Genomic DNA, 52,004 nt, shown 5'->3' with positions numbered 1-52,004 from the left:
ACTACGCGCTCTTCCCGCATATGACTGTTGCCCGTAACATCAGTTTTGGGTTGGACGTTCAGCCTCGGGCGATACGTCCTTCAAAAAATGATATCGCCGCACGGGTTCAGGAACTGCTGGCGTTGATGCAGTTGCCTGATATGGGCAAGGCTTACCCTGCCCGGCTTTCTGGCGGACAGCGGCAGCGTGTTGCCCTTGCCCGTGCTTTGGCGACAGGCCCCGGCGTACTGCTGCTGGACGAACCTTTTGGTGCGCTTGATCCTATTGTAAGGCGGGCTATTCGTTCCTGGCTGCGGTCCCTGCATGATCGGTTGGGATTAACCACTATTCTTGTGACGCATGATCAGGAAGAAGCTCTGGAGGTTGCTGACCGTATTGTGGTGATGCAACAGGGCTCCATCGTGCAGGACGCAACGCCTGAAGTGTTGGATCGCGAGCCTGCTACGGCTTTTGTAATGGAGTTTCTGGGGGAAGCAGCCATATTTCGGGGCGTGGTGCAGGAGGGTTGGTTTACTCCGGATGAAGAGGGTGTTTTGCCTTTTGCCGTGACGGGTGAGATTTCATCCGGCCCGGCTGATGCCATGATCCGCTCGTTTGAAATTGCAGTTGCATCTCCAGATCTTGCGCAGGGTCAGGTCATCCCCATCTCTTCTCAAGGTGTACGAAATGGCTATAGGCATTATCTGGCGCGTTTGAAGGATCGGACCATTGCCGTGCATATCCCTGATTATGCTGAAGAAAATGCGTTTCCAAACGGAGATGGCGTTCTAGATATCAGCAGATCCCGTCTGTTCAGGAATGGAAAGCGATATGTTTAGTCTCAAGGATATGGGAATTATCCGGTAAGGACATGAAGGTGACGGTGCTACGCAATAATCATCGTTTTCAAGCGTGTTATCTTGATAAACTCAGTTGCTCTGTGTAAAATTTATCCTCTTGGGTCGTTCCAGAAAGGGGCCTTTTATGGACCGCAGAAATAACCGCCGGGATGCAGAAGGTTCCAGCGTGATTACCGCCAATCGTTTGCTGGATGGGCGTATTGTCTGGCTGGCAGCGGATGGTCAGTGGTCGCCTCATATACGGAACGCCCGCGTCTATTCGAATGTGGAAATCGAGGATGCTCTCAAGGAGCAGACGGCGAGTGCACAGGATAATGAACTGGTTGGCGTTTATGGCGTGCAGGTCTCCCTGTCCCCCACTGGTCCGGTGCCTGTGACCAGCCGTGAGTGTATCCGGGCTGGTGGACCTAGCGTGCATCCAGACTTTACGCCCGAATGGCAGGAACGACCTGCCGTTTCTCCCGCCTGATTCGCGACGTTAACCAAGGTCTCTTTTTATCATGTCTCACGCCCCTCATTCTTCCCTGCCTGTTGGGCATTATGCTTACGATGAGGTTGACCGCACGTTTCTCAAACAGCGTGTGGCTCAGTTTCGGGATCAGGTGGAACGGCGCATTTCCGGTGCGTTGACAGAGGAAGAATTCAAGCCGCTCCGCCTCATGAACGGCCTGTATCTTCAGTTGCACGCTTATATGCTACGTGTGGCTATTCCGTATGGCGTGCTTAATTCCGGACAGATGCGCACTCTTGCGCAGATTGCTCAGCGGTATGACCGTGATTACGGGCATTTCACCACGCGGCAGAATATTCAGTTCAACTGGATCAAGCTGGAAGACACGCCCGATATTCTTGCGCTTCTGGCAGATGCGGATATGCATGCCCTTCAGACAAGTGGCAACTGTATCCGGAACGTGACCGCCGACCAGTTTGCTGGTGCCGCGGCGGATGAGGTGATTGACCCTCGTATCCATGCGGAAATTTTGCGGCAGTGGTCCACGTTGCATCCGGAATTCACATTTCTGCCGCGTAAATTCAAAATCGCGATTTCTGGTAGCCCGCAGGATCGTGTAGCAGCGCGCTTTCATGATATCGGGCTGATGGCCCGTAAGGATGAAAATGGCCGAGCTGTATTCGAAGTGTATGTCGGTGGCGGACTAGGTCGCACGCCTATCGTTGGCGTAAAATTACGTGATGATCTGCCAGAAGAAGACCTGATCGCTTATCTGGAAGCTATTCTGCGGGTTTATAATGAATTTGGCCGCCGGGATAATATCTATAAGGCACGGATCAAAATTCTGGTTCAGGCTTTGGGCGTGCAGGAATTCCGCAACCGTGTGAATGCCGAATTTGTGGCGATGGACCGGGCACGTTACAGGCTGGATGAAAAGATTGTAGCCGCTATTCAGGCGCGTTTTGGAGTTCCTGATTTTGATCCCGCGGGTCAAGCCGCAGAAAAACTGATTCAGCAGCGCAAGGCTGATCGGGCGTTTGATTTCTGGGTGCGTACCAATACACATGCTCACAAGCAGCCGGGCTATGTCTCGGTAACAATTTCCTGCAAGCCAGCGGGAGGAATACCCGGGGATGTCACATCCGCGCAGATGAATCTTCTGGCGGATCTGGCCGATCAACTCAGTTTTGGTGAATTGCGCATCACGCATTTGCAGAACGTTGTTTTGGGGCATGTCAGGCAGGACAAGCTCTATGCCTTGTGGCAGACGCTTGATCAGAATGGGTTGGGCACTGCCAATGTCGGGTTTATTTCTGACATCGTTGCCTGCCCTGGGTTGGATTACTGCGCGCTGGCCAACGCCCGGTCCATTCCCATTGCGCAGAAGTTGAGTGAGCGTTTTGCAAGCCCTGAATTACAGCGGGAAATTGGTCCTCTGCGGTTGAATATTTCTGGCTGCATCAATGCCTGCGGGCATCATCACGCAGGGCATATCGGCATTCTCGGGGTAGATAAACGAGGAGAGGAAGCGTTTCAGATCACTCTGGGTGGTGCTGCGGATCAGGATACGGTATCCATCGGTCAGATTATCGGGGCAGCAATGTCCGAAGATGAAACAGTTGATGCAATCGCCCGGATTATTGATACGTATCTTGCGAGAAGGACGGCGGGTGAGCAGTTTATCGACACGTGCCGCCGTTTAGGCACAGCACCATTCAAGGACGCCGCGTATGCCCCTGCTTGAGAACGGCCAGATTAAAGAAGATAACTGGCAGGTTGCCATTGAAGGCGAGGCTCTGCCTTCAGGTGATGTGCTGGTACCGCTGGCCCGGTTGTCTGAAGGGTTGGGTCGCAATAACGATGGCCGTCTTGGTGTCGTGTTGAATGCCGGAGATTCGGTGGAAGAACTGCGCAGCGCCCTGCCCCGTCTGAGCAGCATACAGGTTACCTTCCCCATTTTTCGGGATGGTCGGCCTTTCACGCAGGCAAGAGCTTTGCGTGAGCATCTGCACTTTGAAGGGGAAATTCGTGCAGGTGGGCACATTCTGCCCGATCAGTATGAATTTCTGCTGCGTTGTGGGGTCAATAGCGTGGTTGTGCCAGAAGGCGTGGATGCTGCTGTCTGGCAAAAAGCGCATGAGACTTTTAGTGTGGCATATCAACCTTCTGTGCTGAACGAACAGCCAGAAGGATTTGCTTTCAGGAGAAAGCTGCTTTAGCGCCGGAGGCCGGTTGGCGTGAGGCCGTTTCGTCTTTCCTCCGGTTCTCTTTTGCGCAAGGTTCTGATTTCCTCTGTCAGAGGCTATCTGGGGCTGACCCTGCGTACCATGCGCTGGACGTTCACCGTGGATCCCGCAGCCCGTAAACTGCTGACAGCGCAGGATGGGCATACGGCCATTGTGGCGTTCTGGCATGAAGCACTGCCCTTGACGCCTGCATTATGGTGGTGGGCAGAGCCTCAGAACCCGACATTGCGGTTACATGTGCTGATAAGCCGTAATCGGGATGGACGGTTGATTGCCGATATTGTGGCACCATGGCGCATCTGGTCCATTGCGGGCTCTTCGGATACGCGAGGCAAGAATAAGGGCGGTGCCGCAGCCATACGGCGTATGCGGGCAAGATTGCGGCATGGGGGTATTGTCGCCATTACGCCTGATGGTCCGCGCGGGCCACGACGGCAGGCGCAACAAGGAGCCGCAGCCCTTGCTGCCATGGTAAAAATGCCTATCGTGCCTGTAGGGGCAACGTGCTCCGGCTTTCGTTTAAAATCTTGGGATAGAATGATTGTTCCCGTGCCATTTGGGAAAGGTCGTTTTGTGTGTGGCGCTCCGCTTTTTCATCTGCATGCGGATGGACGAAGCGCTGCGGAGGCTGGCCAGTTGTTATCAGCCGCCATTACGGATGCGATGGGACAAGCCGAAGCAGCCATGCGCAGTAAGGTTAGGATAGCACATTTACCTACGGAAGAATTTCGCCCTCAACCTCTTGATCTCATGCCCTCGCGTCTGTGGGCTACGGCGGCAACTGTTGCCGCTCCTGCATTACCGTTTTTCTTGAGATGGCGGCAGACACGCGGCAAGGAGATAGCTTCTCGCGTAAGGGAAAAAATGGGGTTTGCTTCTCAGCCTCGTCCCTTAGGTGCAGTGATCTGGTTTCACGCGGCGAGTGTGGGAGAAGTTGTTTCTATTCTGCCACTCGTTGAAAATTGTCTCCGGCAGAATGCACGAGTAACGGCATTGATGACAACGGGTACAGTTACTGCCGCCCGTATGGTCGCCCAGAGAACAGTACAGGAAGCCCGGATTGTTCATCAGTTTGCTCCTCTGGATGTACCGCGTTGGGGGAAACGCTTTTTAAGTCACTGGCGGCCACAGGCTGCCGTTTTCACGGAAAGCGAGTTGTGGCCCAATCTGATCGGGTTGTGTCACGAGCGTAATCTTCCCGTTGCCTTGGTCAATGGCCGGATGTCACCCGTATCTTTCAAAAAATGGTGTAACGCACCGCGTATTGCTCGCCGTATGTTGGATCGTTTTGCGTGGATTGCGCCGCGTTCGTCGGAGGATGCCCGCCATTTCGAGGCGCTGGGGGGCCGTAATCTGCTCGCTTGTGGGGACCTGAAAACGGTGGCGCACGCTCTTCCTGTGCAGGAAGACGCATTGCAAAAACTTCAGACATATATCGGGAAGCGCCCTTTGTTTTTGGCGGCTTCCACCCATGATGGGGAAGAGGAGGACATCCGTAAAGCTCTGGAGCAGTTACGGAATGATGTTCCTGATCTTCTGACGCTTGTCGTGCCGAGGCACCCCGAACGGGGCGCGGTCGTCAGTTCCCTGTTTTCTGGTGCGCCTCGTCGTTCTTTGGGCCAATTACCGGAAAAGACGGATTCAGTTTGGGTGTGCGATACATTGGGGGAGTTGGGGCTTTTTTATCGTCTCGCACCCATGGTTTTTATTGGCAATAGCTTGCCTGACGTAAAAGGCGGTGGTGGGCATAATCCGCTTGAGCCAGCACGTCTGGACTGCGCGCTGGCTACAGGGCCGTTGGTTCATAATTTTATAGAGGCATTTCGTAGTCTTGGAGAAAGCGTGACAGTAGTGGAGACGGCGACTGATCTTGCCGCATGGGTACGACAAATGGTTAGCGACCCGGAACTGCGCGCGCGCAAAGCGACATTAAGCCAGGAGCGGGTCTCTGCTGTGAATGGAGATCTGATTGACCGTTTGACTACTCGTGTTCTGGATCTGCTGAAATCATGATTCATCCGCCGCGCTTCTGGCAGGACCCTGATGCAAAATGGTTACCTCTCCTCCTCTCCCCTCTAGCAGGAGTGGTTTCTGCTTATGCAGAGATTCGGCAGAAACAGCCCGGTTGGAAAGCTCCTATCCCGGTTTTGTGCTGTGGGAATATGACAACGGGCGGCACAGGCAAGACGACAGTGGTGCTGGATATGGCGCAGAGATTGCAGAACCGGCAGATCAGCGTGCATGTGTTGATTCGGGGATACGGGGGGAAGATTAAGGCAACAACACGAGTAGAGCCAGCCGTTCACACAGCTCGCGATGTGGGAGATGAAGCATTGCTTCTTGCAGCCCGATGTCCAACGTGGATCGGGGGTGATCGTGTTGCCTCAGCCCGCGCGGCAATCAGTGCCGGAGCGCAGTGTTTACTCATGGATGACGGGTTTCAAAACCCCTGGTTGCACAAAGACATCTCTCTGCTGAGTGTTGATGGTGTTGTCGGAGTGGGCAATGGACGTGTGCTTCCGGCAGGTCCGCTCCGCGAACGAACTCAGGACGCATTGGGCCGCGCCTCAGCCGTTCTGCTGATTGGCCCCGACAAAACGGGCTTTCTGGCCAAGTATGCCCCAATCCTTCCTGCGGGCTGTACTGTTCTCCACGCTTTTCTCCAGCCAGATGTGGCCGGTATTGCTGCCCTGAAGGAAAAGCCATGCCTTGCTTTTGCGGGCTTGGGGCGCCCCTCCAAATTTTTTGAGGGGTTGAAGGAGGCTGGTGTGTTTATGAGGCGGGTCATCGCTTTTCCTGATCATTATTTCTATAAGGCGCAGGATATTGAGCGTCTTCTAACGCTTGCCAAACAAGACGGTGCGCAATTGGTCACAACCCCCAAGGATTTTGTACGTCTTCCTTCTTCTTTCCGCCCACATGTCCAGACTGTGGGGGTTGGATTGACATGGGCGGATGAGACGGCACCAGAAAGTCTTCTCGATCGACTCCTTCCTTGCGGAACACTGAGATGAGCAAGGGGGAGATAACTGCGCTCATGCGCATTGAAGCGGCATTTGCGCACGGTTTGCTGGCGGCGTTTCTGAAAATGGGCCCCGTCAAAGCGTCCAACTTTGCTGGACGTGTAAGCCGCTTTATCGGCCCGCTTCTTCCTGTTTCCAAAGTTGCAGATCGCAATCTACAGCTTGCCATGCCGGAATTGAACCGTTCTCAACGCAAGCGGATTGTCCGTGGTGTATGGGAGAATTTGGGGCGTACCGTGGGGGAACTTCCTCACCTTTCTCGTTTGCAGGAAAACACATCTTATGGACCGGGGTATGAGGTTCAGGGGGCGGACTATCTACACGAGCAGGCACGCAAGGGCGGTTCTGTTCTGTTTGTTTCAGGGCATATCGGAAATTGGGAAATGTTGCCGCCGGGCGTGGCGCGGCATGGTACCCCGTTTGCCTCTTTTTATAGGGCCGCAGGTAATCCCTTGATTGACAGCATGATACGCCGCCTGCGTGATACGGCTATGGCCCCTACCCCCATGCCTCTTTTCGCCAAAGGTGCGCGGGGTGCGCGGGAGGCTTTGATGTATGTCGCCAAAGGTGGCCGTCTGGGTATGTTGGTTGACCAGAAAATGAATGATGGCGTTGAGGCGCGTTTTTTTGGCCAGCCCGCCATGACCGCCCCCGCGTTGGCGGCTATGGCGCTGCGGTATCGGTGTGCAGTGATCCCAGGTTACGTGGAACGGCTGGGGCCAGCGCGTCTCCGAATTGTTGTGGAACCGCCTATGACATTGCCTGACACGGGGGACAAGCAGCAGGATTTGGAAGCTCTTGTTCAAATGGTGAATGATCGGCTGGAAAGCTGGATCAGACGCAAGCCGGAAAGCTGGCTCTGGCTCCACAGGCGTTGGCCTAAAGCTCTCTATCTCTAAACATGCTGCTTTGTGGGCGTGTTTTATGCACGTAATGCGTCTGATCGCCGGGCGGATTTTCGTGGCTTATCTCGGCACGAACGTTTTCTGGAGCCACCGTTTCACATCATAAGCATGACGGGCCGGTGAATGACTGATGCGTTTTGCATCAATCAGCGTGACGTTTCCAGCAGCCGAAAGTGTATGCAGGCCGTCCGTCCAAGGCTGAAAGGCCTTGGGGGCCGCAAGCGTGTGAATGACCGACGTTGTACAATGTGTGGGGCTTAAGCCTGAAAGACGAACAAGAGAGATGCCCCCCCCATAGGTTTGTGTACAATCCTGGGTCGGAAGAATGAGGTCGTTGCCGTCCACGATGGGCGTTCCTCCAGGGCGGCCGCTGGACAGATTTTCACGTATAGGGTTGGCCGGGTGCAAGTGCCATGGGCCGGTTAGGCGGTCTGCAAAAGCTGCGCACAGCATGGATTTTTTTTCACGCCCCGTTCCCGGAGGGCTGAAGAACATCCACCAAAGCCCTTTAAAGAATATGGGCGATGCATCAATGGCTGCGACAGGAAACGTGAACTGATTATTTTTTTCCCATACGTCAGGGAAAGTGGAGGCGCGATAGAGGGTCAGGTGGCCGGACCGATGAGCTTCCGGTAGCATCCAGAATGACCCTTCATGATGGAAGACGACGGGATAGGAAAGATGCCACGGTTCCGACAGCACGCGGGCACGCCGTACAAACTGAAGAGAGGAGTCATATTGAAGCATATCGATTTTGCCGCATTTTGTCCGGTAATCGTAAGCTTCAGCAAAAATGTATAGATTGTGTTCGTGCCAGACGCCAAATGGGTCCGCCAGAAAACGCATGCCGTGATCGTTTCCAATCCACTGAGGAGTAAACCCTTCAAGCGTTTCCGCCCTAAGAATGGTCGCCATGGGGGCGCGGATAATGCCTGTCTGCCACTGGTCTGTTCTCATAAAGGGCAAAATCCAGCCTCCTCGCCGTAAGTTAAGGGCTTGTTTGTAGAGCGATCCTGCTTTTGTACGCACAGATGTCGCTTCGCAAGAGACTTGACGTTATGGTGCAGCCCATATGTCTGCTTTTTGGGAGTTGTGTTCTATGTCCTCACCCGATCCGGCTATTGCCTGTCGTCTGGAAGCTGCAAGGGCTGTGGTGCATGATGCGGCTTGCCTTGCCATGTCCATGCGTCCGCCACCGGGTGGCCCGGCCGGAAAGCAGAAAGCCGCCCAGGATTGGCTGACAGAGACAGACGGCGCAGTAGAAACATTTATTGCCGAACGTATGAAGGCACTTTTTCCGGATGATGGTTTTCAGGGAGAAGAAGGCGGTGTAGCGCGCGCAGGCCAGTTGCGTTGGGTGGTAGACCCGATTGATGGAACCTCTAATTATGCGCGGGGCAGAAGCCGGTGGTGTGTGTCTTTGGGGCTTCTGGACGGCGATGAACCTGTGGCGGGGGTTATTGAAGCGCCCGCGTTGGGAGAAGTCTATACGGCTCTGCGCGGCCACGGCGCTTTTCTGAACGGCAAACGGATACAGGCCTCTCCGGTTGCTGACCCCGCAAGTGCCATGATTGAAATGGGCTGGAGTAACCGTGTTCCTAAACCCGTTTTCATGGAAAAGATTGACGCCATTATGGATCTGGGGGCCATGCCCCGTTCGGGTGGTTCAGGCGCGCTGGCCTTGGCGGATGTGGCCTGCGGGCGGCTGGATGGCTATATCGAAATTGTCATCAACCTGTGGGATGTGGCTGCTGCCCTCCCCTTGCTGGCGGAGGCAGGAGCCTGTGTTTCTCCCTTCCTGCGGGATGGAGGTTTGACGGGGCCAGCAACCATTCTTGCCGCCAATCCTCATATTGCAGACGTTCTTTCAAAAGCAGTATCTATCCCACTTGAGTGAAAGCCCAGAGAGAACGTTCATTTTTCAGGCCATTCTGCCGCCATAAAATCCTGCTTTTGTTATGACCCATGGTTGCGGCCCATAATGGAGACCACCCGTATGCAGTCCGTTTATCGTTTTACGTCTTTCTCTCTGGCTCTGGGGAGCATGATTGCTCTTACCAGTGTGCCAGTCCAGGCTCGCGCAGCTGAAACAGTTCAGACATTGGTGGATAAGGCTGCTCTCACAGTTCAGGATATTTTTGTGGGTGCTACAGGCCAAAGCGTCGTAGCGGTCAATTTGGCTAAAGCGCGTGCGGTTATGGTGTGTCCGTCCATTTTCCGGATGTCCATAGCCTTTGGTGGTGCCGGAGGAGGCTGCCTTCTTTTGGCAAGGGATGCGCGTGGCTCATGGTCTGACCCTGCGTTTTATACGCTTAGCACCGCCTCTTTCGGGCTTCAGTTAGGGGTGCAGAATTCTCAGGCCATGTTCTTTGTTATGACGGATCGTGGGTTGCAGGCTCTGCTGGATAGTCAGTTTCAGTTTGGTGCGAATGCGGGTGTTTCGTTCGCAACTCTGAGCAGTAACGTGGAGCGTGGAAATGCTGGAGCCAGGAACACCGACATTCTGGTGGCGCAGAAATCACAGGGGTTGTTTGCTGGGGCAGCACTGGGAGGCACTAAATTGACGGTCAATAGTGATGCCAACCGTAAATATTACGGTCAAAGTGTCGGGCCGGAGGATATTGTGGTTTCCATGCGCGTCAATAATTCTGGCGCAGACCCACTCCGCAGTGTTTTGACCCGGTATGGCAAGTTGTCTTCTGCCACGCCGACCTCCTCCAATGGCAAAACAACGCAAGCTACTTCCGCTTTTCAACCTACAAATGAGGTTGATACGGTGCCCAACTACCAGGGCGGTGCGACTTCAGGTGCAGCCTCCGTGCAGCATGAATCGCTTGCTCCACTTAAGGCGGGAAAATGAGAAGCCTGATGGGCTTGTAATGGGATGGTTGGAAGAAACGGAACGGCATAGGTTTCGTTTCTTCGTATTGTTCAAGTTGAGTAAATATAAAAACAGCTCATTTAATCTGAGCCTAGAAGCCCTTTTTTCTTTGAATACAAAGGCTTCTTTTCCCCGTTGCATTCATTTTAGTTTGGTTTGTTTGGCATCTTAGGATGCTTTATTCCCTTTTTTCGCGACTGTTTGCATGAGGATTTTCTTGTGCGTTTCGTCGTCGAAAGCAGTCAGCCATTTCTTTAAGAGGCGGCCAACCCTCTTTTAAGGTTGAACCGCTGCATTTGACTGTTCTTTTTTCTGCCGAAAGAGGGATACGTTCTTATTATGTTCGGCAAGGGTTGTCGCAAAATTATGCCCCCCTACCCCATTCGCGACGAAATAGAGCATGTCGCCTGTGGCTGGATGAGCAACGGCCTGCAAGGATGAAAGTCCGGGGGAACAGATGGGGCCCGGCGGAAGGCCCATAATGGTATACGTATTATAGGGGCTGGGCGTTTGCAGATCCGTGTGGGTCAGAGGCCGTCCCAATGGCGGATTGCCATTGGTAAGGGCATAAATCACAGTAGGATCTGTTTGTAATTTCATGCCGTTTTCAAGGCGATTGATAAAGACTCTTGCAACCAACGGGCGTTCAGACGGGATCGCTGTTTCTTTCTCGACAAGAGATGCCAGCGTGATAAAAGCCTGCTGGGTTGTAATCTCTCCAATCTTCTGCCGATCAGTCCATAGTTTTGAAACAACAGATGTCATGGCAACGCGCGCACGGTCTATAATGGCGCTACGGGAACTATTGCGAAGATAACTGTACGTTTCTGGCAGGACACTCCCTTCCTGCGGAAGAGGTGCTTCTCCGATCAGAAAAGGAGCTGCTTGAACCAGCGTTTGAATTTGAAGGGCAGTCAAGCCTTCTGGGATGGTCAGTTTATGCAGAACGGGCTTGCTATGACGTAAAATCCAGAGTGCCTGCTTCATTGATGTAAACGCAGGGAAGTGCAGCTCGGCAGCATGGAGTTGCCCCTCGTGTCTGGTGAGAAAGATCGCGCTTCGGGCCACGCGTTCTGTCCACCATCCCTGTTTAAGGACGCCTGCATGCTGAAGAGTATGAATGGTGCTCTGATAGTCGCCGTGTGGGACAACCACATCGGTATCGTGAGCAAGCTGGCCAGACCCGTGGTAGTCCTGCCACGCTTTCATGCCTGTTCCTCCTACTCCAACAAGAAGCAAAAGAAACAGGAGAAAGAAAAGTTTACGCATGGCGTCTTATTATTCCTTCTTGCGAAGAAATAATAGAGCGAACTCAGACGCCGCGTACAACCAGACTGGCGTTAGTACCGCCAAAGCCAAAGCTGTTTGAAAGAGCGATATTAACCGGACGTTGCTGCGCTGTATGCGCCACGCGATCAATCACACTTTCGCGGGACGGGTTATCTAGGTTCAATGTAGGAGGAACCACATTATCCCGGATCGCAAGCATACAGAACATGGCTTCCACAGCGCCTGCCGCACCGAGCAGATGCCCTGTGGCGGATTTGGTGGAAGACATGGCCAGTTTGCGCGCATCATCGCCGAACAGGCGTTCAACGGCTTCCAGTTCAAGGTCATCCGCCATTGTGGACGTACCATGGGCATTTACATAGCCAATATCCGCAGGGGTAACGCCAGCACTTTTCAGTGCAGAACGCATCGCGCGGTAGGCTCCGTAATGGCCTTCAGCCGGAGCCGTAATGTGATACGCATCGCCAGACATGCCATAACCGACAATTTCGGCATAAATCTTGGCACCACGGGCTTTTGCGTGCTCGTATTCCTCAAGCACCACAACACCAGCCCCTTCCCCCATAACAAAGCCATCACGGTCTTTGTCCCAAGGGCGGGAGGCTTTGCCCGGTGTTTCATTAAAGCCGGTAGAGAGGGCTCTGGCTGAACAGAAACCAGCAATGCCAAGTGGGCAGACAGTTGCTTCCGCTCCCCCTGCAACCATCACATCGGCATCGCCAAACATGATGATACGGGCTGCATCCCCAATGGCATGCACACCGGTTGCACAGGCTGTCACCACAGAGTGGTTGGGCCCCTGAAATCCGTATTTGATGGAGACATGCCCGGAGACCAGATTGATCAGGGCAGACGGAATGAAAAAGGGAGAAAGACGCTTGGCGCGACCTTCATGCACCGTGATCGAGGCATCATAGATGGTCTGAAGACCACCGATTCCCGATCCGATCATGACGCCTGTGGCGCATTTCTCTTCTTCAGTCTGTGGTTTCCATCCGGAATCTTCCACAGCTTCCGTAGCAGCAACCAGCCCCATATGAATGAAGCGGTCCATCTTGCGCTGATCTTTGACAGGTATCCATTCAGAAAGCGTGAGCTTCCCTTCGGCGGCCGGTCCTTCCGGAACCTGACCTGCTACCTGTGCAGGAAGATCGCTAGGGTCAAAATGCGTGATCCTGCCAATCCCGCTTTCGCCTGCAATCAGACGTGACCATACGTTTTCGACACCGAGGCCAAGCGGCCCCACCATGCCCATACCGGTGACGACAACGCGTCTCCGGCCCGAATTTGCTCCGGCCGACTGCAACAAACCAGCCCGCTCCCCGCTTGAATCTGTTTGGTCCCTCACGGAAAGAGGGACCTTATATTGCTTGGCAAAAAGGCCTGATCAGGCCGCTTTCTGCTTTTCGATGTAGTCAATCGCGTCTTTGACAGTGGCGATCTTTTCAGCAGCGTCTTCCGGAATCTCAACGTTGAAAGCTTCTTCAAAAGCCATCACGAGTTCAACGGTATCAAGGCTGTCTGCTCCCAGATCGTCGATGAACGACGCTTCCGGCGTGACCTTGCTTTCCTCGACGCCGAGATGCTCGACCACAATTTTCTTAACCTTATCAGCGATTTCGCTCATCTGTCTCTGCTTCCTATATGCCCATGAGAAAAAGGGGCAAGTTGTCTAGGCGCTTAATTTGCCAGCTTCCCTGTTGTGCATCTGGATGAAGCGAAGAACTTCAATCCAGAAAACAAGGCTGCGGGCGCATAGCACGTTTCTTTGGTTCAAGCCAAGATGAACCGTACGAAGGCTCTTCCAGATGGACTGGCCAGCACCAATTACGGAAACTGTCTGCCACATCTGAAAACGTTTTGCACCACCTGTTATGCGTTATCCGTGCAGCTAGCCTTCAGATCATAGCCATGCCACCATTAACATGCAGGGTCGCTCCTGTAACCCATCCAGCTTCATCCGAGCACAAATAAAGTACAGCTGCGGCAATGTCTTCCGGTTTACCAAGCCGACCAAGCGGAATCTGGCTCTGCAGCTTTTCCTTCTGGGCATCCGGCAAGACGTCTGTCATGGGGGTGACAATGAAGCCCGGAGCGACCACGTTTACCGTAACGCCGCGGGAGCCAACTTCCTGCGCAAGGGATTTGCTCATCCCCACCATGCCAGCTTTGGCCGCAGAATAGTTTGCTTGCCCCGCATTGCCGGTTGCTCCCACTACGGAGGCAATGTTCACAATTCGGCCTGAACGTCGGCGCAACATGCCTTTCAGGGCAGCACGGCACAGTCGAAACGGTGAGGAAAGGTCCACATTCAGGACCTGATCCCAATCTTCGTCTTTCATGCGTAATGCGAGCATATCCCGCGTAAGGCCCGCATTATTGACAAGAATATCAACAGGTTTGCCCGCTTTTTCTTCAGCTTTGCCAATTAACGCATCGGCTTCTGCTGGATCAGACAGGTTTGCAGTCACATAGTGCACGCGTTCACCACCCAGCTTTTCAGCCTGTGCTTTCAAGGCGTCTTCACGTGTGCCGGAGAGCACCACAGTGGCGCCTTGGGCGTGCAAAGTGGCCGCAATCGCGCCCCCGATCCCGCCAGAAGCTCCTGTTACCAGAGCCACCTTGCCATCAAGTTTGAACATGAAATTATACCTGGTTGTTTTAAAAGGATTTAAGGAGGGATTCGATATCGGCTGGCGTGCCGACAGAAAGGGTGCTCACTTCCGGATCAATGCGACGGATCAAGCCGGATAAAACTTTTCCTGCGCCAATTTCCACAAACGTATCAATTCCTGCGCTACTCATAGCTTCAACGCTTTCACGCCAACGGACGCGGCCAGTTACCTGTTTTGTCAGATTGCTCCGAATCGCATCTGCGTCGGTTTCTCTTTCAGCTGTTACGTTCGCAATCACCGGCACAATAGGAGCTGCGATATCAGCCTTTGCCAGTGCTTCAGCCATCACATCCTCTGCTGGCTGCATCAGGGAGCAATGGAACGGGGCCGATACGGGAAGCTTCAGTGCGCGTTTGATCTTCATGTCCTTTGCAAGGGCCACTGCTTTATCAATTGCGTCCATGGAGCCGGAAATAACGATCTGGCCTCCGCCGTTATCATTGGCAATTTCCAGAATGCTTCCTTCTCCGGCTCTAGCGCAGATTTCCTGTATTTGTGCCAAAGTGCCGCCAATAATGGCAGCCATGCCCCCCTGCCCAGCGGGAACGGCCTTTTGCATGGCTTGCCCGCGAAGCCGTAGAAGACGTGCAGCATCCGAAATGCTGAAAGCACGCCCAGCGGCCAAGGCAGCGTATTCTCCTAGAGAATGACCAGCTAGAAGCGTAACTTTGCTTGCAAGGTCTAGGCCACCTTCGGTTTCCAGAACGCGCATTACAGCCATGGAAACAGCCATAAGGGCGGGTTGAGTATTCTCCGTGCTGGTTAGGGCCTCAGTGGGGCCCTCGAAAATCGTCTTGGAAAGACGCTCCCCGAGCGCTTCATCTACTTCTTCGAATACGGCACGGGCTGCAGGGAAGGCCTGGGCCAGTTCAGACCCCATGCCCACGGACTGACTGCCCTGCCCTGGAAAAACAAAAGCGTAAACGGCCATTTTACCTACTGTTTCTAAAGGTTACTTGGCCCCATATGGGCAAAATAACCGTGGTAGACGGTTAAATGAGGATGAACCGAAAATGCAAAAGCGGTCTGGTTGATCGCTTCTTTGGAAATGCCGGGCTGGCTGCAGTGAGCCTCCTGCCGTGCTCTTCGGATAAAATCCTCGCGGATGTGGCGCGGAGGATACGACGCCGCTTTCTAGCGCACAATACGCCAAGCCAGAACGAGCAACGCATCCCATCCACTCGCAAGGATTTCGTGACCGATGATCAGGATTTTGTGGAACAGGTTCGTCCGCGCTAGATTTTTGTAAGGAAACGGAACCTGATGCACCTTCCAGCCTGCTAGTCGCATTAACAACATGCAGCGCGGCATGTGATACGGACTAGTGGCTAAGGCAATTCTGGTGTTACTAAGGCTTTGTTTTTTTAATATCTTTGTACAGGCTACTATAGAGTCAAAAGTGTCTGTCGCCGTTTTTTCAACCACGATCTCGGTGGCTGATACGCCTTCTTTGAGAAGGAGGCAGGCCATGACTTCCGCCTCTGTCACCCCTTTCTGGGGAACATTTCCTGTAGGAATATAAAGAACATTTTTATGATGTCTGCCAAATGCCAGAGCTGCTTTGACCCGATCCCGTAACGCGGGTGTCGGAGAGCCATCTTTTTTCAGCGCCGCTCCAAAAATGATAATAGGAACAGGCGCTGTTTTTGTGGAAGTAGAAGCAGCATCACGACATATGCCGTCTGAAATGGTCTTCTGTTTCACGCGGGAGATTGTAGTAGCACTCGGTTGAGGCTTTCAAGTGTTGGAAAGATTTCATTCCAGATTTTTCTGAATTTATCTTCCGTTACGCCGCGGGTGCTTAGAATTTCCGCCAGATCTCCCACTGTTCGCTGCCCATCAATAAGGGGCAAAAGACCTCGTGTTTGCGGAGGAAGGGGTATGGGGACAGCCAATGTGCCAAAGGTAAAGGGTAGCGTGTGATCCGCCAGCATCTGTTTTGCAAGTTCAATGCCCGGGATCTCCCGCATGAGTGGAATGGCATCGAAATCATTATAGTCTGGGGGGGTAATACGCTCTCCCTGTCGAACAACGTATGCAACATGCGTTGCCATATTGCCAGTCAAAGCCTCCGCAACAATGGCTTTTTCGCGCCCGCTTAATGTGCCGAGGCGCTTTCTGAGGCGAGGGTCGGGTAGAAACAGCGTTGGATCATACCGTGCGGGCTCCATAAGGCAGGATGCGTCAAGTCCCGCTTCGCTCAATAGGTCCAGGAATGCGTCAATGGTGTATGAACGATCTCTCGGATTAAGCAAAAGATCATACAGCCCTGCATCTCCCCCGCTCAGATGGTCTCCAAAATTACCATTATGGCGAAGCCATGCTGTAGCAGGAAGAGAGCGCATCACTCGTTTGGCTGTATCCAGCCGTGCTGCTGGTGGCTCTGTATGTGGCGCTAACTGCTCAAGAGCATCCTGTAGCATGTAAACTCCAGTGCGACCGTAAGGAGCATAGACCATGAGGCCCATTCCTCCCTGCGGTGCGAGCAAATGCACAAGGCTTTTCAGGGTTGCTGCCGGGTCAGGCAGATGATGGAGCACACCGCAACAATCGATATAATCGAACAAGCCGAGCTCTAGACTTTTCAAGTCAGTCAGAGAGGCTTGAATAAAGCGGATATTATCCAGTTCGCGGGTAGTTGCGCGAGCTTGAGCAATAGAAAGAGCATGATGGGAGCGGTCGATACAGACCACTTCTCCGGGCCGGTTGGAGCGTGCCATCTGAGTGGCAAGCATGATGGCGCCATCGCCTGTTCCGCACCCGGCCACAAGCGCCCGTAGCGGCTTGCTGCGGGATCTACGGGCCCCAAATACCCAGTAATCTATTTCGCGAAGATGGCTTGGGCTGCCAATAAGCAGGCGTTTTGTCTCGTCTTGCGCGTTCCGTTCAGGATAAGGATAAGCTTCATACTGAGCCGCAAGTTCCGTATCCCGCGTATCGGTGTCCGATGGCATGGTCATAACAGCTCCCTTCAGCGTGGAAGCAGTTTGCCTCGTTGCCAGGATTCCGCTGCTTCGTCGGCTGTTAACCCTTCAGTACGCATGGCGTAATCCATCGCGCTAATCACTTTTGTGCTCAGCATCAGTTCATCCAGCTCGTCCATCAGATCTCGGTCAAGTTCCTCTGCTAGGCCAGGACGAAGCAACATGCGCGCATCCATTTCTTTTCCCATTCCGCCTTTGGGGTCCGTCAGGATACGGAAGCCGCCTTGATGGAATAAAAAGCAAGGCTGGGTCAGAGGCATAAGGATGCGTTCTTGCGTTCCAAGCTTATGGGAAAGAGAGGCCAACGCCTGTTCATCTTCCATAACTTCCAGAATAAAGCCTGCATCAGCCAAAGCGTAGGTGGCGAGCATGTGCTCAACCTGCTGTTGCAGGGATGCTGGTGTAATAATGGTCCGTGACAACTCATTCTGAGTGGTCTGGGCAACATCCGTCAGCGATGTGACAGACGCATCTTCCTGAGAGATGCAACAATATGCACCTGGGTTGAACAGGTGCCCAAGCGGCGTTACGCCTGATGTGAGAAGATCTGAATCCAGTTCGGGCAGCCAAGCGGAAATATAGAGATCGACCTCTCCGTTACTCAGCATTTGCCCAAGGGCTGCTTTAGGGCCGACAACAATTTCTGGTTCAACGTCGTTCGCTTCAAGAACCCGGATGATTGCCGCCGCTGTCGCCTCATGGATGGTGCTATCAGGATGGGCGAGAGTAATGGTGGTCATATCATCTTCCTTCAGGTCGGGCTCGCATGTCTTTCTCCTGCTCCTTGCAGCAGGAGAGACGCTAAGACGCAATCCCTGAAATGAAGTATCTGCCCCTTTAAAGTGAGATGAGAGTGCTAAACAACACACTATGCAGGGGCTCGAATAGGCCAACACACAACTGTAAAATACTATAACGCGTGGATGACGTTCAGTGTGTTACGAGCATAAGAGTAATTTTAGCCATTAACTCTCCCCCATTGGCATGGGGTAAGTACGTTTCATGGCTTAGGTGAGAAAATTAGGCGGAAGGATCAGGCCGCAACAATTTTCTCAGGACGCGGAAGAACAGGGCGCACCATATTAAGAGCATCCGCAAAGGAGCTGAACTGTCCGAGTTGATGCTCACGGACAGCATCCACAACAATCCATTTATTTCCGCGAGAGAACACTTTGTAAGCTGGGTCTGGTGTTTCGCGCACCCAGATGACGACATATTCAGAGGAAAGGCCAGGCTCACGTTGAGAGGCGGAGAAAACATCCGCATCACAAACGCCCATTGGTAGTCCAGCCTCAATCCAACGGGAGAGGTACTCCCGGTGTCGTGACAAAATTTCCATCTGAAACGGAATGATTTTACAGACGGACGGTGTTTCGTTCATGTGCAGCATCAGACTTTTCCATTCCCATCAAACACCAGAGGGCTTCTGGTGTTGACTGTAAAATGGTCTTTTCTATCAGGCCAACATAAAACGCATGGGATCGCCTCAGAATCAGGCAGAAAGTTCCTAAAGTTGCGCAAAAACCACAAAATCTAATCAAATGGAAAAGTTTCGACGCTATTTTTTAACCACATGCCTATTTTTTATGCTTAATTTTTAGAATTTGGCAGATACCATCAGAGAACCGTAATTGAAGAGGCCGGATTTCGCTCCGTCAAACTGCTGCGTCTGCCAGACCTGACTATAGGAGACACGAAGACCATAAAACATGACGGCAAGCCCGGCATGAATCTCTCCCACATCCCATTTCTTGTTCACGTGCAGAGAATTGCTGCGCATTGTATTGCCCTGCAGGGTGGCGTCATAGCCGACAGCCTCGCCAGTTACCCCGCCAAAGAAATACCATGCAAAGGGGCGCGTGGCTTTGTAGGCATCTGTTCCATCTGTACCAGAGCCACCGATGGTTGGGATGCCGAAGTCACTATTTAGCCCCTGCCCGATCCGGATCATGTCACCAATACGTCCGTAGATTTGGTAATCACCAATTGCAGCGGCGGCAGAAGGCAGCATGTCCATTTCAATGCCTGCAACCTTGACGAGGGGTAAGCGCCACGTCCGTCCGCCTTGCACCTGAAATATAGGCTGGTTCTGAAGCTGATGCCCCCAGCCTTGATTTTTAGTGTCCCCAATAGCGCCGTGGAAACCATTCTGGAGTTGTCTGCCCATGGCGGCCGGGCCCATGACCCCCACTTGAATGCCGAATACACTGCGAGACGTGTCCGTATCGCTGATAAGATTGATCGTGCCCAGAAGAACGCTGGCGTAAGGACGATCGCGCAGCAGGCTGGTTTGAGCTTGGCCAGGTGCCCATGGGCTGGGAGATTGCGTGTCTCGTGGGGTGAAAATTAATTGTTGCAGTCCCATGCTGATGCGCTGCACCCCTTCTCCCCAGATGGCCTTGCTGATGGAGGCTATGGGGGTGGGGAGTGTATCTGTGCCGGATGTCCAGTTTAGCCGCAGGCCACTTGTATAATATTGGTCAGATGTGGATTTGAGGGTGGAAACGGCATCGTTCTCTCCCTGTAGGGTCCATGTGCCCTGCTTGTCCTGCAGAGGAGTCGCATCTGCTGTAGAGATGGAAGCAAGAGCGCTGCCAGCTAAAAGAAGGGTTGTGGCAGCCATATGCCGGACGCGGGGCAATTTTACGACAGCAGACATATTTTTCCTCTCACTCTGCAGGCGCAGATGTAATCTTTATTTTCTTTAATTGATAGCGCCTCAACAGAAAACCCTGATTTACCTACGCATGGCACGCATGAACCGGGCATGATGAACTGCAGCATTCATGCGAGTATCACAAAATTGTTATAGGCACGAAAAGGGATGAAACGCGTGCTCGTTTCATGCTTTCCTATAGCTACGCTACAGACGGTATGCTAGAAAAAATACCGGGTGTGGTTGCAGTGCTACGGAATGGAACAGGGTTGTGCTCAGTTATGAGTATTGCGTCAACCAGTCTTAGGCAATCTGCCCGTTTTTCAATATCTGGAGAAAGTTCGGCTTTCTCCATGTTCCAGGATCAAGACCGTTGAGAAGTAACAGGACCGACCGCAGCTCTCGCTCTCCGCGCCGCGGCGGATTTGACGACGATTTTATGTCAACGCCCTCTTATGGCGAACGCCCCTCTTTTGGTGCAGACCGTAGTGGTTTCGCTCCGCGTAGACCCGCTGGTGGCGGTGCAGGTGGCCCGCAGGTTATCGCTTCCGGTCCGGAAATCGGAGCGACTGTCAAGTGGTTCAATGGCGAAAAAGGCTACGGCTTTGTTGAACTAGCTGATGGTTCTGGCGATGTATTCCTGCATGCCAATGCTCTGTCCCAGATTGGTCACGAAGGCGTAAGTCCCGGTGCAACGCTGGTTGTACGTATCGGTCAGGGCCCGAAAGGTCGTCAGGTCGCGGAAGTGATCTCTGTTGACGAAAGCACGGCACAGCCGGAACGTCCTCGTTCTGCTCCCGGTGGCTTTGGTGGTGGCGCTCCTCGTGGTGGCTTTGCGCGCGCTCCGCGTCCTGCTCCTGATCTGTCCTTCGCAGAAGAAATTCGCGGGACGGTCAAGTGGTACAATGCGACTAAGGGCTTTGGCTTTATCACGCCGGATGGTGGCGGCAAGGACATTTTTGTCCACGCGTCTGCTCTTGAACGCTCCGGTCTTTCCAGCCTGAATGAAGGCCAGACTGCAAATGTGAAAGTGGTTCAGGGCCAGAAAGGTCCGGAAGCTGCACAGATTGACCCGGCCTAATATTTTCTGTTTTGCAGGAAATCAGAAAACCCCGCTTCGGCGGGGTTTTTTGTATGTAGGCGTTGGAAATTCAAAGAGATTTATTAAGGTGTAGGGCCGGTCTTTAGGTTGTAGGATTAGTAGTCCTCCCGCCCCTTGTTGCGTAGTAAGCGCGCTTTGTCACGTTGCCAGTCCCGCTCAGCAATGGCATGACGTTTATCGACGTTCTTCTTCCCTTCCCCCAAGCCAAGTGTCACTTTAGCGACGCCACGATTGTTGAAGTGAATGTCGAGCGGAACCAGGGTTGCGCCTTCCCGTGCGATTGCCCCCAGATATTTTTCAATCTGTTTCCGATGCATAAGAAGCTTGCGCGGGGCGCGAGTATCAAAGCGTGAGAGCACCCCACCCTGATATTCAGGAATGTAGCTATTGAAAAGCCAAAGTTCTCCATCGCGTTCGCCTGCATAGGCTTCTGTAATCATGGCGCGGCCAAGACGCAGGCTTTTGACTTCTGCACCTTTTAGGACAAGTCCTGCTTCAACGGTTTCCTTGATGGCGTAATTAAAACGCCCTTTTCGATTTTGAGCGGCAATACCATGAGAGATCATAGTATTTTTACGAGGTTTTTGGGCCATCAGTTTAGCAGCCCGACATTAACAAGCGCCGCACGAACCATCAGGCGAGATGCTTCTGACAAAGGGGCGAGTGGGAGGCGTGTTGTTTCCCCTGCCAGACCCAGCAGGCTTGCAGCATATTTTACCGGGCCTGGGTTGCTTTCGCAGAAAAGTGCATCGTGCAGCGGTAACAGCTTATCCTGAGCAGCAATGGCGTCACCTGCGCGTCCTTCTTGCCACGCTTTCTGTATAGAGGCACACAAAGAGGGGGCGATATTGGATGTCACGCTGATGCAGCCATCTCCACCGGCCCCCAGAAAAGCAACAGCTGTTCCGTCTTCTCCAGAAAGCTGATTGAAGCGTTTGGTAACGGCGCGGCGCACTTGCAGGGGGCGAAGAAGGTTAGCTGTTGCGTCTTTCACGCCAATAATATTGGCGTGCTTTGCCAGGCGCGCCATCGTTTCAACGCTGATGTCAACCACAGAGCGTCCTGGGATGTTATACAGCACAACAGGAATGGAAATGGCATCGGCAATTGCCATGAAATGACGATAAAGCCCCTCTTGTGTGGGCTTATTGTAATAAGGCGTCACCACAAGCGCGGCTGAGGCTCCAGCCTGCTCCGCATGTTTTGCCAGATCAACGGCTTCTGACGTGCTGTTGGAGCCTGCGCCCGCAATAACAGGCACACGACCGCCAGAAACCTTGATTGTCCGCTCTACCACGGCATGGTGTTCTGCGTGAGAAAGCGTGGGGCTTTCTCCGGTGGTGCCCATGGCGCAGAGAGCAGAGGTGCCTTCCTCTATCTGCCAGTTCACCAGATTTTCGAAAGAGGTGAAATCCAGACTGCCATCCCGGTTCATGGGGGTAATAAGAGCGGTAATGGAGCCGGTAAATATTATGTCTGACATGGGCTGTCGTCTATCCTGCAATGGCGTCTGCGCATCCTGAAGATGGTTCTTCAGGGGGACGGCCTGACATTTGCCGCCGGAAGGGCGACTGCTTGTAAACACCAAGGATTTTGGCGTTTTCGGAGAAGAAATCAAGTTCAGCTAACGCTTTGCCAAGGGGGGCATCTTCAGGGTGCCCCTCAACATCCAGCAGAAAGCGGGTCGCGGCAAAGCTGCCGCCCGTCATGTAGCTTTCCAGTCGGGTCATGTTGATCCCACTGGTCGCAAATCCTCCCAGAACCTTGTAAAGCGCGCCCGGGATATTTTTGACGCTGAAAATAACCGTTGTCATATTGTCAGGCGTGCCAGGTGACGGGCGCTGTTCGGTGCGGGATGCAATATAGAAGCGCGTTGTGTTGTGCTTTGCATCCTCAACGTTTCTCTGCAGAATTTGTAGCCCGTTCAATTGCCCCGCCAGTTCTGATGCAACGGCTGCTTCCTCGGGTTTTTTCCAGAACGCGACCAACTCTGCCGCCCCGGCTGTGTCAAACTCAATGACGGGCGTGAAATTATGGGTTTTCAGCAAGGTGCTGATTTGCCCCATGGCAACAGGATGGGTGTGAACGCGTTTCACATCTTCAATGCGGGCTCCCGGGACACCAAGAAGGCAATGCTCCACGCGCTGGAAATGCTCTCCCACAATATAGAGGCCTGAATTGGGCAGGAGTGAATGAATGTCCGGCACGCGGCCAGCCAGACTATTTTCACACGCCAGCATGGCCAGTTCAGCGTCACCTTTGTGGACAGCCTCAATCGTTTCAGCAAATGTCTTGCACGGTAGCGTTTGCCAGCCGGGTTTGGCGGTGCGGCATGCCAGATCGGAATAGGCGCCAGGTGTGCCCTGAAAGGCGATAACCTTTTTGGTCATGTCTTTAGATTATGCTCCGAAGGCCTGTCGGGCGCGTTCAAGATCTGCTGGGGTATCTACACCAAAAGGCGCAATGTCAATTTTGGCACAGCCAATACGCATGCCTGCTTCAAGGGCACGAAGCTGTTCTAGTTTCTCTCGCTTTTCCAGCCCGGATTCTGGCAAGCTTACAAAGCGCTGGAGAGCGTCACGACGCCAGCCATAGACCCCAACATGATGCCAGAGCGGGCCTTCTCCCCAAGGCAGTGGCATGCGTGAAAAATATAATGCGGGTGCCGTAGTGGCATTGCCGGGAAAATCACATGCGACCTTTACAACGGAAGAAGTCAGCTTTTCTTCTTCCGAAAGGATAGGGGTCACAAGGGTTGCAAGGTCAACCCATGGCTCTGCTAGTGGCTTCAGGATGGCGTGAAGGGCGGTTGGTGGAAAAGTGGGTAAGTCGCCCTGCAGGTTGATAATCAGATCATGCTTGCCTTGTGGGTCGATTTGTTGGGTTGCGTGCCAGACCCTATCGGAGCCAGACGGGAGCGCCGGGTCGGTCAGAACAGAGTTGCCGCCTGCTGCCTGCACCGTATCACAGATGCTCTGCTCCGCAGCAGCGACGACCACTGGCCCGATATCAGCGGCCAGTGCGGCTTCCAGAACCCGGATAATCATGGGCTTGCCTGCAATATCTGCAAGCGGTTTGCCTGGCAGGCGGGTGGAAGCAAGCCTTGCGGGAATAATGACAAGCGGAGTGGCCATCAGCTTGCTCTGCAATTCAGCACGGAATATAGCCTTGGAAACACTGTGAAAACGGTGCTGCGTAACCAGCGCGGTGACTTGCTTCACACGAAGCGGCACGTAGTTTAGGAAAGCTGCACGCCAAACGCAACAGGAGGAAGCAGCTCCGACAATGGATAGCGTGTTTCTCAACAAGGCTGCGGCCGCTGTGTTGCTGAGCATTGCTACAGCCTGGATCTGTAGCGCAGTGGGTTCAACTGTTGTCCCCATCACAGCTCCTGCCAAGCCTGCCTTTTCTGTGCCCGGCACAGAGAACGTGCCAATCGCGCCCTACATGGCTCACGCTGACGCGGATCATGGAGAAGAGTTGGCGCACCAGATATGTTCCAGTTGTCATGCACTTGTCAGTGCAGCGAGCGATGGTGTGGGACCTAATCTGGCCGGTGTAGCGGGCCGACCAAGAGCAAGTATTACGGGATATGCGTATTCGTCGGCTCTTGCAGGGCAGAAAGCGAATGTCTGGTCAGATCAGGCTTTGTCAGACTGGTTGACCTCTCCTGCTCGCTTTGCACCCGGCACCCGGATGTCGCTTGTCGGGATATCCTCCCCTGCACAACGAGCGGATATCATAGCCTATCTGCACACATTGGCCGAATAGATCATTCTTTTTTAAAGGCTTCTCATGACCTCAGATGACCTGACTCCTTTCCTGAATGTAGCCAACATGATGGCTGACGCCGCCCGATGCGTCGTGCGGCCCTGGTTTCGGTCTTCTGTGGCAGTGATCGACAAGGCAGATCAAAGCCCCGTGACTTTGGCGGATCGGACGGCGGAGCGTGTGATGCGGGCTATTCTGAGCGAACGGCTGCCAGGACATGGCGTATTTGGAGAAGAGTTTGGGCTGGAAAATGAAAACGCCTCCTATCGCTGGCTGCTTGATCCTGTGGATGGAACGCGTTCGTTTGTGACAGGCCGTCCATTGTTTGGAACTCTGATTGCCCTTCTGAAGAATGGGGTTCCAGTTTTGGGGATTATTGATCAGCCTGTTACCGAGGAGCGCTGGGTTGGCGTTTCAGGTCAGCCTACCCGCTTTTCTTCCCGTTTTGGCGGCCTGGCAGGAACACGTGCCTGCCCGGAACTTGGTCAAGCAGAACTCTCCTGTACCTCTCCTGAAATGCTGGAAAGCGCTCCGCATGAGGGATGGAAAACCCTCAAAAAGCGGGCAAAACGCATGACATGGGGCGGTGACTGCTATGCATATGGCCTGCTAGCGCTCGGCCAGATTGATATTATTGCCGAGTGTGACATGAACCCATGGGACTGGGCTGCGCTGGTGCCCGTGATTGAAGGCGCAGGCGGCAGAATAACAGCCTGGGATGGCTCCCCCCTACATGCTGAAGGAGACAGAACAGTGCTCGCCGTGGGAGATGCCTCCCTCCATTCCGCGGCGGTTCAAGCCCTTGCAACGCGACCGTAAGCGCGAGACTTACGAAAGTTATCATGACGCAGGATCTATGAATTTGTCGCAATTTGCGATAGGCCTGCGCATCGGCACAACAGGTATGGTTATTCCGCATGAGCACGCAACTGTCCCTTCCGAAGGACAAGATCCGCATTCTGCTGCTTGAGGGCATTCACGACAGTGCCGTCGCTTTGCTCAAAGCCAGTGGATATGAGAACGTCGTCCGCCATAAAGGCGCGCTTGAGGGCGATGCCCTGAAAAAAGCGCTGGAAGGTGTGCATATTGTTGGTATTCGCTCGCGCACGCAGTTGACTAAAGAAGTCATCGAAGGCGCTGATCGGCTTGTGGCCATCGGATGTTTCTGCATCGGGACCAATCAGGTTGATCTGGATGCAGCACGTCTGAACGGTATCCCTGTTTTCAACGCGCCATACAGCAACACCCGCTCTGTAGCCGAACTGGTTATGGGCGAAATTGTGATGCTCATGCGCCAAATTTTCCCGCGTTCTACCGAGTGTCATGTTGGCACATGGAAGAAGTCTGCCAGCAATAGTTGGGAAGTACGGGGCAAGACGCTGGGTATTGTGGGGTATGGCTCCATTGGCTCCCAGCTTTCCGTGCTGGCGGAAGCCTTTGGCATGCGTGTGATGTATTTTGACGTGGTGGATAAACTGGGCCACGGCAATGCAGGGTCTGTGGACACATTGGAAGAATTGCTGGCCGAAAGTGATGTGGTCAGTCTGCACGTGCCACAGTTGCCTTCCACCAGAAATCTGATGGGGCCAGATCAGATCCGAGCCATGAAAAAAGGCTCCTTCCTGATCAACAACGCACGTGGAAACGTTGTTGATCTTGATGCTCTGGCCGAAGCGCTTAAAGATGGTCACTTGCTGGGGGCAGCAATTGATGTGTACCCCAAAGAGCCAAAAGGGCCGAATGATCGCCTTGAAACGCCTCTTCAGGGCATAGATAACGTGATCCTGACCCCACATATCGGGGGCTCTACGGCAGAAGCTCAGGAACGGATTGGCGTAGAAGTGGCGCGCAAACTGGTTGAGTATTCTGATGTAGGCTCAACATTTGGGTCTGTGAATTTCCCAGGTGTGCAGTTGCCGCAAAGCCCGCGTGGAACACGATTCATGCACGTGCACCATAATGTGCCCGGTATGATGATGCGTCTGAACGAAATTTTTCTGCGTGAAACCTGCAATGTTACGGCCCAGTTCCTCCAGACAGATGGGGAAATCGGGTATGTGGTGGTAGAGGCGGATACAGGAAAGAATACGGATCTTGATGATCGGATTCTGCACGCTCTGCGCGAGCTTGACGGAACAATTCGTGCCCGCCTGATCTATAAAGGACAGTGAGGTCTGCGTTCGGAGTGCGGGAATGATCAATTCCCGCATTCGGAGTTTTGCTTTTTCAGGCATAGAGGCCAGACCTGTCTGGGTTGAAGTCCAGATTTCGTCTGGCCTCCCTGCATTTCTGATTGTCGGCTTGCCAGATAAGGCCGTGGGAGAAGCGCGGGAGCGTGTTCGTGCCTCCTTTACGTCCATGGGCCTTGCCCTGCCCGCCAAGCGGATTGTGATCAATCTGGTTCCTGCGGATATTCCCAAAGAAGGCTCACATTTTGATCTTCCGATAGCACTCGCATTGTTAAGTGCTATGGAGGTTATTCCTTTCGAAGAAGTGTCCGGCTTTGCGGCATTGGGAGAATTGTCTCTGGATGGTTCTCTTAATCCTGTGGCAGGAGTGCTGTCTGCCTCTATTGAAGCGTCTTCCATGGAATTGGGGTTGGTATGCCCGGCCTCTCAAGCTCAGGAAGCGCTTTGTGGTGGAGATATTGCCGTAATTGGCGCGCCCACTTTGCTAAGCTTGATTAATCATTTTAATGGTTTGCAAATAATTTCCCCTCCTCTCTTGGCTATTGCACTGCCAGATTTGCAAGAGGCAGTACCTGATCTTGCTGATATCAGAGGAATGGAAACGGGTCGTCGTGCTTTAGAAATTGCTGCAGCTGGAGGGCACTCCCTTCTTTTATCAGGGCCGCCGGGAGCAGGAAAATCCATGTTGGCGGCGCGTTTGCCCGGATTGCTGCCAGATCTGACACCGAAAGAAAGCCTCGACGTTTCCCGTATTTATAGTGCTGCAGGGTTGTTAAAAGACGGCCGCCCTCTTCGTCGGCCTCCTTATCGGGAGCCTCATCATTCTGCCAGTTTGCCTGCGTTGATTGGGGGTGGAACACGCGCCCGGCCGGGAGAGATTAGTTTGGCGGATCATGGTGTTCTGTTCTTGGATGAACTGCCGGAGTTTACGCGGGGTGCTCTTGAAGCATTGCGTCAACCGCTAGAGACGGGGCGCGTCAGTATCGCGCGTGCAGCCGCCCACGTTACCTACCCTGCCCGTTTCCAGCTTATTGCCGCCATGAATCCCTGTCGATGTGGATATCTGGGAGATGCCGAGCGGGAATGCCGGAAGGCGCCTCGATGTGGTGAAGATTATGTCACCCGTCTTTCTGGCCCACTATTGGATCGTATTGATCTGCATGTTGCCATGCAGCCGTTTACGCCCTTGGATTATATGACTCAGCAACCGGGTGAAAGCAGTGCTCCTGTTGCCGAGCGGGTAAGCGGGGCGCGTATCGTGCAATATGCCCGCCAGAATGGCCGTAAAAATGCGGAAGCTTCTTTGGAGGAGCTTGGTCTTTCTGCTGCAGGACAGGCAATGGCACAAAAAATCTCAACCCGATTTCGCTTTTCAGCGCGTGGATATACACGCCTCCTGCGTGTGGCGAGAACAATTGCGGATCTGGCAGGAGAAGAGGAAATCCAGCCCGCCCATGTGGCTGAAGCCGCGACTTATCGGCTTCGAGCTGGGCTGGATTAAGAAAAGGCTTTTTGAGGTCTTCAAACTGCCGTTTTGAAAATTTCAAAAGCCTGAGCCAGGTCGTCCTGCAAATCGGTTGGACATTCCAAGCCAATCTGCAAACGGAAGGCTGGTCCTTGAGGGGCTCCGGTAACAGGATGCTTGCGGATGATGCCGCCGGATGTTGGAAGAACCAAACTTTCATATCCGCCCCAAGACGCTCCGATGCCGAACGTCTTGAGGGAATCAATCATGGTTTCCATGGCATGCTGACTGATTTGGGGGCTGAGTACCACGCCGAACAGGCTTCCGGCTCCTGTAAAATCCCGTTTCCAGATTTCATGTCCCGGACAATCGGAGAGAGCAGGATGAAGAACGCGTGCCACTTCAGGCCGATTTTTCAGCCAGTGAGCAATTTGCAAAGCAGCGCGAGATTGATGCGCCAGCCGTACACCCATCGTGCGTAAACCGCGCAGTGTCAGCCAGCAATCATCCGGGCTGGCAAGTTGTCCCAATTGAATGGAAGCATCCCGCAGCATGTGCCAGTCTTCCTGTGTATTGACGGTAACGGCCCCGGCAATAACGTCGGAGTGTCCTGAAGGATATTTTGTCAAAGCCTGAATGGAAATATCCACGCCGTGCTTGAAGGGCGCAAAGATGCCTAGCCCCCATGTGTTATCCAGCATGAGTTTGGCCTGCCCGGCATGCGCAACGGAGGCCAACATGGACATATCCTGCACTTCAAAAGTATGGCTGCCAGGGCTTTCAGCAAACAGAACCCGCGTATTGGGCTGCATCAGGCTCTGTATTGTCGCTGCATCCGCGCAAGGCGGATAATAAGTGGTCGTGACACCAAAGCGCTTGAGAAGTGTTTCTGCAAAACGTCGAGTGGGTCCATACACGCTATCTGGCAAAAGGCAGTGATCGCCCGCTTTTAGAAAAGCCAGCAGCGGCGTTGTACAGGCAGCAAGACCGGAACTGACAATCTGGCAGTCAGTTCCACCTTCCAGAGACGCAATAACTTTTTCAAGTTCATGCTGTACTGGTGTGCCCATTGCACCGTAGATGTACTCGTGATCATAGCGCCTGTGGCCCTGCTTCTGCATGGCATCCAATGACGGAAAGAGCACGGTTGATCCGCGCGTCAAAGGTAGGTTGACGGGAGCCCCCTCCTCATTTTGCGGAGGGCGCCCCTGACGGGTAAGGGTGGAAGAGAGCTTTTCCCATCCTTTACTAACTGGAAACTCTGCGTCCATACCCTTATGCGTCCTTTGTTACAGGGGCGTCCGGTATGGCGCCCCACTCTGCCCATGATCCATCATATAAGGCGCTGTCAGGAAAACCGGCTCTGCATAGCCCCACATTGAGCACACTTGCGGTCATACCCGATCCACAGGTTGTAATGGCTCCTCGGTCTTCAGGTACACCGGTTTCCAAAAAAATGTGCCTAAGTTGCTCCGTTGGCAGAAAACAGCCTTTTTCATCAAGTATTCGTTTGAATGGAATGTTCAGGGCACCTGGCATGTGGCCTGAGGCAAGGCCGGGCCTAGGTTCTGGAGTTCGGCCATAAAAACGATCTGCCGAGCGAGCGTCAAGAATAGGGGCTGTGTCATTCAGGATGCAGTCCAGCATGTCGCCCAGCCCCTTCAGGCGTTTATAATGCGGACGAGGCTGATACGCGATCACCGCATGCGTGGAGGCTCTCCCCTCTACGGTGGGCAGGTTATTGCGTTGCCATTCTGGAAGGCCGCCATCCAGCACATAAACTGACTTGTGCCCGAATAACCTGGCCAACCACCAGGCACGGCAGGCGGACGCAACGTTTCCCTGATCATAGAAAACAACTGTATCCGTATCTCTCACTCCTAACTGGCCAAAGAGTTTAGCAAACCGCGCCGGTGTGGGAACAGTATGGGGCTGGGTGCTCTCGGGGTCAGAAAACTCGTCTCCATCAAAATACTGGCTACCCGGAATATGGGCCTGTTCAAAGCGCGTGTAGGGATTGAAGCTCTCGCCCGGTAGAAGAGCTGTTGCATCAAAAAGGCGAACGTTTTCTGAGGAGAACGTGTCGGAAAGTTCATTTACGGAAAATAGAGGAAACATCAGTCATACTCATTCCATTGCCGCAGCATATAAGTATGAAGTCTAACGCATGATCAGGCATATGGGTAAAGCCAGATTGTATGAATGAAGCGTTCGCGCAAGCAGCTTCTGGAGAGTTATCGGGCCAGTGGGTGATTTGTGTTCCTGATCTGACAGCTCTGATCTGGGATGAGCATAAAAGTGCCAGACAGAAGGCGCTTTCCGTGTTTTACTAGCTACATGGTCAATGGGTCAGGCATCACAATCGAACGTATCATGCTGGGGCTTCTCCTTGGCGGCATTGCTTATGGCTGTGTGATCGTTCTGGCACCTTTTTCTTCTGCCCTCTTGTGGGCCGCCGTGTTGACCTACGCTACCTGGCCCGTTTTCCAATATCTACGGCGGCAGATGCAGCCGGTTGCCGCCAGCATGACCATGGCGGGGCTCTGCGCTTTCTGTTTTGTTCTCCCGTTGGCGTTTCTGGCTTCCGCCACTGTTTCCGCAGGGCCACGGTGGGCTTATCGGCTGAATACTCTGTTCAGTGTGTCTCATGAACTGCCTCCCCCACCCCAGTGGCTCATTAAACTGCCCATGTTTGGGCTGGAGCTGGCGGTAAAGTGGGAGCATCTGGCTCACAACGTTGATCATATCGGCGCAGAGCTACGGCCCTATGCGGGGGACATTGTGCAGTCTCTCCTTGTATTGCTCATGCAGGTAGCCAATGGCGCTCTGCATCTGGTTATGGCGTTATTTATAGCGTTCTTTTTCTGGCTCAGTGGCCCGTCTCTGGCGGATACGCTCACGGCGGTTGTTACACGGGTTGCTGGCCCCCATGCGGGACGGCATCTGCACATTATTGGCGGCACCGTTCGCGGAACAGTTTACGGTATTTTGGGCACCGCAATTATTCAGGGATTGCTGACAGGACTGGGTTTCTGGTTCACTCATCTCTCCGAGCCTGTCATGTTCGGAGTGATCGCATCCTTCCTCGCCGTCTTGCCTGTGGGGGCACCTTTGGTTTGGGTGCCGGCGGGGCTTTGGCTCATGGCAGATCATCATCTGTGGCGGGGCGTTTTTCTGCTTCTGTATGGTGTGGTGTTTATTTCTGGCGCAGACCATATAATTCGGCCTCTCTTCATTGCGCGGGGCACCAAGCTTCCTTATCTCCTTACTGTTCTGGGCGTTATTGGTGGGGTTCTGGCCTTTGGGGGTTTGGGAATATTTCTTGGCCCCATTCTGTTAGCTGTTGGTTTCACCCTTACTGTGGAATTTGCCGGGCGGGAGCGATCTTCGCTTCTACCCTCTGATGATAAAAGGAGCATGCCTTTATGAGGCGTCATTTTCTTCGTCTCATGGATGGTAGGAAGCGCCATCAGGCTCGCTCTGCTTTGAATTTCGTGGATGGTGAAGGTACCAAGGTTATCAGTTGGAACCTTCTGCGCCGGACGGGCGCAACGGTTCATGATGTGGTCGCCCTGATAGAAACAGAGCAGCCTGATATTCTGCTGATGCAGGAAGCGACGGAAGAGATTGATATGCTTCCGGATATCATGGGGGGCTACTATGCTCGCGCCCCTCTACCCGGGCGTATCCATGGCGTAGCGTGCTGGAGCCGTACACCCTTTGCCCGTGCTCCACGCGCCTGCACCATTCCCTCTGGTGCTGTGGTCAAGCGCCATGCCCAGATTATTGATTACGGCCCGTTTTCTCTGGCTAACGTTCATCTCTCGCATGGACAGATGTTAAATAGGCGGCAACTGCGACGTATTGCAGCGTTGTTGCCGCCTCCCTGCGCTATTTTGGGAGATTTCAATCTGGTGGGCCCCACTCTGGTGCCTGGCTTTCATGATGTTGGCCCGAAAGCGCCCACACATAAAATGGTTGACCTGTTGCCCATTCGCATTGACCGCTGTCTTGTGGATGGTATGGCGTGCCTCAACGCCCGCGTGTTGCCCGTTTTTGCTTCAGATCATCGGCCGATAGCGGTGCGTTTGAAGCCGCTTGTCAGCGTGCTCGCAAAAGTGAATCACAGGTAAGGCATAAACAGGCGAGCTGCTGCGTCCCTTATTTTGGTGAGGCTATGGCGCTTGTCCAGATCATGGTGAGTCAGGCGCTTGTTGCGGTGGCGGATCATGAAATCATCCAATATGCCTGCAAGAGTGACATCATATGTTTCCATATTGATCTCAAAATTTAGGCGCAGGCTGCGGATATCAAGGTTTGAACTTCCCACACAGGACCAGGCCCGATCTACGACCATAAGCTTGGAATGGTTGAAGGGAGGATTGACCAGCCAGACGCGAACCCCCGCATCAAGCAAAGGGGAAATATTGGCAGAACATGCCCAGTCTAGCGGTGGGTGGTTGCTTTTGAGCGGAATAATGACATCCACCTGCACCCCTCGCAATGCCGCCAGCGCCAATTCAGACAGGAGGCGTGACCCTGGAAGAAAATAAGGGGTCATGAGTCTGACCTGTTTGCGTGCGAGCGTGATGGCCTGCAGCATGGTGTATTCTATTTTTTCAAGATCTGTATCTGGGCCTGCGGTGACAATCCGCGCTATGGATTGCCCCTCCCCTTCATGTTCCTGAAAATAGATATCGCCATCCAGTTCTTCCTCTGTGGCAAAATACCAGTCCCATGCCATGGCTTCTGCCAACTGTCTGACAATGGGGCCTTCCAGCTTGAAATGTGTGTCCGAAACGGGGTTTTTAGGCTTGCGTGAAATGAGGTTTTCATCGGCAATATTCAGCCCGCCCATGAAACCAATTCTTCCATCTACGACAAGAATCTTGCGGTGATTGCGCAAGTTAAGAAACGGCATACGCCATGGCAGCATGGAATGCATAAAACGCGCACAGGGAATACCAACTCTTCTCAGGCGGCGATACACTCCTGAAATAAAGTAGCCACTTCCAATACCATCAACCAGTACGCGTACTTGCACGCCCCGCTTCTGGGCGGTCGTCAGTTTTTCAATAAACTCACCCCCGATTGTGTCATTGCGGAAAATATAAGAGCAAAGCAGAATGCTTTTTTCTGCGGCATCAATGGCAGCAAGCATGTGTGGGTAAGCACCATCACCATCATGAAGACAGGAGATGGAATTTCCGCCGACAAGCGGGCGACTGGTTAATTTGCCAACCATAAGTGCTAGGGGGGCAAATTGTCCGTCCAGGTCTCTGTTCCATGATGAGTTCTGGGTAGCCTGAAAGCGATGAATGGAGCGACCGCTTACCAGTTTTTTTGCCAGCCGCCGTACCCGATTTATGCCGAACATGAGATACAGGATGGTACCGAGCGCAGGCATCATGACGCAAGTGCCAATCCAGCCTATTGCCGAGGACGTATTCCGTTTTGTAAGCAGAATATGGAGTGAAACTGAGGTAACCAGAACAAAACGTATGACCGTTACTGTCAGCAAAGGTAAATGCGGCAGAATATCAAACGGCATGGTTCTGGGTAAATCCTTGTAAAGGATGAGGCTGTGCGTACGATAACTGACAAAAAGCCCTTACAACAGGGGCAGGTTTCATTTGCCCGCAAGGTACGTGGATATGTAGCTTACAATGATGGCCTGTCTGCGGAAGAAACCGTTAAGGTGTCTTGCATGCAGGAGGGCTGGACCATTTTGCTGCAAAGAGCAAGAACGCGACGCGGCGAAATAGATATTGTTATGCGTAAGGATAATTTGATCTGTTTTGTGGAGGTCAAAAAACGCAAAACAGGGAGAGAAGCGGCTGAGTGTCTGCTTCCTGCTCAACAGAGAAGGTTGTTTCGTGCAGCCGAATGTCTGCTCGCTCAACATCCTGAATGGTATTATGAAGAACTAAGATTTGATCTCATCACTGTGGATGAGAAAAAAGAAATTGTGTGGATAAAAGATATTATCCGACAGATGTAAAATGAAGGAATTATTCAGCCATTCAAGCATAGAAGAGATGTAAAAAATCTTTGCTTTTTTACAATTCACAAAAAAGCAAAGATTTCTTCACGTTCTGTATCAGGTGCGATGCCGACGTGTGGTGTGCGCAGTGGCGTGCTTGGGGTGATAAGACACCAGACGCACCATGCTGCGGCCGGACGTATGATGGTTGCTTGCAACTTGTCGGGTGGTGTGTGTGACATGGTGGATACGCACAACAGGAGGGGGAGCCGTTAGGGAAGCAAAGGTCAGCTTGCTTGCTTCCAGATCGGAAATAATACGTTCTGCATGTGCAGAAGAACTGACAGCAGCAAAGCCGGCACTCAGGCCAACAAAAGCAAAGGCACAACGCACAAACGGAAGACGCATCATCAAAAAAGCTTCCTCACCTCATCAAACTCTTGGGTAGACTACACAGCTACCCAAAGAGCTGACAACTTAAAAATCAGGATTCAGCGTTACAGGCGATATTTTTTTCTTTGAGTAGTGTCTGAAGCTCACCTGACTGGAACATTTCCATAACAATATCACAGCCGCCAATAAATTCCCCTTTGACATAAAGCTGAGGGATGGTCGGCCAGTTGGAAAAATCCTTGATGCCCTGACGAATGGCTGGATCTGCCAGCACATTGATGGATTTGAAGGGCACACCCACATGAGAAAGAATCTGCACCACACGAGCAGAGAACCCACACTGTGGGAAATCGGCATCCCCTTTCATGAACAGAACAACAGGGTTGGTGTCGATTTCGTTCTGAATATGCTGTTTTACGGTTTCAGACATGATAGACGTCCTTGAATGAGAAAGAAAAATGCCGTTTTCAGGGCGCTGAAGTCTGAAGGGCCAAAGCGTGAAGTTTGCCCCCCATGTGACCTTGCAGGGCCTGATAGACGAGCTGATGTTGCTTTACGCGGGAAAGCCCCTTGAACGCTTCACTGATAACGGAACAGGCATAATGGTCTCCGTCTCCAGCCAGATCATCAATCTTGATCTGGGCATCTGGCAAGGCTTGGCGGATGTAAGTTTCAAGTTCTGTGGCAGACATCGCCATTGGTAACACTCCTAAGCAGTCTCTTCAGCGTTCCATCAGAGCCGGAAAAAAGGCTTCATGCGCAACGGCAAGGCGAGCAGCAGATATTGTGACGCCACTCGGTAAAATCAAATCACTTCCACCTGCCCGACCGATCAGCCTGGCTGGCACGCCAGCTTTTTCAGCTCGGGCGCAGAAATCTTCGGCGTCACTGACACAAACTAGATAACGCGCCTGATCTTCACCAAACCAGAAGGCTTCAGGCCGGATGCCAGAGTCAGGGCTTTCCAGCTCACACCCTATGCGGCTAGCCATAACCATTTCAGCTACGCCAACCAGAATGCCGCCATCAGCAAGGTCATGACAGGCTGAGATCGTGCCATTCAGAATTTCCGCACGGACGAAATCGCCGTTACGTTTTTCTGCCGCCAGATCGACCCGAGGAGGTGGTCCTTCCTCACGGCCCAGAATTTCACGCAGCCAAATGGATTGCCCCAGTTCGCCCCGTGTTTCTCCTACCAGAACCACTGCGGTTCCGTCTGTCATGCCTAGGCCAATGGCCTTGGAGACATCCTCCAGCACGCCCAGCGCTCCGATTGCTGGCGTTGGAAGAATGGACATGGTTGAGCCATCAGGCTGACGGGTCTCATTATAAAGGGAGACGTTGCCGCTGACGACCGGGAAATCAAGTGCCCGACAGGCCTCCCCCATTCCTTCGATAGCTGCGACAAACTGGCCCATGATTTCCGGTTTTTCCGGATTGCCAAAATTCAGGTTGTCCGTGACTGCCAGAGGACGAGCACCGGTGGCAGTAATGTTGCGCCACGCTTCTGCTACAGCCTGTGCACCACCCGTTTTGGGATCAGCCCGACAATACCGGGGTGTGCAGTCCGTTGTCAGTGCGAGCCCGAGTGTGGTGTCTTCTATCTTGACAATCGCTGCATCAGCGGCGCCGGGGCGGCGGACCGTTTGTCCCCCAACGGTGCTGTCATACTGGTTCCATACCCACGCACGGGAAGCGAGATCAGGTGAACCGACCAGCCGTAGCAGCATGGCATCCAGAGAGAGCGGCGCATGAACGCCTTCAAGAGGAGCCGGTGCTACAGGCGTAGTGGCAGGGCGATCATAGATCGGCGCTTGCTCGGCCAATGGATCAAGCGGGATGTCAGCTTCCACTGCACCTTTATGCTTGACGACAATATGGCCGGTATCAGTCAAATGACCGATGACGGCAAAATCCAGTTCCCATTTTTCAAAGATTTTGCGCGCAATTTCCGTGCGGTCAGGACGCAGCACAATCAGCATGCGTTCCTGGCTTTCAGACAGCATCATTTCATACGCTGTCATGGCAGGCTCGCGTTGAGGCACGGCATCCAGATCAAGCTCGATGCCCACACCGCCTTTTCCTGCCATTTCCACGGAAGAAGATGTCAGTCCTGCCGCCCCCATATCCTGGATAGCGACAATGGCGTCTGTCGCCATCAGTTCAAGACAGGCTTCAATCAGCAGTTTTTCAATGAAGGGGTCACCCACCTGCACGGTCGGGCGCTTGGCCAGAGCATTTTCATCGAATTCGGCGGAAGACATGGTGGCACCATGAATTCCGTCCCGTCCCGTCCGGGAGCCCACGTAAACAACCGGATTTCCCACTCCTGCGGCAGCAGACAGGAAAATACGGTCTTTGCGGGCGATGCCAACCGTCATGGCGTTTACTAGCGGGTTGCCGTCATACGCCGGATGAAAATTGATTTCTCCGCCTACCGTTGGAACGCCCACGCAGTTGCCGTATCCGCCAATTCCGCGCACGACGCCATCAATGATCTGGCGGGTTCTAGGAGTTTCCGGGCTACCAAACCGTAGAGCGTTCAGATTGGCAACGGGCCGTGCGCCCATGGTAAAGACATCACGCAGAATGCCTCCCACGCCTGTGGCAGCCCCTTGATACGGCTCAATAAACGAGGGATGGTTGTGGCTTTCCATTTTGAAGATGGCGGCATAGCCTTCTCCAATATCGACTACGCCAGCGTTTTCACCCGGGCCATGGATGACCCAAGGGGCCGTTGTCGGCAGGGTCCGGAGCCACTTACGTGATGATTTGTAAGAGCAGTGTTCGGACCACATGACGGAGAACACGCCCAGTTCTGTCAGGCTGGGCGTGCGGCCCATAATCTTGAGAACACGGTCATATTCTTCAGGTGTCAGCCCAAATTCCTGAGCCAGAGAAAGATCGACGGTCTTTTTCACCGGACAAAAGCCTCCACCAGACCTTCAAACAGCGGCAGACCATCTTCTCCACCCATAAGCGGATCAACAAGGTCTTCCGGATGAGGCATCATGCCGCAGATGCGTGTATTTTCGCTGATAATACCGGCAATACTGTTGATGCTGCCATTGGGGTTGGTTGTGGTATCCTCTGCGCGTACTGTACCATCGGCTCCGGCATAGCGAAATGCAACCAGCCCTTCTCCCTCAAGGCGTTCCAACGTTTGAGCGTCTGCGGTATAGTTCCCATCACCATGTGCCAGAGGGGTGCGAAAGACTGCACCCTTCTCCCATTTGTGGGTAAAAGGTGTATCTGTGCGTTCAACCCGTAAGTGGCAGTCCTGAGATAGAAAACGCAGATTGGCGTTACGTAGCAGGGCCCCCGGAAGAAGGCCTGTTTCTGTCAGTATCTGGAAACCATTACAGACCCCCAGAATGTGACCTCCTTTCTGGGCGAAAGACCGGATTTCAGCCATGATGGGGGAATGGGCTGCCATCGCCCCACAGCGCAGATAATCGCCGTAGCTGAAGCCACCGGGCAGCACAACCAGATCAACATCTGGCAGGCTGGTGTCCCGGTGCCACAGCATGGCCGGGGCTTTGCCAGTTACACGCTTGAGCGCGATTGCCATATCGCGCTCACGGTTGGTGCCGGGAAAAACGACAATCGCAGATTTCATTTTTTCACGCTACACGGATAGGAGTCATGCAGGGCGCGGAAGACACTTTCCCCCACCGGCTTGGACAGGCTGTCAGAATGGGCTTTCAGCCATCCCATAACCTTGGACCGCATGGAAGCCGCGTTTTCTGATGGAGGGATACAGAACCCTGCCGGAGCCGAGGCATCTCCTTCATTACGGTCATTGATCTTGGAGAGCGCGCCAGCGTCCGCCATGCCTGTGATGTAGGCATCGCACACGCTGGCCCCAGCGGGTTTGGCGCACACGCGGGCAAAATTGCCAGCCTGCATGGGGGAAATACGCTGGGCGTGCCCCGTAACGGGAGCAAGACAGGCCCCGGCAAGTGCAATCAGAACAAGGTGTTTCATCCAAGCACCTCCACCGTGAAATCTTCAATCACCAGATTGGCCAGCAGATCACGTGCCATATCTTCCGCCTGCTTCTGCACGGCGGCGCGATCGGTTCCTGCTATATCCAGTTCAATAATCTTGCCAACGTGAACATCGTTCACACCGGGAAAGCCAAGTGTCTGCAAGGCATGGCTGATGGCTTTTCCCTGAGGGTCCAGCACACCTTCCTTCAGCATGACGGTTACACGCACTTTCATTGATAGAGCCCCTGTTCCTGTCGGCATGATTATTGCAGTGTCTCCGTGCCCTTCAGATCACCGTTATTGCCAGCTTCGGGCAGAATACCCAGACGGCGGGCAACTTCCTGATAAGCTTCCTTAACGCTGCCAAGATCACGACGGAAACGGTCTTTGTCGAGTTTCTCGCTGGTCTGGATATCCCATAGGCGGCAATTGTCGGGCGAAATTTCATCTGCCAGCACAATGCTCATGTCATCGCCTTCCCAGTGGCGTCCAAACTCAAGTTTAAAGTCCACAAGCTGAATGCCGATCCCATTGAACAAACCGCATAGGAAGTCATTCACCCGCATGGCCATGCCGGTCATTTCTTCCAGCTCATGCGGAGCCGCCCATCCAAATGCGATGATGTGATCTTCTGACGCCATAGGGTCGCCCAGTGCATCGTTCTTGTAGTAGAATTCTATGATGCTGCGGGGCAGACGCGTGCCTTCCTCAATACCAAACCGCTTCGCTATGCTGCCAGCCGCGATATTGCGAACAACCACTTCCAGAGGAATGATCTCAACTTCCTTCACCAATTGTTCGCGCATGTTGATGCGACGGATGAAGTGTGTGGGAATACCAATTTCCTGCAACCGAAGCATCAGATGTTCGCTGATACGGTTGTTGAGCACGCCTTTCCCGGTAATGATTCCACTTTTGGCCCCGTTGCCGGCAGTGGCGTCATCCTTGAAATACTGCACAACGGTGCCGGGTTCAGGCCCTTCAAAAAGGATTTTGGCTTTACCTTCGTAAAGCTGGCGGCGACGGGCCATGGTCATCCTTACCTGTATGTCACTAGAAACCGATCCCTGATAACCGGTCTGGCGGAAGGGCTGATCCATGCCCTTCCCTGTTCAGACGCCGTCATAGCAGGCTTCGGAAATTGAAGATATAGTTACGCATCCTGCCTTACTGAGCGGGTGCCGGCTCACCGAACACTTTTTCATAAAGGGCATCGATCGCTTTGAGGTGCTGACGACTATCCATTGCTGCATCCAGAACATCTGGTGCAATCCGACCGGAAATTTCAGGGTCTGCGTCCAGATTTTCGCGGAATGTCCGGCATTCTGGTGTCCCGAGCTTGGTCCAGGTCGCCATGGCATTACGTTGCACGATGCGATATGCATCCTCCCGAGAGAGGCCTGCACGGGCCAGTGCCAGCAACACTTCACCAGAGTGCACAACGCCACCAAGGCTCTCAATATTGGCAGCCATGCGATCCGGGTAAACCAGCAGCTTATTGATCAGGCCAGACAGGCGAGCTAGTGCAAAATCCAGCCCGATGGTGGCGTCCGGGCAGATATTCCGTTCCACCGAGGAATGACTGATATCGCGTTCATGCCATAGCGCCACGTTTTCAAGTGCCGGGATGGCGGCAGACCGGACAAGGCGGGCCAGCCCCGTCAGGTTTTCGGTCAGGACAGGATTCCGCTTGTGCGGCATGGCAGAAGAGCCTTTCTGCCCTGGATGGAAGAACTCTTCCGCCTCGCGTACTTCTGAGCGCTGTAAATGTCTGACTTCTGTTGCCAGGCGTTCAATGCCGCTGGCGATCACGGCCAGGGTGCAGAAATAGGCAGCGTGGCGGTCACGCGGGATGACCTGCGTGGAAACGGGTTCCGGTTTCAGGCCCAGACGTTCTGCCACATAGCTTTCAATGCGCGGGTCAAGATGGGCATACGTGCCCACGGCACCAGAAATAGCACAGGTTGCAATCTCTGCCCGGGCGGCTTCAAGGCGGGATTTGTTGCGCACGAACTCGGCGTAATGCCCGGCCAACTTGAGCCCGAAGGAGGTTGGTTCCGCATGGATGCCGTGGCTGCGGCCAATGGTCAGGGTATGTTTGTGTTCAAACGCCCGTGCTTTCAGCGCTGCCAGAACATCATCCAGATCCTTCAGGAGCAGGTCTGTGGCCTGAACAAGCTGAACGGCCAGACAGGTATCCAGCACGTCAGAAGAGGTCATGCCCAGATGCACAAAGCGGCTTTCCGGTCCAACTTTCTCAGCAAGCCATGTCAGGAAGGCAATCACGTCATGCCGGGTTTCGGCTTCAATTTCATCAATGCGGGCCAGATCGGCATCAGAAAAGGCAGCCAGAGCGGCATCCCCCTTCTCACGTACCACTTTTGCGGCGTCTTTCGGCACAGCGCCGTATTCCGCCATGGCTTCACAGGCCAGTGCTTCAATCTCAAACCAGATACGGTAGCGATTTTCAGGTGACCAGATAGCGGCCATGACAGGGCGGGTATAGCGCGGCACCATAACGCGGTGTTCCTCCTGAGAACGGGATAATGCGCGCTTCTCTAACCGATTTCGGGCTCCCCGTCTTCCCGTAATGAATAAAACTTTGACTTGAGGTAGGCTTTAAGGAATTTCAGTCCATCTGGCGCTGTTCGTCATCCTCTACTCAGTCGAATCGGAGTTTCTGTGCACGGTTTTCTTGATGCCTTCAGTCTGAAAGCAGTGATCGCCTTTTTGCAGGTTGTGTTGATTGACGTGACACTGGCTGGAGACAATGCCGTTGTTATCGGGCTGGTAGTTCGCTCCCTCTCTCCGCATGATCGTAAGAGAGCCATTTTTGCAGGAATTGGGGCGGCTGCGCTCATCCGCATTCTTATGGCGCTGGTGGCGGTCAAGCTTCTGGCAATTGTAGGACTGACACTGGCTGGAGGTTTCCTTCTGCTCTGGGTCTGCTGGCGCATGTATCGTGAAATGCGTTCAGATCAGCATCATGAAGAGAATGAAACTACACGGCCGCCGGGTAGTCTGGGGAAAGCGGTTTTCCGTATCCTGATCGCTGATCTTTCAATGAGTCTGGATAACGTGCTCGCTGTGGCGGGTGCAGCGGCTGAGCATCCCGGCATTCTTGTTATGGGGCTGGTTTTGTCCGTCCTGCTGATGGGGATTGCAGCATCTTATATTGCACGTCTCCTTGATCGGTACAAATGGATTTCCTGGGTGGGCCTGTTGATTGTGCTAGGGGTTGCCATTGAACTTATTGTGAAAGGTGGCGGAGAAATCTGGGGGCACATACCTCATTAAGGTGTGAGACTGAAGGAAGCTTCCTTCTTTCAGGTAACGGGATGGCTTGCCAGCCATCCCCGGATGACTCATCTTTCCTGCATGGTGTTTTTTTCTTCTGCGCCGCGAACTTGCGTCGCTCTTCCCCTGATCGCTCTGCTTCTGAGCGGCTGTTCAGCACCGAGTGCTCAGGCACCCACGTCAGCCGCTCAGCCTGCATGGCCTTCCCCCCAACAGGCGGCGGCAGGCACCTCCCCAGTTGATCCTGTGGCTAGCCGTTTGACGGTCTGGCTCAGTCTGGTGGGCTCATCCCATGGCAGTGCGCAGGAATATGCGGATTTTCTGAATACACGGCCAGTCTGGCCCCGTTGGCAGTTGTTGAAACTGCGTATGCAGCAGGCGTTAGCGGAAGAGCAGGACACGGCAATCTTAAGTCGGCTATGCCGCGAGGAACCCCTCACCTACGGCCCTGCCCTGGCTCAGTGTCAGGGACAGGTTGGCGCCTCAGATGCGGCTCTCTCCAAAAAACTTGCAGCGGAAGCGCATCAGGCTTGGATGAACGGGAATGACACTCCCAAGGGCGCAAACGCTCTAACAGGCGCGTTTCCTCAGGCCATCACTCCCGCAGCCTCATGGTTGCGGTTTGAGCGAGAAGAAAAAGCGGGTCTGTTATCAGCCGCCCGCCAGACTATGGCGTATGTAAGTCCCGCGCGTCAGCCTATTGCGCAAGCCAGAGTAGCTTTGCGTGCCGGGGATGTCTCTGCGGAAAGCAGAGTCGCCAGTCTGAACTCCGCTGATGCGTCAGACCCCAGTCTGATTCTTGATTTTGCCCGCTGGCTCCGTCTCCAGAAACGCTATGATGATGCTCTTGCCTTGTGGAAAAGCAAAGGTTTGGAGGCCGAAGCCTCGACTCATCAGGCATCTTTCTGGAGAGAGCGCGACGCTTTGGCTCGAGAGTTCCTGTTGCTTGGTCAGAATGAACAGGCTTTTTTCCTAGCCAATGATGGCGCAAGCAGTGGCTCCAGTCATCTGGACGCTGAGTTTTTGAGCGGCTGGATTGCTTTGCAAAAGCAGAATGCGCCTACCGTTGCCGAGCCGTTTTTCCGGCATCTTGCGTCTTCTTCTTCCTTGATCACCAAGAGCAGAGGATTTTACTGGCTTGGGAGAGTTCATCGTGCTGTCCATGATGAGGCAACGGCGGAGTCTGATTTCCGTCAGGCGACTTCTTACCCCGGCACGTTTTACGGACAGATGGCTGCCGCTGAGCTTGCTGACAACAAAGCCACGCTTCTTACCCCAACTGAGATCCCTGATGATGTTCCGCGCCGCCTGAAGGCCGATCATGATCCTTCAGTAGCGACAGCGGAAACGGTTCGCCTTTCCGGTAGTGATTTGGCACAGGCCGCACAGATTCTCGTCTCTTGGGGAGACCGGCCCCATGCACGGGACTTCCTTGCGCTACTCAGGCAGCAGCTTGTTACGCTCCCTGATAAACTGGCTCTTTCCAGCTTGGCGCTCCAGCTCAATCTTCCAGATATTTCTGTAGCCGTGGCGCGGGATGTGGGTCGAGAAGGTGTTTTTCTTTTGCATGCGGGGTGGCCACAGCCCTATGCGCCCCCGTCCAGTTCCCTGCCCCCAGGGCTGGTTCTTGGTCTTATGCGGCAGGAAAGTAATTTCAACGCGGATGCCGTCAGTTCATCCAACGCCATTGGTCTCATGCAGCTCAAACCCTCCACTGCCGGAGATATGGTACGTGCCGCCGGACTTTCTGCTTCTGTGGCTACGGCAAATGGGTTGCATGATCCTAATAACAATATGCGGCTGGGAATGGCCTATCTTGTTCACTTGCAGGATCGGTTTGGGGGTGTCGTACCCTATATAGCTGCCGCTTATAACGGAGGCCCAACCCGGTTGGCGCGGTGGCTTTCCACAGGAGGAGATCCGGGGCGGACAGGCGCATCTCAAGCGGAGATGATCGACTGGATAGAAGGCATCCCGTTTTCAGAAACAAGAAACTATGTAGAGCGTGTGTGGGAAAATATGACCATTTATGCGGCTCTGGGCCAGAAAACATGAAAATTTCACGCTTTATTGCAACATTTGCCGGGTGTGGTTTGTCACCAAAAGCGCCAGGTACAGCTGGATCTCTCGCGGCGCTTGTCGTAGCGTTTCCCTTTATCAATCGTCCACGTGTGCTCGCAACGGGGGCTGTTGTGGCAAGTGTTGCAGGCTGGTGGGCGGCAGACCGGGCTGGCGAAGGTGAAGATCATAGCTGGATTGTGATTGATGAAGTTGCTGGTATGTGGATCAGCCTTCTGGCGTGTGCTGCGTCCTGTCCGAAAGATAATGTCAGAAAAGACGATACTCTCATCTGGTCTCTTGTTGCGTTCGCCCTTTTCCGGTTGTTCGACATCAAGAAGCCTGGCCCCGTAGGTGTTCTCGATCGACGCCATGATGCGCTTGGTATTATGGGAGATGACATTGTTGCGGGTGTCATGACCGCCGGATGTATCAAAACGTTGAGGCGACTAGGCAAGTGGTGGAAGTCTTCTTGGGAGAGTGCTTAATGCACAATGCCCCATTTCTTATTGAGCCGGCAGTTTCAGAAGAACTGTTGGTTCAGTCTTCTCTTACGTTGGATCTGTTGCGAGTAAATCAAGGGAAAATTGTAACGGCGGAAAGCTGTACAGGCGGTTTGGTTGCTGCCGCACTGACCCATCATGCAGGATCGTCAGATGTGACTGAGGGAGGGTTTGTTACGTACTCCAACCTCATGAAACAGGTGGTTCTTGGAGTAAGAGAGACCACTCTCGTACAATATGGTGCGGTAAGTGCTGAGACTGTTTCAGAAATGGCAGAGGGAGCACTGCGTATGGCTCCAGATGCAACCGTTGCTGTATCAGTTTCAGGTATTGCAGGCCCTTCTGGAGGGTCTGTGTCCAAGCCTGTGGGCTTGGTCTGGTTTGCTACTGCCGTAAGAAATGGGCCTACAGTGTCGGATGCCCAGAATTTCGCCGGTGATCGCACGAGAGTAAGAAGCCTTGCTGCCTTGCATGCCTTGCTGCTGGTAGGGCAGCGGCTGGAGAGAGAATAGGAAAACCCCCAAGGAGTTTGCACTCTTCAGGGGTTCGTTCGGAGAGGCAGTTAAATTCTAAAGAGAATAATAGCGTCTTACTGGCCACCGGTAGGTGCGTTAGCTGGTTCTGTGGTGGAAGGCAGCTTTGGAGCAGCGGGGGCTGGCGGTACAGTCACACCGGTTCCAGAAGCAGGCACTGGCGCATCTACACTCGGCGTTTTCAGGCCGGGGGCTGTCGGGAGCGTCGTGGTGGGAGGTATTACACCATTGGTAGGTGCAGCTTGCCCACCCTGAGCTGCGGCCAGACTCTTGCTGTTCAAATCATCTGTGGAAGCGCTGCCGTTATCAGCTTTGGCTGATTTATGGGCATGTTCGTATTTATGGCCATGATGAGGGGCTGCAAAAACCGGATGAGCTACCACTGAGGCAGAGGCGAGAGCAGCAACGGCGAAGAGTTTCTTCATGACGGTTTGTCCTTATCCCAGATATCGGAATGATTTTCAGGCTAAAAAACCATTTTCCAACATTTTTGTAATGTATCGAACTTTCGTTCTTTCAACAACAACGTAGCACAAGGCAAAACGTAACCGGCGGGAAACGATTTTCTGTTAAGTAACAGATCTTTCTTCGCGCACTGTTGGGGGAGTACTGATGGGAGGGCCGTAAACATCTTTGGCTCGTCGCAGAAAAGCAGACACCATCAAGCGCACAGCTTCACCAAACACGACCCCGATGGCCGCCTGAAGGATTTTGGAACGAAACTCAAAATCCACAAAAAATTCGACCAGACACCCTTTCTCATCCGGTGTAAATTTCCAGATATTTTTCAGATAACGAAAGGGTCCGCGTTCGTACTGGACGGTAATATAGGTCGGCCTGTCCAGCGTGACGCGAGAGGTAAAGCTTTCCCGGAAGGGACCAAACCCGACTGTCAGGTCGGCAACAAGTTCTTTGGCCGTGCGGGATCTGACCCGGGCTGCCACACACCATGGCAGAAACTCCGGGTAATGCCCAACATCCGCTACCAGGTCAAAAATCTGCTCCGGCCTATACGCGAGAACACGCTTTTCTGCGTGTTTAGGCATCAGACGGTTCCTTTCAGTCGGGCTGCGCGGGATGCCCGTAGTTCTGCGAAGTCTGCATCCGCATGATAGGAAGAGCGTGTCAGCGGACTGGAACTTACCTGAAGAAACCCTTTTACACGCGCCATGGTGCCATACTCCTCAAACTCGGCCGGGGTAACAAACCGGGCGACAGCCGCGTGTTTGACCGTAGGCTGGAGATACTGGCCCATCGTAATAAAATCCACATCTGCAATACGCAAATCATCCATGACTTGTGCGAGTTCCATCTTCTCCTCCCCTAACCCAAGCATCAGTCCGGATTTGGTGAAGATGGAAGGATCAAGCTGCTTTACCCGATCAAGCAGACGTAAGGACTGATAATACCGCGCACCAGGCCGGATGGTAGGATAAAGCCGGGGTACAGTTTCCAGATTGTGGTTGAAGACATCAGGCTTTGCTTCAACAACAACTTCCAAAGCGTTGTTTTTGCGTAAAAAATCTGGTGTCAAAATTTCAATAGTTGTTTCGGGAGAAATTGCGCGTATCGCTTGAATGACCCGAGCAAAATGGCGCGCTCCACCATCAACAAGATCATCCCTGTCCACAGACGTTATGACAACATGACGGAGGCCGAGTTTGGCAACGGCTTCTGCCACCCGTTCTGGTTCATCTGCATCCAGAGCATTGGGGAGCCCAGTGGTGACATTGCAGAAAGAACAGGCGCGTGTGCAGATTTCCCCCATGATCATCATGGTGGCATGGCGTTGTGACCAGCATTCCCCAATATTCGGGCAAGCGGCTTCCTCGCATACCGTGACAAGCCTGTTATCCCGCATCAGTTTACGGGTTTCGTGATAGACTGGATGAGATGGCGCTTTAACGCGGATCCACTCCGGCTTGCGGGCGATAGGGTTATCGGGCCGGTGTGCTTTTTCAGGGTGCCGGGTTTTGCTGGCCCCCCCTTTCCTATGATCAATCAACACACGTGTAGACATGATATTACCCGCTAACACCTTAATTTATACCAGAACTGGAACGCCCTTTCCCGAGCGTCAAGGCAAGAACATTCCAACTCCGCTTATCGTGCCATCACACCCACGAGATAACAGAGCAAGTCACTCTTTGGTGTCTAGAAATGCAGTGCGCCACCGTATGCTGCCAGAACGGCTTCATGCATGGATTCAGAAATGGTCGGGTGTGGGAATATGGTCTCTGCCAGTTCCGCTTCTGTCAGTTCCCCGGTGCGGGCAATCACATAGCCCTGAATCATTTCTGTCACTTCCGCGCCGATCATATGGGCTCCAAGCAATTCGCCGGTTTTATCATCAAAAACCGTTTTGATGAATCCTTCGGTTTCACCCATGGCGATAGCTTTCCCGTTAGCAATCAAAGGGAATTTGCCCACACGAACTTTGTAACCTGCCTCTTTTGCTCGCGCTTCAGTGTAGCCAACGGAAGCGATTTGTGGGCGGCAATAAGTGCAACCCGGAATTTTTGTAATATCAATGGGATGGACAGTTTTTCCTGCAATGGCTTCTACGCACATGACAGCTTCATGGCTGGCTTTGTGCGCCAGCCATGGTGCACCGGCCAGATCACCAATGGCATAGACCCCAGGTTCGCCTGTGCGGCACAGGGCATCTGTCACCACATGGGTTCGTTCTACCTTGATCTTGGTGCCTTCCAGCCCAAGATTTTCAATATTTCCTACAATGCCGACGGCAGAGATAACCCGATCAACAGTGAAACTCTGGATTTTACCGTTGACTTCCACCGGGACTGTAACGTCCTGCTCCGTTTTTTTGAATGCGCCGATTTTGGCATTCGTCAGGACCTTCATGCCCTGTTTTTCAAATGCTTTCTGGGCTAACGCACTGATCTCTTCATCTTCTACCGGAAGAATACGAGGCGCGACTTCCACCAAAGTAACGTCTGCTCCCATATTCCGGTAAAATGAGGCAAATTCCGTGCCGATTGCCCCCGAGCCAATTACCAGCAATCTGGCGGGCATGGCATCCGGCACCAGCGCTTCCCGATAAGACCAGATCAGCTTACCGTCAGGCTCTATGCCGGGTAATGCACGAGCCCGCGCTCCTGTGGCCAGAATGACGTGCTTTGCGGTCAACGTGACAGGAGCGTTTTTATCCTGGGTGACAAGAATTTTGCGCTTACCGTCAGAGGTCACTCCATCCAGTTTGCCGTAACCGTCAAACACAGGCACTTTTGCTTTTTTGAGCAAATGCGCCACGCCCGAGGAGAGCTGTTTGGAGACCGCCCGTGAGCGGGCCACAACCTTGGTGAAATCGAAGCTGACATTATCAGCCTTGAAACCGTAAGGGCCGAGATCGTGCAGGAGGTGGTTGATTTCAGAAGCCCGAAGAAGCGCCTTTGTGGGGATGCATCCCCAGTTCAGGCAAATGCCTCCAAGATGCTGAGCCTCTACCAACCCCACGGAAAGCCCAAGCTGAGAAGCTCGGAGTGCAGCCACATAACCACCCGGGCCACCGCCTACAACGAGAATATCAAAATCAGTCCGGCTCATGATCGTCCCCTTGTATCAAATGACCAAAGTCAGGGGAGATTCCACCACTGACCGGAAAGCGGAAAGCCACTCAGCAGCTACAGAGCCGTCCACCACGCGGTGATCAACGGAGAGTGTCACTGTCATGACTGTTGCAATGGCCAGTTCATTTCCCTTCACCACAGGCTGTTTCCGTCCTGCTGCGATGGCGAGAATAGCGGCCTGGGGCGGATTAATGATGGCCGAGAAATCTTTCACCCCATACATCCCCATATTGGAGATGGAGAACGTTCCGCCTTGGAATTCTTCTGGTTTCAGCTTTCCTGCCCGTGCCCGTTTTACCAGATCTTTGGTTTCCAGACTGATCTGCTTCAGGCTTTTCTTGTCAGCCTGCCGGACGATAGGGGTGATCAATCCATCGGGAATGGAGACTGCAATAGAAATATCCACGTCATCATGCAGGATCATTGCCTCTTCCGTGAAGGAAGCATTGACCGTTGGGATGCGTTTCAGAGCGACTGCGGCAGCCTTGACCAGCATGTCGTTCACGGAAAGCTTGAACGCATCGGGTCCTTCTTCTGGTGATGTGGCATTCAACTGGGAGCGAAGAGCCATCAGCGCATCCAGCTCAACATCAACCGACACGTAAAAATGCGGAATGGTGCTTTTGGCTTCACTGAGGCGACGGGCGATCACCTTACGCATCGTTGAGTGCGGAACGCTCGTGCTACTACCCGCCCCAGCGCTACCCGACTTTGGTGCCGAAGGAGACGCAGACTGGGGCTTGGCAGATGCGTTTTCTACATCCCGCCGAACGATACGGCCGTTGGGGCCTGTGCCTTTTATCGCGGCGAGATCAAGGCCCTTCTGTTTTGCGATCCGTTTGGCAAGAGGAGATGCGAAAATCTTGCGGTCTGCCCCTACAGCGGAGAGCGCAGGTGGAGTCTGGGAGGGGACCGATGCGGCCTTGACTGCAGGTTCAGCCGGAGCGGTTTCTTGAATTTTGGAAGCAGTAGAAGCCGCTTTTTGTGGTGCCGCAACCTCCGGAACGGCTTCACCTTCCTCAACCAGAATGGCGATAGTCGCATTGACAGGCACGCCTTGCGTACCTTCTGTCACCAGGATTTTTCCGAGAATGCCTTCGTCCACGGCTTCCACTTCCATGGTCGCCTTATCGGTTTCGATTTCCGCAAGAACATCCCCGCTGGAAATAGTGTCCCCTTCCTTCTTGAGCCAGCGGGCTAAAGTGCCCTCTGTCATTGTGGGAGAGAGGGCCGGCATCAGAACTTCAATAGCCATTGTGTTTTCCTCAGACCAAGCCCTTAACGGCATCTATGATGTGCTGGGGCTGCGGAAGTGCAAGCTTTTCCAGATTGGCGGCAAACGGCATGGGCACATCCTCGCCAGCGATACGCACCGGCGGTGCGTCCAGCCAGTCGAAGGCATGCTCAATAATCTGCATGGCCACTTCCGCACCAATGCCAGCGAACGGCCATCCTTCTTCCACGGTTACCAGACGGCTGGTCTTCTTCACGCTTTCAACAATGGTTGCCGTATCAAGCGGACGAAGAGTGCGTAGATTGATGACTTCCGCTTGGATGCCCTGCTCCGCCAGCTTTTCAGCAGCCTGAAGAGCCGTACCCACCATGATGGAAAAGGCTACAATGGTAACATCTGTTCCGGTACGTTCAATTTTTGCCTTGCCAATCGGCAGGATGAAATCTTCATCTGTCGGGCACTCAAATTTGCGACCGTAAAGAATTTCATTTTCCAGAAAGACAACCGGATTGGGGTCGCGAATGGCGGCGCGCAGGAGCCCTTTGGCATCTGCGGCAGACCAAGGCGCAATCACCTTCAGCCCAGGAACATGGGCGTACCAGCTTCCGTAACATTGGGAGTGTTGAGCCCCTACGCGTGCCGCTGCACCATTAGGACCACGAAAAACAATCGGGCAGCCCATCTGTCCGCCAGACATATAGAGGGTTTTGGCGGCAGAATTTATAATATGATCAATGGCTTGCATTGAAAAGTTCATGGTCATGAACTCAACAATGGGTTTGAGGCCGGTTAATGCGGCCCCTACCGCCATGCCCGTAAAGCCGTGTTCGGTAATCGGCATATCAATAATGCGCTTCTCACCAAATTCAGCCAGAAGCCCTTGGGAAATCTTGTAGGCACCTTGATATTGAGCCACTTCTTCGCCCAACAGAAATACATCTGGGTCGCGGCGCAATTCAGCAGCCATTGCCTGATTGAGGGCTTCACGAACAGTTATCTCGGTCGTCTCACCCCACTCTCTTTCGGGCTCAACTTCTGGAAGTGAGGAAGACACCGACGCTTGTGCTTTTGAGGGGGCGGCTTCCTCGGAAGGTGCTTTTTCTTCTGGCGCACTCGTCTTGGTAGCAGCAGAAGGGGGGGGCTGTTCCAGATTTTCCGGAACCTCTTCCCCTTCTGCAACAAGAATTGCAATAGGAGTATTGACGGCAACGCCTTGCGTGCCTTCGGCCACAAGGGTGCGTCCTAGAATACCTTCGTCCACGGCTTCTACTTCCATCGTTGCCTTGTCGGTTTCGATTTCAGCAAGAATGTCGCCGCTTGAAACGGCCTCTCCTTCTTTTTTCAACCAGCGGGCTAAAGTGCCCTCTGTCATTGTGGGAGAGAGGGCCGGCATCAAAACTTCAATAGCCATAATCGATCAAGCCTCTAGCAGAACATCTGTATAAAGTTCGGCAGGATCAGGCTCTGGGCTTGTCTGCGCGAATTCAGCACAATCATTAACAACGGCTTTGACATCATTCTCAATGGATCGCAGAGCTGTGTCTTCCACTCCCGCATCCAACAGAATCTGACGAACGTGCTCAATGGGATCACGTGTCTTGCGCACGGCATCCACTTCTTCACGTTTGCGGTATTTTGCGGGGTCAGACATTGAATGACCACGATACCGATAGGTCATCATTTCCAGCAGATAGGGGCCCTTGCCTGCGCGACAGTGAGCAACGGCCTCAGAGGCCGCCTCGTGTACGGCGGCAATATCCATGCCATCAATGCGGCGACCCGGAATGCCCCATGGTTCTCCGTTGCGCCAGAGTTCGTGCGATGCAGACGCACGTTCTATGCTGGTCCCCATGCCGTAAAGATTATTTTCAATGACAAAAATGCAGGGGAGCTTGTGCAAGGCTGCCAGATTGAAACTTTCGTACACCTGCCCCTGATTGGCGG

Annotated in this window: 55 protein-coding genes; 21 read left to right on the top strand and 34 right to left on the bottom strand. The window is 53.4% G+C overall.

Annotation, left to right across the window (positions count from 1 at the left end; genetic code table 11):
* From AD944_RS08290 to AD944_RS08260, 7 genes are all read left to right on the top strand, one after another.
* Positions 1 to 818, top strand: an 818-nt coding sequence (locus AD944_RS08290) for a sulfate/molybdate ABC transporter ATP-binding protein (protein WP_061474817.1), incomplete at its 5' end; no start/stop codon positions are given.
* A gap of 145 nt (positions 819 to 963) precedes the next feature.
* Positions 964 to 1,308: a DUF2849 domain-containing protein gene (locus AD944_RS08285; RefSeq protein ID WP_045541929.1), complete on the top strand. Its 345-nt coding sequence runs from the start codon at positions 964 to 966 to the stop codon at positions 1,306 to 1,308.
* A 31-nt stretch (positions 1,309 to 1,339) separates the two neighbouring features.
* Positions 1,340 to 3,034 (top strand): nitrite/sulfite reductase, encoded by a 1,695-nt coding sequence (locus tag AD944_RS08280; protein WP_045541930.1) that lies wholly within the window; start codon positions 1,340 to 1,342, stop codon positions 3,032 to 3,034.
* Positions 3,021 to 3,509 carry a DUF934 domain-containing protein gene (locus AD944_RS08275; protein ID WP_045541931.1) on the top strand — a complete coding sequence of 163 codons (489 nt, stop codon included), beginning with the start codon at positions 3,021 to 3,023 and terminating at the stop codon, positions 3,507 to 3,509. Before AD944_RS08280 ends, AD944_RS08275 begins: the two co-directional genes overlap by 14 nt.
* A gap of 18 nt (positions 3,510 to 3,527) precedes the next feature.
* The gene (locus AD944_RS08270; RefSeq protein WP_052427128.1) at positions 3,528 to 5,549 is read left to right on the top strand and encodes a glycosyltransferase N-terminal domain-containing protein; all 2,022 of its coding nucleotides are present in this window, start codon (positions 3,528 to 3,530) and stop codon (positions 5,547 to 5,549) included.
* Positions 5,549 to 6,550 carry a tetraacyldisaccharide 4'-kinase gene (gene lpxK / locus AD944_RS08265; RefSeq protein WP_045541996.1) on the top strand — a complete coding sequence of 334 codons (1,002 nt, stop codon included), beginning with the start codon at positions 5,549 to 5,551 and terminating at the stop codon, positions 6,548 to 6,550. Before AD944_RS08270 ends, lpxK begins: the two co-directional genes overlap by 1 nt.
* On the top strand, positions 6,547 to 7,458 hold the full coding sequence (locus AD944_RS08260) for a lysophospholipid acyltransferase family protein (RefSeq protein WP_045541932.1): 912 nt from the start codon (positions 6,547 to 6,549) through the stop codon (positions 7,456 to 7,458). Before lpxK ends, AD944_RS08260 begins: the two co-directional genes overlap by 4 nt.
* A 66-nt stretch (positions 7,459 to 7,524) precedes the next feature.
* Here the strand turns inward: AD944_RS08260 and AD944_RS08255 are convergent, their stop codons facing one another.
* A complete protein-coding gene (locus tag AD944_RS08255; protein WP_035381839.1) occupies positions 7,525 to 8,421 on the bottom strand; it encodes a glucosamine inositolphosphorylceramide transferase family protein in 897 nt (298 codons plus the stop codon).
* Between the two features lie 142 nt (positions 8,422 to 8,563).
* Between AD944_RS08255 and AD944_RS08250 the strand changes: the two genes are divergently transcribed.
* The gene (locus tag AD944_RS08250; protein WP_086640952.1) at positions 8,564 to 9,361 is read left to right on the top strand and encodes an inositol monophosphatase family protein; all 798 of its coding nucleotides are present in this window, start codon (positions 8,564 to 8,566) and stop codon (positions 9,359 to 9,361) included.
* Between the two features lie 99 nt (positions 9,362 to 9,460).
* The gene (locus AD944_RS08245) at positions 9,461 to 10,324 is read left to right on the top strand and encodes a lipid-binding SYLF domain-containing protein (protein WP_045541934.1); all 864 of its coding nucleotides are present in this window, start codon (positions 9,461 to 9,463) and stop codon (positions 10,322 to 10,324) included.
* 297 nt (positions 10,325 to 10,621) lie between these two features.
* Here AD944_RS08245 and mltG read toward each other — a convergent pair whose 3' ends face one another.
* The 10 genes from mltG to AD944_RS08195 all read right to left on the bottom strand — a co-directional run bounded on the left by mltG (position 10,622) and on the right by AD944_RS08195 (position 19,953).
* Positions 10,622 to 11,614, bottom strand: a complete 993-nt coding sequence (gene mltG, locus AD944_RS08240) for an endolytic transglycosylase MltG (RefSeq protein WP_045541935.1) — start codon at positions 11,612 to 11,614, stop codon at positions 10,622 to 10,624.
* Between the two features lie 43 nt (positions 11,615 to 11,657).
* Complete coding sequence (fabF, locus tag AD944_RS08235) at positions 11,658 to 12,944, bottom strand: beta-ketoacyl-ACP synthase II (RefSeq protein WP_082741182.1); 1,287 nt, start codon at positions 12,942 to 12,944, stop codon at positions 11,658 to 11,660.
* Between the two features lie 78 nt (positions 12,945 to 13,022).
* Positions 13,023 to 13,262 carry an acyl carrier protein gene (locus AD944_RS08230; RefSeq protein ID WP_006557907.1) on the bottom strand — a complete coding sequence of 80 codons (240 nt, stop codon included), beginning with the start codon at positions 13,260 to 13,262 and terminating at the stop codon, positions 13,023 to 13,025.
* Positions 13,263 to 13,533: 271 nt separating this feature from the next.
* Positions 13,534 to 14,277, bottom strand: coding sequence for a 3-oxoacyl-[acyl-carrier-protein] reductase (gene fabG / locus AD944_RS08225; RefSeq protein ID WP_035381844.1), 744 nt, complete (start codon positions 14,275 to 14,277; stop codon positions 13,534 to 13,536).
* Positions 14,278 to 14,296: 19 nt separating this feature from the next.
* Complete coding sequence (fabD, locus tag AD944_RS08220; RefSeq protein WP_045541937.1) at positions 14,297 to 15,241, bottom strand: ACP S-malonyltransferase; 945 nt, start codon at positions 15,239 to 15,241, stop codon at positions 14,297 to 14,299.
* A 203-nt stretch (positions 15,242 to 15,444) separates the two neighbouring features.
* A complete protein-coding gene (locus tag AD944_RS08215; RefSeq protein WP_231551860.1) occupies positions 15,445 to 16,014 on the bottom strand; it encodes a YdcF family protein in 570 nt (189 codons plus the stop codon).
* Positions 16,011 to 17,270: a class I SAM-dependent methyltransferase gene (locus AD944_RS08210; protein WP_045541938.1), complete on the bottom strand. Its 1,260-nt coding sequence runs from the start codon at positions 17,268 to 17,270 to the stop codon at positions 16,011 to 16,013. The genes AD944_RS08215 and AD944_RS08210 overlap by 4 nt, the downstream gene beginning before the upstream one ends.
* 11 nt (positions 17,271 to 17,281) lie before the next feature.
* The gene (locus AD944_RS08205) at positions 17,282 to 18,034 is read right to left on the bottom strand and encodes a glycine betaine ABC transporter substrate-binding protein (RefSeq protein WP_035381849.1); all 753 of its coding nucleotides are present in this window, start codon (positions 18,032 to 18,034) and stop codon (positions 17,282 to 17,284) included.
* Positions 18,035 to 18,327: 293 nt separating this feature from the next.
* Positions 18,328 to 18,684, bottom strand: coding sequence for a hypothetical protein (locus AD944_RS08200; RefSeq protein WP_145912806.1), 357 nt, complete (start codon positions 18,682 to 18,684; stop codon positions 18,328 to 18,330).
* Between the two features lie 207 nt (positions 18,685 to 18,891).
* Positions 18,892 to 19,953 (bottom strand): lipid A deacylase LpxR family protein, encoded by a 1,062-nt coding sequence (locus AD944_RS08195; RefSeq protein WP_045541939.1) that lies wholly within the window; start codon positions 19,951 to 19,953, stop codon positions 18,892 to 18,894.
* Positions 19,954 to 20,323: 370 nt separating this feature from the next.
* Between AD944_RS08195 and AD944_RS17570 the strand changes: the two genes are divergently transcribed.
* Positions 20,324 to 21,031, top strand: a complete 708-nt coding sequence (locus tag AD944_RS17570) for a cold-shock protein (protein WP_082741183.1) — start codon at positions 20,324 to 20,326, stop codon at positions 21,029 to 21,031.
* Positions 21,032 to 21,147: 116 nt separating this feature from the next.
* Here AD944_RS17570 and smpB read toward each other — a convergent pair whose 3' ends face one another.
* From smpB to AD944_RS08170, 4 genes are read right to left on the bottom strand one after another with little or no spacing between them, the layout of a single operon-like run.
* A complete protein-coding gene (smpB, locus tag AD944_RS08185) occupies positions 21,148 to 21,645 on the bottom strand; it encodes an SsrA-binding protein SmpB (RefSeq protein WP_045541940.1) in 498 nt (165 codons plus the stop codon).
* Positions 21,645 to 22,535 (bottom strand): 4-hydroxy-tetrahydrodipicolinate synthase, encoded by an 891-nt coding sequence (gene dapA, locus AD944_RS08180; RefSeq protein ID WP_045541941.1) that lies wholly within the window; start codon positions 22,533 to 22,535, stop codon positions 21,645 to 21,647. Before dapA ends, smpB begins: the two co-directional genes overlap by 1 nt.
* Before the next feature lie 10 nt (positions 22,536 to 22,545).
* On the bottom strand, positions 22,546 to 23,442 hold the full coding sequence (locus AD944_RS08175) for a prephenate dehydratase (RefSeq protein WP_045541942.1): 897 nt from the start codon (positions 23,440 to 23,442) through the stop codon (positions 22,546 to 22,548).
* A 9-nt stretch (positions 23,443 to 23,451) separates the two neighbouring features.
* Positions 23,452 to 24,186, bottom strand: a complete 735-nt coding sequence (locus AD944_RS08170; protein ID WP_045541999.1) for a 3-deoxy-manno-octulosonate cytidylyltransferase — start codon at positions 24,184 to 24,186, stop codon at positions 23,452 to 23,454.
* Between the two features lie 151 nt (positions 24,187 to 24,337).
* Here AD944_RS08170 and AD944_RS08165 point away from each other — a divergent pair, with 151 nt between their 5' ends.
* The 4 genes from AD944_RS08165 to AD944_RS08150 all read left to right on the top strand — a co-directional run bounded on the left by AD944_RS08165 (position 24,338) and on the right by AD944_RS08150 (position 28,513).
* The gene (locus AD944_RS08165; RefSeq protein WP_061138861.1) at positions 24,338 to 24,823 is read left to right on the top strand and encodes a c-type cytochrome; all 486 of its coding nucleotides are present in this window, start codon (positions 24,338 to 24,340) and stop codon (positions 24,821 to 24,823) included.
* A 24-nt stretch (positions 24,824 to 24,847) separates the two neighbouring features.
* On the top strand, positions 24,848 to 25,642 hold the full coding sequence (locus AD944_RS08160) for an inositol monophosphatase family protein (RefSeq protein WP_045541943.1): 795 nt from the start codon (positions 24,848 to 24,850) through the stop codon (positions 25,640 to 25,642).
* A gap of 98 nt (positions 25,643 to 25,740) precedes the next feature.
* Positions 25,741 to 26,994: a phosphoglycerate dehydrogenase gene (serA, locus tag AD944_RS08155; protein WP_035381858.1), complete on the top strand. Its 1,254-nt coding sequence runs from the start codon at positions 25,741 to 25,743 to the stop codon at positions 26,992 to 26,994.
* Positions 26,995 to 27,016: 22 nt separating this feature from the next.
* Positions 27,017 to 28,513 (top strand): YifB family Mg chelatase-like AAA ATPase, encoded by a 1,497-nt coding sequence (locus AD944_RS08150; RefSeq protein WP_045541944.1) that lies wholly within the window; start codon positions 27,017 to 27,019, stop codon positions 28,511 to 28,513.
* 20 nt (positions 28,514 to 28,533) lie between these two features.
* Here AD944_RS08150 and metC read toward each other — a convergent pair whose 3' ends face one another.
* Together metC and AD944_RS08140 are read right to left on the bottom strand one after the other, a co-directional pair.
* Positions 28,534 to 29,748 (bottom strand): cystathionine beta-lyase, encoded by a 1,215-nt coding sequence (gene metC, locus AD944_RS08145; protein WP_045541945.1) that lies wholly within the window; start codon positions 29,746 to 29,748, stop codon positions 28,534 to 28,536.
* A 4-nt stretch (positions 29,749 to 29,752) separates the two neighbouring features.
* On the bottom strand, positions 29,753 to 30,595 hold the full coding sequence (locus AD944_RS08140) for a sulfurtransferase (RefSeq protein WP_045541946.1): 843 nt from the start codon (positions 30,593 to 30,595) through the stop codon (positions 29,753 to 29,755).
* A 219-nt stretch (positions 30,596 to 30,814) separates the two neighbouring features.
* Between AD944_RS08140 and AD944_RS08135 the strand changes: the two genes are divergently transcribed.
* Positions 30,815 to 31,906, top strand: coding sequence for an AI-2E family transporter (locus AD944_RS08135; RefSeq protein WP_045541947.1), 1,092 nt, complete (start codon positions 30,815 to 30,817; stop codon positions 31,904 to 31,906).
* A complete protein-coding gene (locus tag AD944_RS08130; RefSeq protein WP_035381864.1) occupies positions 31,903 to 32,610 on the top strand; it encodes an endonuclease/exonuclease/phosphatase family protein in 708 nt (235 codons plus the stop codon). Before AD944_RS08135 ends, AD944_RS08130 begins: the two co-directional genes overlap by 4 nt.
* Here the strand turns inward: AD944_RS08130 and cls are convergent.
* Entirely contained in the window at positions 32,601 to 34,028 is a 1,428-nt protein-coding gene (gene cls, locus AD944_RS08125) for a cardiolipin synthase (RefSeq protein ID WP_045541948.1), read from the bottom strand. The genes AD944_RS08130 and cls overlap by 10 nt on opposite strands.
* A gap of 33 nt (positions 34,029 to 34,061) precedes the next feature.
* On the opposite strand from cls, the gene AD944_RS08120 reads away from it, so the two are divergent.
* Positions 34,062 to 34,478: a YraN family protein gene (locus AD944_RS08120; protein WP_231873760.1), complete on the top strand. Its 417-nt coding sequence runs from the start codon at positions 34,062 to 34,064 to the stop codon at positions 34,476 to 34,478.
* A 99-nt stretch (positions 34,479 to 34,577) separates the two neighbouring features.
* Here the strand turns inward: AD944_RS08120 and AD944_RS08115 are convergent, their stop codons facing one another.
* The 9 genes from AD944_RS08115 to purB all read right to left on the bottom strand — a co-directional run bounded on the left by AD944_RS08115 (position 34,578) and on the right by purB (position 41,362).
* Positions 34,578 to 34,871, bottom strand: coding sequence for a hypothetical protein (locus AD944_RS08115; RefSeq protein WP_035381867.1), 294 nt, complete (start codon positions 34,869 to 34,871; stop codon positions 34,578 to 34,580).
* A gap of 73 nt (positions 34,872 to 34,944) precedes the next feature.
* Positions 34,945 to 35,283 carry a Grx4 family monothiol glutaredoxin gene (gene grxD, locus AD944_RS08110; RefSeq protein WP_045541949.1) on the bottom strand — a complete coding sequence of 113 codons (339 nt, stop codon included), beginning with the start codon at positions 35,281 to 35,283 and terminating at the stop codon, positions 34,945 to 34,947.
* A 37-nt stretch (positions 35,284 to 35,320) separates the two neighbouring features.
* A complete protein-coding gene (locus AD944_RS08105; RefSeq protein ID WP_045541950.1) occupies positions 35,321 to 35,551 on the bottom strand; it encodes a BolA/IbaG family iron-sulfur metabolism protein in 231 nt (76 codons plus the stop codon).
* 24 nt (positions 35,552 to 35,575) lie between these two features.
* Positions 35,576 to 37,774 (bottom strand): phosphoribosylformylglycinamidine synthase subunit PurL, encoded by a 2,199-nt coding sequence (gene purL / locus AD944_RS08100; RefSeq protein ID WP_045541951.1) that lies wholly within the window; start codon positions 37,772 to 37,774, stop codon positions 35,576 to 35,578.
* Entirely contained in the window at positions 37,771 to 38,472 is a 702-nt protein-coding gene (gene purQ / locus AD944_RS08095) for a phosphoribosylformylglycinamidine synthase subunit PurQ (protein WP_045541952.1), read from the bottom strand. Before purQ ends, purL begins: the two co-directional genes overlap by 4 nt.
* The gene (locus tag AD944_RS08090) at positions 38,469 to 38,840 is read right to left on the bottom strand and encodes a Rap1a/Tai family immunity protein (protein ID WP_045541953.1); all 372 of its coding nucleotides are present in this window, start codon (positions 38,838 to 38,840) and stop codon (positions 38,469 to 38,471) included. Before AD944_RS08090 ends, purQ begins: the two co-directional genes overlap by 4 nt.
* On the bottom strand, positions 38,837 to 39,079 hold the full coding sequence (gene purS, locus AD944_RS08085; protein ID WP_035381876.1) for a phosphoribosylformylglycinamidine synthase subunit PurS: 243 nt from the start codon (positions 39,077 to 39,079) through the stop codon (positions 38,837 to 38,839). The genes AD944_RS08090 and purS overlap by 4 nt, the downstream gene beginning before the upstream one ends.
* A gap of 29 nt (positions 39,080 to 39,108) precedes the next feature.
* The gene (gene purC / locus AD944_RS08080; RefSeq protein ID WP_035381878.1) at positions 39,109 to 39,876 is read right to left on the bottom strand and encodes a phosphoribosylaminoimidazolesuccinocarboxamide synthase; all 768 of its coding nucleotides are present in this window, start codon (positions 39,874 to 39,876) and stop codon (positions 39,109 to 39,111) included.
* A 136-nt stretch (positions 39,877 to 40,012) separates the two neighbouring features.
* Positions 40,013 to 41,362: an adenylosuccinate lyase gene (gene purB, locus AD944_RS08075; RefSeq protein ID WP_045541954.1), complete on the bottom strand. Its 1,350-nt coding sequence runs from the start codon at positions 41,360 to 41,362 to the stop codon at positions 40,013 to 40,015.
* 165 nt (positions 41,363 to 41,527) lie between these two features.
* On the opposite strand from purB, the gene AD944_RS08070 reads away from it, so the two are divergent.
* The 4 genes from AD944_RS08070 to AD944_RS08055 all read left to right on the top strand — a co-directional run bounded on the left by AD944_RS08070 (position 41,528) and on the right by AD944_RS08055 (position 45,215).
* Positions 41,528 to 42,142 carry a TerC family protein gene (locus AD944_RS08070; protein WP_035381881.1) on the top strand — a complete coding sequence of 205 codons (615 nt, stop codon included), beginning with the start codon at positions 41,528 to 41,530 and terminating at the stop codon, positions 42,140 to 42,142.
* 81 nt (positions 42,143 to 42,223) lie between these two features.
* Positions 42,224 to 44,197, top strand: a complete 1,974-nt coding sequence (locus AD944_RS08065; protein ID WP_045542002.1) for a lytic transglycosylase domain-containing protein — start codon at positions 42,224 to 42,226, stop codon at positions 44,195 to 44,197.
* Positions 44,194 to 44,688 (top strand): phosphatidylglycerophosphatase A family protein, encoded by a 495-nt coding sequence (locus tag AD944_RS08060; RefSeq protein ID WP_045541955.1) that lies wholly within the window; start codon positions 44,194 to 44,196, stop codon positions 44,686 to 44,688. The genes AD944_RS08065 and AD944_RS08060 overlap by 4 nt, the downstream gene beginning before the upstream one ends.
* The gene (locus tag AD944_RS08055; protein WP_045541956.1) at positions 44,688 to 45,215 is read left to right on the top strand and encodes a CinA family protein; all 528 of its coding nucleotides are present in this window, start codon (positions 44,688 to 44,690) and stop codon (positions 45,213 to 45,215) included. Before AD944_RS08060 ends, AD944_RS08055 begins: the two co-directional genes overlap by 1 nt.
* A gap of 77 nt (positions 45,216 to 45,292) precedes the next feature.
* On the opposite strand, the gene AD944_RS08050 is transcribed toward AD944_RS08055, so the two are convergent.
* From AD944_RS08050 to AD944_RS08020, 7 genes are all read right to left on the bottom strand, one after another.
* A complete protein-coding gene (locus AD944_RS08050) occupies positions 45,293 to 45,661 on the bottom strand; it encodes a hypothetical protein (RefSeq protein ID WP_045541957.1) in 369 nt (122 codons plus the stop codon).
* Between the two features lie 144 nt (positions 45,662 to 45,805).
* Complete coding sequence (locus tag AD944_RS08045) at positions 45,806 to 46,282, bottom strand: type II toxin-antitoxin system RatA family toxin (protein ID WP_035381887.1); 477 nt, start codon at positions 46,280 to 46,282, stop codon at positions 45,806 to 45,808.
* The gene (gene lipA, locus AD944_RS08040) at positions 46,282 to 47,256 is read right to left on the bottom strand and encodes a lipoyl synthase (protein WP_045541958.1); all 975 of its coding nucleotides are present in this window, start codon (positions 47,254 to 47,256) and stop codon (positions 46,282 to 46,284) included. The genes AD944_RS08045 and lipA overlap by 1 nt, the downstream gene beginning before the upstream one ends.
* A gap of 134 nt (positions 47,257 to 47,390) precedes the next feature.
* Positions 47,391 to 48,803, bottom strand: coding sequence for a dihydrolipoyl dehydrogenase (gene lpdA / locus AD944_RS08035; RefSeq protein WP_045541959.1), 1,413 nt, complete (start codon positions 48,801 to 48,803; stop codon positions 47,391 to 47,393).
* Positions 48,804 to 48,818: 15 nt separating this feature from the next.
* On the bottom strand, positions 48,819 to 50,081 hold the full coding sequence (locus AD944_RS08030; protein ID WP_045541960.1) for a pyruvate dehydrogenase complex dihydrolipoamide acetyltransferase: 1,263 nt from the start codon (positions 50,079 to 50,081) through the stop codon (positions 48,819 to 48,821).
* Positions 50,082 to 50,091: 10 nt separating this feature from the next.
* On the bottom strand, positions 50,092 to 51,471 hold the full coding sequence (locus tag AD944_RS08025) for a pyruvate dehydrogenase complex E1 component subunit beta (RefSeq protein ID WP_045541961.1): 1,380 nt from the start codon (positions 51,469 to 51,471) through the stop codon (positions 50,092 to 50,094).
* A 6-nt stretch (positions 51,472 to 51,477) separates the two neighbouring features.
* A partial coding sequence (locus AD944_RS08020) for a thiamine pyrophosphate-dependent enzyme (protein ID WP_248845815.1) occupies positions 51,478 to 52,004 on the bottom strand: 527 nt, incomplete at its 5' end.

The sequence above is a fragment of the Acetobacter tropicalis genome, assembly GCF_001580915.1.
In the GTDB taxonomy this organism is placed as follows: Bacteria; Pseudomonadota; Alphaproteobacteria; order Acetobacterales; family Acetobacteraceae; genus Acetobacter; species Acetobacter tropicalis.
Note: the sequence above shows the minus strand (reverse complement) of the source record. Positions and strands in the feature narration are given on the sequence as shown.

Bases quoted from the DNA above. Each gene is read 5' to 3' on its own strand.
- AD944_RS08275 (WP_045541931.1), top strand. From the start codon at position 3,021: ATGCCCCTGCTTGAGAACGGCCAGATTAAAGAAGATAACTGGCAGGTT.
- AD944_RS08130 (WP_035381864.1), top strand. From the start codon at position 31,903: ATGAGGCGTCATTTTCTTCGTCTCATGGATGGTAGGAAGCGCCATCAG.
- metC (WP_045541945.1), bottom strand. From the start codon at position 29,748: ATGGACGCAGAGTTTCCAGTTAGTAAAGGATGGGAAAAGCTCTCTTCC.
- AD944_RS08055 (WP_045541956.1), top strand. From the start codon at position 44,688: ATGCACAATGCCCCATTTCTTATTGAGCCGGCAGTTTCAGAAGAACTG.
- AD944_RS08160 (WP_045541943.1), top strand. From the start codon at position 24,848: ATGACCTCAGATGACCTGACTCCTTTCCTGAATGTAGCCAACATGATG.
- lpdA (WP_045541959.1), bottom strand. From the start codon at position 48,803: ATGAGCCGGACTGATTTTGATATTCTCGTTGTAGGCGGTGGCCCGGGT.
- purB (WP_045541954.1), bottom strand. From the start codon at position 41,362: ATGGTGCCGCGCTATACCCGCCCTGTCATGGCCGCTATCTGGTCACCT.
- AD944_RS08140 (WP_045541946.1), bottom strand. From the start codon at position 30,595: ATGTTTCCTCTATTTTCCGTAAATGAACTTTCCGACACGTTCTCCTCA.
- AD944_RS08025 (WP_045541961.1), bottom strand. From the start codon at position 51,471: ATGGCTATTGAAGTTTTGATGCCGGCCCTCTCTCCCACAATGACAGAG.
- AD944_RS08065 (WP_045542002.1), top strand. From the start codon at position 42,224: ATGGTGTTTTTTTCTTCTGCGCCGCGAACTTGCGTCGCTCTTCCCCTG.
- AD944_RS08150 (WP_045541944.1), top strand. From the start codon at position 27,017: ATGATCAATTCCCGCATTCGGAGTTTTGCTTTTTCAGGCATAGAGGCC.
- AD944_RS08115 (WP_035381867.1), bottom strand. From the start codon at position 34,871: ATGATGCGTCTTCCGTTTGTGCGTTGTGCCTTTGCTTTTGTTGGCCTG.
- fabG (WP_035381844.1), bottom strand. From the start codon at position 14,277: ATGTTCAAACTTGATGGCAAGGTGGCTCTGGTAACAGGAGCTTCTGGC.
- AD944_RS08170 (WP_045541999.1), bottom strand. From the start codon at position 24,186: ATGGCCACTCCGCTTGTCATTATTCCCGCAAGGCTTGCTTCCACCCGC.
- AD944_RS08175 (WP_045541942.1), bottom strand. From the start codon at position 23,442: ATGACCAAAAAGGTTATCGCCTTTCAGGGCACACCTGGCGCCTATTCC.
- AD944_RS08255 (WP_035381839.1), bottom strand. From the start codon at position 8,421: ATGAGAACAGACCAGTGGCAGACAGGCATTATCCGCGCCCCCATGGCG.
- AD944_RS08165 (WP_061138861.1), top strand. From the start codon at position 24,338: ATGGATAGCGTGTTTCTCAACAAGGCTGCGGCCGCTGTGTTGCTGAGC.
- serA (WP_035381858.1), top strand. From the start codon at position 25,741: ATGAGCACGCAACTGTCCCTTCCGAAGGACAAGATCCGCATTCTGCTG.
- AD944_RS08280 (WP_045541930.1), top strand. From the start codon at position 1,340: ATGTCTCACGCCCCTCATTCTTCCCTGCCTGTTGGGCATTATGCTTAC.
- AD944_RS08230 (WP_006557907.1), bottom strand. From the start codon at position 13,262: ATGAGCGAAATCGCTGATAAGGTTAAGAAAATTGTGGTCGAGCATCTC.
- lipA (WP_045541958.1), bottom strand. From the start codon at position 47,256: ATGTCTACACGTGTGTTGATTGATCATAGGAAAGGGGGGGCCAGCAAA.
- AD944_RS08285 (WP_045541929.1), top strand. From the start codon at position 964: ATGGACCGCAGAAATAACCGCCGGGATGCAGAAGGTTCCAGCGTGATT.
- mltG (WP_045541935.1), bottom strand. From the start codon at position 11,614: ATGCGTAAACTTTTCTTTCTCCTGTTTCTTTTGCTTCTTGTTGGAGTA.
- AD944_RS08210 (WP_045541938.1), bottom strand. From the start codon at position 17,270: ATGACCATGCCATCGGACACCGATACGCGGGATACGGAACTTGCGGCT.
- cls (WP_045541948.1), bottom strand. From the start codon at position 34,028: ATGCCGTTTGATATTCTGCCGCATTTACCTTTGCTGACAGTAACGGTC.
- purS (WP_035381876.1), bottom strand. From the start codon at position 39,079: ATGAAAGTGCGTGTAACCGTCATGCTGAAGGAAGGTGTGCTGGACCCT.
- AD944_RS08195 (WP_045541939.1), bottom strand. From the start codon at position 19,953: ATGTCTGCTGTCGTAAAATTGCCCCGCGTCCGGCATATGGCTGCCACA.
- AD944_RS08060 (WP_045541955.1), top strand. From the start codon at position 44,194: ATGAAAATTTCACGCTTTATTGCAACATTTGCCGGGTGTGGTTTGTCA.
- fabD (WP_045541937.1), bottom strand. From the start codon at position 15,241: ATGGCCGTTTACGCTTTTGTTTTTCCAGGGCAGGGCAGTCAGTCCGTG.
- AD944_RS08050 (WP_045541957.1), bottom strand. From the start codon at position 45,661: ATGAAGAAACTCTTCGCCGTTGCTGCTCTCGCCTCTGCCTCAGTGGTA.
- AD944_RS08200 (WP_145912806.1), bottom strand. From the start codon at position 18,684: ATGCTGCACATGAACGAAACACCGTCCGTCTGTAAAATCATTCCGTTT.
- grxD (WP_045541949.1), bottom strand. From the start codon at position 35,283: ATGTCTGAAACCGTAAAACAGCATATTCAGAACGAAATCGACACCAAC.
- AD944_RS08205 (WP_035381849.1), bottom strand. From the start codon at position 18,034: ATGACCACCATTACTCTCGCCCATCCTGATAGCACCATCCATGAGGCG.
- AD944_RS08105 (WP_045541950.1), bottom strand. From the start codon at position 35,551: ATGGCGATGTCTGCCACAGAACTTGAAACTTACATCCGCCAAGCCTTG.
- AD944_RS08260 (WP_045541932.1), top strand. From the start codon at position 6,547: ATGAGCAAGGGGGAGATAACTGCGCTCATGCGCATTGAAGCGGCATTT.
- AD944_RS08250 (WP_086640952.1), top strand. From the start codon at position 8,564: ATGTCCTCACCCGATCCGGCTATTGCCTGTCGTCTGGAAGCTGCAAGG.
- dapA (WP_045541941.1), bottom strand. From the start codon at position 22,535: ATGTCAGACATAATATTTACCGGCTCCATTACCGCTCTTATTACCCCC.
- AD944_RS08030 (WP_045541960.1), bottom strand. From the start codon at position 50,081: ATGGCTATTGAAGTTCTGATGCCGGCCCTCTCTCCCACAATGACAGAG.
- purC (WP_035381878.1), bottom strand. From the start codon at position 39,876: ATGGCCCGTCGCCGCCAGCTTTACGAAGGTAAAGCCAAAATCCTTTTT.
- AD944_RS08135 (WP_045541947.1), top strand. From the start codon at position 30,815: ATGGTCAATGGGTCAGGCATCACAATCGAACGTATCATGCTGGGGCTT.
- AD944_RS08090 (WP_045541953.1), bottom strand. From the start codon at position 38,840: ATGAAACACCTTGTTCTGATTGCACTTGCCGGGGCCTGTCTTGCTCCC.
- purQ (WP_045541952.1), bottom strand. From the start codon at position 38,472: ATGAAATCTGCGATTGTCGTTTTTCCCGGCACCAACCGTGAGCGCGAT.
- AD944_RS08245 (WP_045541934.1), top strand. From the start codon at position 9,461: ATGCAGTCCGTTTATCGTTTTACGTCTTTCTCTCTGGCTCTGGGGAGC.
- smpB (WP_045541940.1), bottom strand. From the start codon at position 21,645: ATGGCCCAAAAACCTCGTAAAAATACTATGATCTCTCATGGTATTGCC.
- AD944_RS08045 (WP_035381887.1), bottom strand. From the start codon at position 46,282: ATGCCTAAACACGCAGAAAAGCGTGTTCTCGCGTATAGGCCGGAGCAG.